This window comes from Rhizobium sp. YAF28 (genome assembly GCF_052113285.1).
Lineage (GTDB): Bacteria > Pseudomonadota > Alphaproteobacteria > Rhizobiales > Rhizobiaceae > Rhizobium.
Map to the genome: position 1 here is coordinate 170,917 of NZ_JBFRCX010000009.1, position 57,671 is coordinate 228,587.

The 57,671-nt window shown below is 60.7% G+C and carries 54 protein-coding genes (2 of these 54 only partly in view); 30 read left to right on the plus strand and 24 right to left on the minus strand.

All coding sequences use genetic code 11. The features are described from left to right. From AB4Z13_RS21330 to AB4Z13_RS21365, 8 genes are all read left to right on the plus strand, one after another. Positions 1-405 carry the 3' portion of a hypothetical protein gene (locus AB4Z13_RS21330; RefSeq protein WP_442206753.1) on the plus strand. It extends 270 nt beyond the left edge of the window, so only the last 405 of its 675 coding nucleotides appear in the window; the start codon falls outside the window, past its left edge; its stop codon occupies positions 403-405. Then, positions 402-1,031, plus strand: coding sequence for an HAD family hydrolase (locus tag AB4Z13_RS21335; RefSeq protein ID WP_007823215.1), 630 nt, complete (start codon positions 402-404; stop codon positions 1,029-1,031). The genes AB4Z13_RS21330 and AB4Z13_RS21335 overlap by 4 nt, the downstream gene beginning before the upstream one ends. Beyond that, positions 1,028-2,521: a glycosyltransferase family 2 protein gene (locus AB4Z13_RS21340; protein WP_442206754.1), complete on the plus strand. Its 1,494-nt coding sequence runs from the start codon at positions 1,028-1,030 to the stop codon at positions 2,519-2,521. Before AB4Z13_RS21335 ends, AB4Z13_RS21340 begins: the two co-directional genes overlap by 4 nt. Next, entirely contained in the window at positions 2,514-3,257 is a 744-nt protein-coding gene (locus AB4Z13_RS21345) for a hypothetical protein (protein WP_439017867.1), read from the plus strand. Before AB4Z13_RS21340 ends, AB4Z13_RS21345 begins: the two co-directional genes overlap by 8 nt. Before the next feature lie 121 nt (positions 3,258-3,378). Continuing rightward, the gene (locus AB4Z13_RS21350; RefSeq protein ID WP_113320112.1) at positions 3,379-4,356 is read left to right on the plus strand and encodes a glycosyltransferase; all 978 of its coding nucleotides are present in this window, start codon (positions 3,379-3,381) and stop codon (positions 4,354-4,356) included. A gap of 378 nt (positions 4,357-4,734) precedes the next feature. Beyond that, a complete protein-coding gene (locus AB4Z13_RS21355; protein WP_442206755.1) occupies positions 4,735-4,905 on the plus strand; it encodes a hypothetical protein in 171 nt (56 codons plus the stop codon). A gap of 58 nt (positions 4,906-4,963) precedes the next feature. Further along, positions 4,964-6,352, plus strand: a complete 1,389-nt coding sequence (locus AB4Z13_RS21360) for a sensor histidine kinase (protein ID WP_113320114.1) — start codon at positions 4,964-4,966, stop codon at positions 6,350-6,352. Position 6,353: 1 nt separating this feature from the next. Then, positions 6,354-6,977, plus strand: coding sequence for a response regulator (locus AB4Z13_RS21365; protein WP_113320115.1), 624 nt, complete (start codon positions 6,354-6,356; stop codon positions 6,975-6,977). Here AB4Z13_RS21365 and AB4Z13_RS21370 read toward each other — a convergent pair. Then, positions 6,974-7,516, minus strand: a complete 543-nt coding sequence (locus tag AB4Z13_RS21370; protein ID WP_442206847.1) for a hypothetical protein — start codon at positions 7,514-7,516, stop codon at positions 6,974-6,976. The two genes, AB4Z13_RS21365 and AB4Z13_RS21370, sit on opposite strands and share 4 nt — an antisense overlap. 189 nt (positions 7,517-7,705) lie before the next feature. Continuing rightward, entirely contained in the window at positions 7,706-8,287 is a 582-nt protein-coding gene (locus AB4Z13_RS21375; protein WP_162747900.1) for a BA14K family protein, read from the minus strand. Positions 8,288-8,506: 219 nt separating this feature from the next. Between AB4Z13_RS21375 and AB4Z13_RS21380 the strand changes: the two genes are divergently transcribed. Continuing rightward, on the plus strand, positions 8,507-9,799 hold the full coding sequence (locus tag AB4Z13_RS21380; protein ID WP_442206756.1) for a DUF763 domain-containing protein: 1,293 nt from the start codon (positions 8,507-8,509) through the stop codon (positions 9,797-9,799). A 14-nt stretch (positions 9,800-9,813) separates the two neighbouring features. Here AB4Z13_RS21380 and AB4Z13_RS21385 read toward each other — a convergent pair whose 3' ends face one another. From AB4Z13_RS21385 to AB4Z13_RS21415, 7 genes are read right to left on the minus strand one after another with little or no spacing between them, the layout of a single operon-like run. Next, positions 9,814-10,548 carry a transporter substrate-binding domain-containing protein gene (locus tag AB4Z13_RS21385; protein ID WP_442206757.1) on the minus strand — a complete coding sequence of 245 codons (735 nt, stop codon included), beginning with the start codon at positions 10,546-10,548 and terminating at the stop codon, positions 9,814-9,816. A 36-nt stretch (positions 10,549-10,584) separates the two neighbouring features. Then, positions 10,585-11,502, minus strand: a complete 918-nt coding sequence (locus AB4Z13_RS21390; protein WP_442206758.1) for a succinylglutamate desuccinylase/aspartoacylase family protein — start codon at positions 11,500-11,502, stop codon at positions 10,585-10,587. Between the two features lie 52 nt (positions 11,503-11,554). Next, positions 11,555-12,928 (minus strand): dipeptidase, encoded by a 1,374-nt coding sequence (locus tag AB4Z13_RS21395; RefSeq protein WP_113320120.1) that lies wholly within the window; start codon positions 12,926-12,928, stop codon positions 11,555-11,557. Then, entirely contained in the window at positions 12,925-13,671 is a 747-nt protein-coding gene (locus AB4Z13_RS21400; protein WP_113320121.1) for an SDR family oxidoreductase, read from the minus strand. Before AB4Z13_RS21400 ends, AB4Z13_RS21395 begins: the two co-directional genes overlap by 4 nt. Beyond that, positions 13,668-14,684, minus strand: a complete 1,017-nt coding sequence (locus tag AB4Z13_RS21405; RefSeq protein ID WP_442206759.1) for a ketopantoate reductase family protein — start codon at positions 14,682-14,684, stop codon at positions 13,668-13,670. The genes AB4Z13_RS21400 and AB4Z13_RS21405 overlap by 4 nt, the downstream gene beginning before the upstream one ends. Further along, entirely contained in the window at positions 14,681-15,382 is a 702-nt protein-coding gene (locus tag AB4Z13_RS21410) for a creatininase family protein (RefSeq protein ID WP_442206760.1), read from the minus strand. Before AB4Z13_RS21410 ends, AB4Z13_RS21405 begins: the two co-directional genes overlap by 4 nt. Positions 15,383-15,441: 59 nt before the next feature. Then, entirely contained in the window at positions 15,442-16,407 is a 966-nt protein-coding gene (locus tag AB4Z13_RS21415) for a GntR family transcriptional regulator (protein WP_113320124.1), read from the minus strand. 173 nt (positions 16,408-16,580) lie between these two features. Between AB4Z13_RS21415 and AB4Z13_RS21420 the strand changes: the two genes are divergently transcribed. From AB4Z13_RS21420 to AB4Z13_RS21445, 6 genes are all read left to right on the plus strand, one after another. Further along, positions 16,581-18,158 carry an ABC transporter substrate-binding protein gene (locus AB4Z13_RS21420; protein WP_442206761.1) on the plus strand — a complete coding sequence of 526 codons (1,578 nt, stop codon included), beginning with the start codon at positions 16,581-16,583 and terminating at the stop codon, positions 18,156-18,158. Positions 18,159-18,339: 181 nt separating this feature from the next. Beyond that, complete coding sequence (locus tag AB4Z13_RS21425; RefSeq protein ID WP_113320126.1) at positions 18,340-19,278, plus strand: ABC transporter permease; 939 nt, start codon at positions 18,340-18,342, stop codon at positions 19,276-19,278. Continuing rightward, a complete protein-coding gene (locus AB4Z13_RS21430; RefSeq protein WP_442206762.1) occupies positions 19,275-20,120 on the plus strand; it encodes an ABC transporter permease in 846 nt (281 codons plus the stop codon). The genes AB4Z13_RS21425 and AB4Z13_RS21430 overlap by 4 nt, the downstream gene beginning before the upstream one ends. Further along, the gene (locus AB4Z13_RS21435) at positions 20,117-21,127 is read left to right on the plus strand and encodes an ABC transporter ATP-binding protein (protein ID WP_442206763.1); all 1,011 of its coding nucleotides are present in this window, start codon (positions 20,117-20,119) and stop codon (positions 21,125-21,127) included. Before AB4Z13_RS21430 ends, AB4Z13_RS21435 begins: the two co-directional genes overlap by 4 nt. Continuing rightward, positions 21,124-22,140 (plus strand): ABC transporter ATP-binding protein, encoded by a 1,017-nt coding sequence (locus AB4Z13_RS21440; RefSeq protein ID WP_442206764.1) that lies wholly within the window; start codon positions 21,124-21,126, stop codon positions 22,138-22,140. The genes AB4Z13_RS21435 and AB4Z13_RS21440 overlap by 4 nt, the downstream gene beginning before the upstream one ends. A gap of 2 nt (positions 22,141-22,142) precedes the next feature. Continuing rightward, complete coding sequence (locus tag AB4Z13_RS21445) at positions 22,143-23,657, plus strand: carboxypeptidase M32 (RefSeq protein WP_113320130.1); 1,515 nt, start codon at positions 22,143-22,145, stop codon at positions 23,655-23,657. A gap of 49 nt (positions 23,658-23,706) precedes the next feature. Here the strand turns inward: AB4Z13_RS21445 and AB4Z13_RS21450 are convergent, their stop codons facing one another. Further along, entirely contained in the window at positions 23,707-24,264 is a 558-nt protein-coding gene (locus AB4Z13_RS21450) for a DsbA family protein (RefSeq protein ID WP_442206765.1), read from the minus strand. Positions 24,265-24,470: 206 nt separating this feature from the next. On the opposite strand from AB4Z13_RS21450, the gene AB4Z13_RS21455 reads away from it, so the two are divergent. The 9 genes from AB4Z13_RS21455 to AB4Z13_RS21495 all read left to right on the plus strand — a co-directional run bounded on the left by AB4Z13_RS21455 (position 24,471) and on the right by AB4Z13_RS21495 (position 33,070). Then, complete coding sequence (locus tag AB4Z13_RS21455) at positions 24,471-24,740, plus strand: acylphosphatase (protein WP_442206848.1); 270 nt, start codon at positions 24,471-24,473, stop codon at positions 24,738-24,740. A 150-nt stretch (positions 24,741-24,890) separates the two neighbouring features. After that, positions 24,891-25,532 (plus strand): Rieske 2Fe-2S domain-containing protein, encoded by a 642-nt coding sequence (locus AB4Z13_RS21460; RefSeq protein ID WP_442206766.1) that lies wholly within the window; start codon positions 24,891-24,893, stop codon positions 25,530-25,532. Next, on the plus strand, positions 25,532-26,377 hold the full coding sequence (locus tag AB4Z13_RS21465; protein WP_442206849.1) for an aromatic ring-hydroxylating dioxygenase subunit alpha: 846 nt from the start codon (positions 25,532-25,534) through the stop codon (positions 26,375-26,377). The genes AB4Z13_RS21460 and AB4Z13_RS21465 overlap by 1 nt, the downstream gene beginning before the upstream one ends. Then, a complete protein-coding gene (locus AB4Z13_RS21470; protein ID WP_442206767.1) occupies positions 26,374-27,033 on the plus strand; it encodes a glutathione S-transferase family protein in 660 nt (219 codons plus the stop codon). The genes AB4Z13_RS21465 and AB4Z13_RS21470 overlap by 4 nt, the downstream gene beginning before the upstream one ends. A 1-nt stretch (position 27,034) precedes the next feature. Next, positions 27,035-28,414: an amidohydrolase gene (locus tag AB4Z13_RS21475; RefSeq protein WP_442206768.1), complete on the plus strand. Its 1,380-nt coding sequence runs from the start codon at positions 27,035-27,037 to the stop codon at positions 28,412-28,414. Positions 28,415-28,437: 23 nt separating this feature from the next. After that, complete coding sequence (locus AB4Z13_RS21480; RefSeq protein WP_439017856.1) at positions 28,438-29,538, plus strand: BMP family ABC transporter substrate-binding protein; 1,101 nt, start codon at positions 28,438-28,440, stop codon at positions 29,536-29,538. A 3-nt stretch (positions 29,539-29,541) separates the two neighbouring features. After that, positions 29,542-31,065, plus strand: a complete 1,524-nt coding sequence (locus AB4Z13_RS21485; RefSeq protein WP_442206769.1) for an ABC transporter ATP-binding protein — start codon at positions 29,542-29,544, stop codon at positions 31,063-31,065. Then, on the plus strand, positions 31,062-32,162 hold the full coding sequence (locus AB4Z13_RS21490; protein WP_113320137.1) for an ABC transporter permease: 1,101 nt from the start codon (positions 31,062-31,064) through the stop codon (positions 32,160-32,162). Before AB4Z13_RS21485 ends, AB4Z13_RS21490 begins: the two co-directional genes overlap by 4 nt. Beyond that, entirely contained in the window at positions 32,159-33,070 is a 912-nt protein-coding gene (locus AB4Z13_RS21495; protein ID WP_113320138.1) for an ABC transporter permease, read from the plus strand. Before AB4Z13_RS21490 ends, AB4Z13_RS21495 begins: the two co-directional genes overlap by 4 nt. Positions 33,071-33,112: 42 nt before the next feature. On the opposite strand, the gene AB4Z13_RS21500 is transcribed toward AB4Z13_RS21495, so the two are convergent. Then, positions 33,113-34,027, minus strand: coding sequence for a proline iminopeptidase-family hydrolase (locus AB4Z13_RS21500; RefSeq protein WP_162747901.1), 915 nt, complete (start codon positions 34,025-34,027; stop codon positions 33,113-33,115). Positions 34,028-34,081: 54 nt separating this feature from the next. Then, positions 34,082-34,864, minus strand: a complete 783-nt coding sequence (locus AB4Z13_RS21505) for a LuxR family transcriptional regulator (RefSeq protein WP_037096925.1) — start codon at positions 34,862-34,864, stop codon at positions 34,082-34,084. Between the two features lie 126 nt (positions 34,865-34,990). On the opposite strand from AB4Z13_RS21505, the gene AB4Z13_RS21510 reads away from it, so the two are divergent. The 6 genes from AB4Z13_RS21510 to AB4Z13_RS21535 all read left to right on the plus strand — a co-directional run bounded on the left by AB4Z13_RS21510 (position 34,991) and on the right by AB4Z13_RS21535 (position 42,383). Beyond that, a complete protein-coding gene (locus AB4Z13_RS21510) occupies positions 34,991-35,878 on the plus strand; it encodes a proline iminopeptidase-family hydrolase (protein ID WP_442206770.1) in 888 nt (295 codons plus the stop codon). Between the two features lie 51 nt (positions 35,879-35,929). Then, complete coding sequence (locus AB4Z13_RS21515) at positions 35,930-36,868, plus strand: ABC transporter permease (RefSeq protein WP_113320142.1); 939 nt, start codon at positions 35,930-35,932, stop codon at positions 36,866-36,868. Continuing rightward, complete coding sequence (locus tag AB4Z13_RS21520) at positions 36,865-37,716, plus strand: ABC transporter permease (RefSeq protein ID WP_442206771.1); 852 nt, start codon at positions 36,865-36,867, stop codon at positions 37,714-37,716. Before AB4Z13_RS21515 ends, AB4Z13_RS21520 begins: the two co-directional genes overlap by 4 nt. Then, on the plus strand, positions 37,713-39,422 hold the full coding sequence (locus AB4Z13_RS21525) for an ABC transporter ATP-binding protein (protein WP_113320144.1): 1,710 nt from the start codon (positions 37,713-37,715) through the stop codon (positions 39,420-39,422). Before AB4Z13_RS21520 ends, AB4Z13_RS21525 begins: the two co-directional genes overlap by 4 nt. Before the next feature lie 19 nt (positions 39,423-39,441). Next, the gene (locus tag AB4Z13_RS21530; protein WP_442206772.1) at positions 39,442-40,956 is read left to right on the plus strand and encodes an ABC transporter substrate-binding protein; all 1,515 of its coding nucleotides are present in this window, start codon (positions 39,442-39,444) and stop codon (positions 40,954-40,956) included. A 71-nt stretch (positions 40,957-41,027) separates the two neighbouring features. Beyond that, positions 41,028-42,383 (plus strand): amidase, encoded by a 1,356-nt coding sequence (locus tag AB4Z13_RS21535; protein ID WP_442206773.1) that lies wholly within the window; start codon positions 41,028-41,030, stop codon positions 42,381-42,383. Between the two features lie 14 nt (positions 42,384-42,397). Here the strand turns inward: AB4Z13_RS21535 and AB4Z13_RS21540 are convergent, their stop codons facing one another. From AB4Z13_RS21540 to kduD, 12 genes are all read right to left on the minus strand, one after another. Next, complete coding sequence (locus AB4Z13_RS21540; protein ID WP_113320147.1) at positions 42,398-44,122, minus strand: M14 family zinc carboxypeptidase; 1,725 nt, start codon at positions 44,120-44,122, stop codon at positions 42,398-42,400. Continuing rightward, positions 44,119-44,967, minus strand: coding sequence for an ABC transporter permease (locus AB4Z13_RS21545; RefSeq protein ID WP_113320148.1), 849 nt, complete (start codon positions 44,965-44,967; stop codon positions 44,119-44,121). The genes AB4Z13_RS21540 and AB4Z13_RS21545 overlap by 4 nt, the downstream gene beginning before the upstream one ends. 3 nt (positions 44,968-44,970) lie before the next feature. Next, entirely contained in the window at positions 44,971-45,894 is a 924-nt protein-coding gene (locus AB4Z13_RS21550) for an ABC transporter permease (RefSeq protein WP_442206774.1), read from the minus strand. Between the two features lie 61 nt (positions 45,895-45,955). Then, positions 45,956-47,476, minus strand: a complete 1,521-nt coding sequence (locus AB4Z13_RS21555; protein WP_113320150.1) for an ABC transporter substrate-binding protein — start codon at positions 47,474-47,476, stop codon at positions 45,956-45,958. 52 nt (positions 47,477-47,528) lie between these two features. Further along, the gene (locus tag AB4Z13_RS21560) at positions 47,529-49,361 is read right to left on the minus strand and encodes an ABC transporter ATP-binding protein (protein ID WP_442206775.1); all 1,833 of its coding nucleotides are present in this window, start codon (positions 49,359-49,361) and stop codon (positions 47,529-47,531) included. Further along, entirely contained in the window at positions 49,358-49,888 is a 531-nt protein-coding gene (locus AB4Z13_RS21565) for a winged helix DNA-binding protein (RefSeq protein WP_113320151.1), read from the minus strand. The genes AB4Z13_RS21560 and AB4Z13_RS21565 overlap by 4 nt, the downstream gene beginning before the upstream one ends. A gap of 186 nt (positions 49,889-50,074) precedes the next feature. Further along, positions 50,075-53,701, minus strand: coding sequence for a hydantoinase B/oxoprolinase family protein (locus AB4Z13_RS21570; protein WP_162747903.1), 3,627 nt, complete (start codon positions 53,699-53,701; stop codon positions 50,075-50,077). Positions 53,702-53,930: 229 nt separating this feature from the next. Continuing rightward, positions 53,931-54,725 (minus strand): transporter substrate-binding domain-containing protein, encoded by a 795-nt coding sequence (locus AB4Z13_RS21575; RefSeq protein WP_442206776.1) that lies wholly within the window; start codon positions 54,723-54,725, stop codon positions 53,931-53,933. A gap of 206 nt (positions 54,726-54,931) precedes the next feature. After that, positions 54,932-55,660, minus strand: coding sequence for an amino acid ABC transporter ATP-binding protein (locus AB4Z13_RS21580; RefSeq protein ID WP_113320153.1), 729 nt, complete (start codon positions 55,658-55,660; stop codon positions 54,932-54,934). Beyond that, positions 55,644-56,297 carry an amino acid ABC transporter permease gene (locus AB4Z13_RS21585; RefSeq protein ID WP_113208409.1) on the minus strand — a complete coding sequence of 218 codons (654 nt, stop codon included), beginning with the start codon at positions 56,295-56,297 and terminating at the stop codon, positions 55,644-55,646. The genes AB4Z13_RS21580 and AB4Z13_RS21585 overlap by 17 nt, the downstream gene beginning before the upstream one ends. Positions 56,298-56,305: 8 nt before the next feature. Then, positions 56,306-56,989: an amino acid ABC transporter permease gene (locus AB4Z13_RS21590; protein WP_442206850.1), complete on the minus strand. Its 684-nt coding sequence runs from the start codon at positions 56,987-56,989 to the stop codon at positions 56,306-56,308. Between the two features lie 87 nt (positions 56,990-57,076). Continuing rightward, positions 57,077-57,671, minus strand: partial view of a 2-dehydro-3-deoxy-D-gluconate 5-dehydrogenase KduD gene (kduD, locus tag AB4Z13_RS21595; protein ID WP_442206777.1) — the 3' portion only. 161 nt of this gene lie beyond the right edge of the window; only the last 595 of its 756 coding nucleotides appear in the window; its start codon lies beyond the right edge, outside the window; its stop codon occupies positions 57,077-57,079.

Below are 57,671 nucleotides of genomic sequence, written 5' to 3' on the forward strand. Positions count from 1 at the left end.
CTGGAACAATATGAGGTGACGAACCGCTCCTTCGTTTTCGACGCGTCGGTTCCCGATCTCAGGCCCTATCTCGATAGCAATATCCCGGTTTTCACCCGCTACAGTGAGGTCGAGCTCTACCCGTCCTTCTACGAACGCTGTGAGGGCGTATGGGTGGATTCTTTCACCGAGAAGCCGGCCTCGATCGAACGCGCGATCGATGATCTAAGGCGCGGCAAATATGTCGCGATGGTCTCGCCGGAACTGCACAAGCGCCCGCATGAAGCGGTCTGGGCCGCCTGGTCTGGCGCATTGCGACAGGCTGCAAAGAGTGGTCTTCCGCTCGAGCGGCTGATGATCTGTACCGATCTGCCCGATGCAGCCGAGCAGAGCTTTGCCTGGATGGTTGAGGAGGAAGTCACATGATCCGTGCTGTTTTGTTCGATATGGATGGCGTGCTGATCGATGCCAAGGAATGGCATTATGAGGCGCTGAACCGGGCGCTCGATCTTTTCGGCATGCCGATCGACCGCCAGGCGCATCTGACTACGTTCGATGGCCTGCCAACCCGCCGCAAGCTGGAGATCCTCTCCCGTACCAATGGCCTGCCGAAGGGGCTCAACGAACTGATCCACGAGCTGAAGCAGGACTATACGATGGAGCTGATCTACACCCGCTGCAAGCCGGTGTTTGCCCATCAATACGCGCTCAGCCGTCTCAAGCACGATGGCTACAAGATCGCCGTCTGCTCGAACTCGATCCGTGTCACCATCGAGTCCATGATGCGGCGTGCCGGATTGATAGAATATATCGACCTCATCGTTTCCAATGAGGATGTCACCCGCGCCAAGCCGGATCCGGAAATGTATGTGACGACGATGGAGCGCTTCGGCCTCAGACCGGATGAGTGCCTGATCCTAGAGGACAATGAATACGGCCTGAAGGCCGCGCGCGACAGCGGCGCTTACGTCATGCAGATCGGAACACCGGCCGACGTTGTCTACGGCCGGATCGTGTCGGAGATCAAGCGTGTATCGGAGGTGATGGCATGATCGTCCTGTTCCCCACTACGGGCACAAGCCCGCATTTCAGCCCGGAAGACTATGCCTATCCGCGCCCGCTTATCGAAGTGGCCGGAAAGCCGATGATCCTATGGGCCATCGAAAACATGAAGTCGCTCGGCAGCGACGCGCATTTCCTCTTCCTCGTCGACCAGCAGGATGCCGTCAAATATTCCTACGAGCGGATCTTTGACCTCAGCACCAACGGCCGTTCCGAGGTGGTCATGCTGAAAGGCCCGACGGCCGGTGCGCTCTGCACCTGCCTGATGGCGGTCGACAAGATTGACCCCACCGAGCCGCTGGTGATTGCCAACAGCGACCAGATCATCGACACCCGGCTTGCATCCGTGATTGCGGAATTCGAGGCAGCCAAGGCGGATGCCGGCGTCATCACTTTCGAGACGATCCACCCGCGCTGGTCCTATGTGACGCTCGGCGACGACGGTTTCGTCAACCGCACGTCCGAGAAGGATGTGATCAGCAACAAGGCGATCGCTGGGTTCTATTATTTCCGCGAGGCCCAGATTTTCTTCAAGGCCGCGACTGCCGCCTTGAGGCACGGGGTGACGGTGGATGACCGCTACTATGTCAGCTCGTCGCTAAACGAGGTGATCCTGGATGGCGGCCGCGTCGTTTCCGCAAGCGTTCCCGCGGACCGCTACCACAGCTTCTACAACCCGAAAATGATCGAGAATTTCGAGGTCAACGGGGTCCGCCGCCTATCCTCAGCACAGGCCCAGCGACCCGTGCAACTGGTGGTGCCGGCCGCTGGCCGGGGCAGCCGCTTCGCCAAGGTCGGGTTCACCCGCCCGAAGCCCTTCATCGACGTGCTTGGCCGGCCGATGATCCAGCATGTGCTCGAAAACACGCTGCCGCCGGGTGGACAACCAACGGTCCTGGTGCTGCGCGAACATCTGGACAGCCAGGCGGATGCGGTGGCCGAACTTCGCTCGCAGGGCGTCGGGGTCGTTTCGGTCGATCAACTCACCGAAGGCACCGCCTGCACCGTTCTGCTGGCGCGTCAGCATCTCGATGAGGAAGCTCCCCTTCTCATCGCCAATTCCGACCAGGTGGTGGACATGCGTATCGTCGATTTCATCGATGACTGTATGTCGCGCGATCTCGACGGATCGATCCTCGTGTTTCGCGACCCGAAGCGCGACCCGAAATGGTCTTTCGCCGAAACCGATGCGGCAGGATTCGTGCTCAGGGTTGCCGAAAAGCAGCCGATCTCCGAACTGGCAACAGTCGGTATCTACTTCTTCCGCCGCGCCGGCGATTTCATGAAGGGCGCGCTCGACATGATGGTGCACAACGATCGCACCAACAACGAGTTCTATGTCTGCCCGGCCTATAATTACGCCATCCGTAACGGTGCACGCATCGGCGTTTACGAGATCGATGTCAGGAACATGCACGGGCTTGGTACGCCCGAGGATCTGGCCGAATATCTGCAGGGCCGTGAGCCTGCCTATGCATGACGTCGGAACCAGGCCGGACGCGATGGCGCCGCTGAACATCATCATTCCCATGGCCGGGAATGATTTTGAGCGGCCTGACGGCTCGGTGAAGGCGGAGATGCCGGTTGGAAAGACGACATTGCTCGGCGCCACGCTGGAGGCGCGTCCCTGGTGGAGCAGCGCGGCTGTGCCTGTTTTCGTGCTGCGGGACAGGCCTGCATCACGGCGCTACGCTCGGGAAACATTGCAGGCACGCTATCCGGCAGCGCGGATCGTCTGGCTGTCCGAAATGAGCGGTGGCGCTGCCTGGAGCGCTGCGGCCGGTGTGGCACTCGTCGCTTTTCCGGATGCGCCCGTTGTCGTCGACCTCTGCGATATCATGTTCGACTGCGATGCGGATATTGCTGCAATCTTTGCAACCGAACCCAATCTCGGCGGTCTGGCACTCACATTTGCCTCCCACCATCCGCAATACAGCTATATCAGGCTTGGAAATGATGGCCGGATGCTGGAAGCAAGGGAAAAGGTCGTCATCTCCGAGAATGCATCGGCAGGCGTCTATGCGTTCCGCAACGTCGCCGTTTTTCAGCTGGCTCTGGCCCACAGCCTGCAGAACCGGGCGCGCCTCTCGCATAACGGCCTGCTCTTTGTCTGCCCTATGCTGAACGGCGTGGTCGCACACGGTTTCGATGTCCGGACGCTGCCGGCGCGTGACGTGTTCGATGTCAAGATCGCAGACGTGACCCTTGCCGGCTAGTGGCTAGGATAGGGGAAAATACCGGTGCCGTTCCACTTCGACGGAGACGGGCGGAGCCTTGCTAACGATCCCCTCGACACGCGTTCGCGGGATCAGGGGACCTAGTAAACGGGAGTTCATCATGACAGCCGGGATATCGAGCAAATTACCCTCTCTCGCCATTATCATACCCTGCTACAACAATGTTGAGACACTTGCGGAGGCGCTGGACAGCGCTCTGGCACAGGATTATCCGAACTTCGAGGTCCATATCTGCGACAACGGCTCCACGGATGGCAGCCGGGAGATGATCGCATCCTACTCATCTCCATTGCTGAAGCCGGCCCTGCACCGAGACACCGTGCCGCGCACGGACAACTGGAATCGCGCCTATACCGCCGGCGCAAATGCCGATTACCTCGTCACCCTGCATGCCGACGACCGTCTCGCACCGGGGGCGTTGCGCGCGATCGGGCGCGCGGCAATGCGCCACCCTGCCCTGATCCACGGCCGTTTCCGGCAGATCACCTACGAGGGTGATCCTATTCCCGGCCGCCGCTTCGGGTGGAGTTACAGCAACAGCGGTGAGGCCTTTCGCGAACTGCTGCTGCTCAACAATATGGTCGCGATGCCGGGCGCAACGATCCGCACGGATGTCTTCTTCAAGGCCGGCCGCTGGGACCCCGCCTGGCAATATCTGCAGGATATGGAGCTCTGGTGGCGCTGCGGCGAGCTCGGAGAAGTGGCATTTGTTGCCGATATGCTTGGCGACCACAGGGCCTACAAGCATCCGCAGGCACTGCACCGGCATGCCGAAGAACATCTGCGCTGGGCGACGCGCAGGCTTCGCAACGCTCCGACCCGCCGACTACGGCAGGCCGCTGCCGATGGTCTGAACGCCTACCTCACGCGCCTCGAGGCGGAAGTGGATGCCTTGCCGGATGTCGCCGGCAGCCTGGTGGAGCCCGTAAGGGCGGCCAGGGCGGCGCTCGCGAAGGCACCGGGAACGCGCGTCGATGCCCTTCGCCGGCAACGACTGTTGCGTATGCGGGCTGCCTCGCTCTCGGCCATCGCTAAGTTCTTTGGAAGACTTTCGCCATGGCAGGCCTTATCGCGTTGATGGTCGACAGCATCCGCCCGTTCCAGATTGACGTAGGCTCTTTCAAATCGTCTTCATGGCACGGCTACCGACTGGCCTGGATACTGCCATTCGAGAACCATTTGACACAGGCGTGCGATAACTGTCATCGCGAGCATTCACGTCCCGTTGGCCGCCGCGACGGTCATCACTATCCGCTATAGCAACGAGTGCGGCGATAATTCCCGCCATCGCAAACAGGATCGCGATGACAGGCACGGCAAAGCCGCTGGATCTTTCTCCGGACTCGCCGTTCCGACGCTCGGACTTTGGTCTGATGACGCGCGGGACTGAAGTCCCAGATCCGGAACGCACTGCCTCCCCATCCGTTCGGCCCTCCATCGAAAGAGGAGTTCAGTCATGGGTGACAGGAACGAAATCCCGGGATTTTCCAGCGCGTGGAACGCATCCCTGCTGGCACTCGTCATCTTTCTTGCCGCCATGCTCTATGTCTTCGGCACGGCCATGTCGGGCGATACCGATCAGTTGACCGCCAGCGTTCCTGGCGCCGATGTCATCCAGGCCAGGTGAACTGGAAAAGTCCAGCCGATGCGATAGTTTGCATGGATCGTCGCAAATCAGGTTGGAAATGAACTGGCTCATACGGTGGAATGCCCGCTCCCTCGCTTCCCAATTCTTCATCATGGGAGGGTTTGTTTCCCTTGGCGCAATGTTCGTCATAGGGCTCATCGTCACCCATCTCATCGAGGATGCCGTCATCCACAATTCCGGGGCTGCAACAGCGCTCTATGTCGATAGCGTCGTCGCACCCTTGCTTCCCGACATGCAGACGGAATCGCTGCTCGACGAGGGAAGCGCCAGGGCGCTCGACGAAACGCTCGGACAGGGCGCGCTTGGCCGCCGTCTCGTGTCGTTCAAGCTGTGGCGCCGCGATGGCACGATCCTTTACTCCAATGAAAAGGAACTTGTGGGGAAGACATTTCCTGTCAATGACAAGCTCGCCCAGGCATTTGCGGGCTCGCTGGTCGCACGTTACGAAGTCGCAAGCGACCCCGAAAGCGCCGAGGAGCGCAGTCTCGGCAGGGCGCTCATGGAAATTTACAATCCTGTTTTGCAGCCTTGGTCGGGCGAGGCTGTGGCCGTGCTTGAATTCTATGAGACGGCCGAAGGGCTGGAAGACAGCCTCGCACGGGCACGGCTCTGGAGTTGGCTGGCCGTGGCCGGCCTGACCGCAATCTTCTTCCTCGTTCTCTCCATTCTCGTCTTTCGCGGCAGCCATACGATCGAGGTCCAGCGCGAAGCGCTAAAGGCCAGAGTAGACGAACTCTCCGCACTTCTCGCCGAAAATCGCGGTCTGCAACGCAGGCTTCAATTGTCCTCCCGACGCGCCGCCGCCTTGAACGAAACCTATCTGCGCAGCATCGGGGCCGATCTGCATGACGGCCCCGCCCAGCACATCGCCTATGCTTCGCTACGTCTCGACAGCAACCTGCTGGTCGATGCCGCTATCCAGCCGGAGACGCGCGAGAAGGAACTCGCCTGGATCCGTTCGAGCCTTGCCGAGGCGATGAAGGAGATCCGTGACATCTGCAAGGGGCTGGTCCTGCCGCAAATCGAGAAGGCTTCGACTACGGAGATCGTGAAACGCGTTGTCGAGGCCCACCAGCAGAAGACCAACACCACCGTCGACACGACAATTGACGAGGACGATCGGGAGCTTGCCCCCGCTCTCAAGATTTGTATCTACCGCTTCATTCAAGAGGCACTCAACAATGCCTATCGCCATGGCGGCGGGGTTGAGCAGGCCGTCAGGGCAACATCACACGGCGGCGGCGTCCGCATCGAAGTCAGTGACCGAGGCGAGGGTTTTGATCCGACGCAGGTGAGGTCGGCGAGCCTCGGCCTTGCGGGGCTCAAAGAGCGAATCGATAGCCTTGGCGGTGAATTCGACATAAAAACCGGTGAAGGCGGAACGACTGTCATTATGACCTTCGCGCCTATGGAAGTGGAGGAATAGAATGACGTCTATCAAAGTCGGCGTCGTAGACGACCATCCCCTTTTTCGCGAGGGGGTGACTCGTAGCCTCTCCGAGGTCAGCGATTTTGTCGTCGTGGGAGAAGGCGCCAACACATCTGATGCCGCAATGATCGCCGCCGATACCCGTCCGGACGTGCTGCTTCTCGATGTGTCGATGCCCGGGGACGGGCTCTCGGTGATCGACGAGATCCTCTCCATAAGCCCGGATACCAAAATCCTCATGCTCACGGCCTCAGAGGAAGTCGATACGCTCGTCGAAGCGCTGCAACGCGGGGCAAAGGGTTACATTCTCAAGGGTGTTGGTTCCCGCGGTCTGGCGGAAGCGATCCGCACTGTTTTCAAGGGAGCCCGCTACGTCTCACCGGCGATGTCAGCCAAAGTCATGGAATATTCATTGAGCGGGCAGGCATCGGACAGGGACGCGCTTACCCCTCGGGAACGAGAGGTGATGGATCTCGTTGCGCAAGGCCTTTCAAACAAGCACATCGGCCTTCGTCTCGATCTACAGGAGAAAACGGTAAAGCATCATATGACCCAGATCCTGACAAAGCTCGGCGTCACGAACAGGACGGAAGCTGCCTTGCGGTGGCGTGAAAAACGCTAGCGCAGGAGGCGCGTGAGCCGCGTACTGTCAGCCGATGTCGCCCGCCTGTTGATGATCGTGCGGCCTTTCGAGTCCTTCATGATGTAACGTCCTGCGCGAAGGGTTTCGGTTATTCCATTCGTATGCCGGACATCGATCGAGCCGTCAGTATCTTCGGTTGCCCGTTCTCCAGATGTTGAGGGCGCATTGTTCGTGCTGCCGGCTCCGTTCGAGCTGGATCGGCCGTTCCCACCGCTGTTGCCGCTGCCGCCCGAATTACCGTTTCCATTCCCCCCGCCATTGCCGTTGCCATTCCCCCCGCCATTACCATTTCCCCCACCGTTGCCGCTTCCATTTCCCCCGCCGTTGCCGTTTCCACCCCCTCCGCCATTACCGCCGTTGCCGTTTCCATTCCCCCCGCCATTACCGTTTTCGTTCTTCGCGAAGGCTACCTCGCTGGCGAGCGAGGGAAACGAACCCGCCACATCGACCTTCAACGGCGCAACGGCAAGAATACTCGCGCCGCAGCCCTTCAGGAAATTGCGCTTAGAGATCGCCATCGTCACTTGCCTTGTCGTTCTTCCCTAGTGTCTGCTCAAAAGCAGGAAGCACGAGATTGACCGCTTGTTCCGAAATTGCAAGACGGTCGGACATAGGTGCCAGGCGGTCTGGGACTTTGGTCCGGGATCACAAGCAACGGTCGCCCCTCGGGGACGCAACCTTCTCACGGCAAGAAAAAATGGCTTCGCTCAGATAACGGGGGAAACGCACGGACGTCTTGGCCCGCTGAACGGCTGATAGGTATTGTCCAAGGCGCGATAGGAATTATAGCGCGCGGCACACCATGATATATGCGGGTTGGGGCTTGTATCGGCCGCCGGTAGTCCGACGGAAAGCTCTCTGTCTTCGATTACGCAGGGCTTGCGGGGTCCGCCGTCAAAAGGCTGGTATGAATTGTCAGCCACATTATAGGACCGGTAGCGTTGCTGGCATAGGCTGAGATGATGACTGTCAGCCATCCATTCCTGCTTCGGCTGCTCAATCGCACCCGCCACGGCTGCATCAGGCGGCGCGATGGCTGCAATGCCGACGAGATTGGCAGGCTTTGAAAGCGAAGCGTCGTCCGCCATGGCCTGGAGGGGCGGAAGGCGCTCGTAATCTTGTGTTTGGGGATCAACGCGTGTCGGTGTCGTCGTCCAGAGCGGCGCATCGAGATTGGCGAAATGATGGGGTTCCGGTTCGCGGAACCCATAGGACGCAACTCCGAGACCGCCAACCAGAACGGTCCCCACCACTGCCAGACAGATGGATGGTGCAGCAAGCGACTTCATGACGCGATCTCCCATTCCCGGTACAGATAGAAATTAGGAACGCCGGGCTTCGGTTCCGCGGACAGGTCGAAAATCGCGTCTTTTGATGCTTATTTTGCTGGTGCAATGGGGAGGACTCTCGGAGATAGGAATTTATTGCCATCGCCCCGATTTTGACGAATAGCTGTTCTATTGGGTGATCCGATCGATCGCAGCAGATTGCGGGCAGAAAGAGGAAGCATGTCGCAGAGAGCAGGCAGCGCCGACCTCCCCCTTCACGGAGGGCGCGTGCCGCCATGGCTGGGCAACCGCATGACCACGCTTGGTGCGCTGATTGCCGAGGCTATCGTCCACCACTACGGACGTGACGAGTTTCTGCGCCGGCTTGCCCATCCCTTCTGGTTCCAGTCCTTCGGCGCAGTCATGGGCATGGATTGGCATTCCTCCGGCATCACGACCAGCGTGCTCGGCGCGCTGAAACGCGGGCTGAAGCCGCTTTCGAAAGAACTCGGCCTGCATGTCTGCGGTGGACGCGGGGCGCAATCGCGCAAGACGCCGGACGAGCTGATGGCGATCGGCGACCGCACCGGGCTGGACGGCGCCGGGCTGGCCAAGACAAGCCGCCTGGTCGCCAAGGTGGACAGCGCAGCCGTGCAGGATGGTTTCGATCTCTATCTCCACGGCTTCATCGTCGCCGATGACGGCCATTGGGTGATCGTCCAGCAAGGCATGAATGGCGACAAACGTCAGGCGCGGCGCTACCACTGGTTCTCGGAAGGATTGGAAAGCTTCGTCAATTCTCCGCATGCGGCCATCGAAGGCCGCTCGCAAGGCGAGATCATCAATCTGGCCGACCGGCGCGCGGAAAAATCCCGCCACGATCAGCTCGATCTTCTCGCGGCGTTTGGCCCGGACCGCATTATTCGCGAGGCGGCAGCCCTTGCCCTGGCCGCTGATCCTGCACCCGCGCCGGAGCCAGCCGAACAGCTGATGCTGCCGCATCTCATCATGCCCGCCCATCACGATGTGCGCGAAAGCGACGTCAATATGCGGCGTCTGCACGGCAACCTTGCCGCAGCTGCCGATCGCGGACCGGTCGATTTCGAGGATCTTCTTCTCGTGCCCGGCGTCGGCGCCCGCACAGTCAAGGCGCTGGCGCTGGTTGCCGAAGTCGTGCATGGCGCGCCCTGCCGCTTCTCCGATCCCGCCCGCTTTTCCATCGCTCATGGCGGTAAGGACAGGCACCCCTTCCCCGTGCCGCTCAAGGTCTATGACGAGACGATCAATGTGATGAAATCGGCGGTCTTGAAAGGAAAGCTCGGCCGTGAGGAGGAACTGCAGGCACTGCGTCGTCTCGACGATCAGTCACGGACGATGGAGCGATACGTCACCGGCCCTGATCTGAAGGAGATCGTCGCCGGTGAATTCCGGCAATCCTCCGCCTTTAGCGGCCGCAGCGTCTTCGGCTGGGAGCCACCACCGGAGGACATCTCGCTAGAGACTGCAGGACGGCCTCGAATGAATAAGCGCTGAAGCCGGGAAGCGGGTCAGCCCCCGGGCAGCGCCACCGGCTCATCAGCGAAGCCGGCAGCATCCAATGCCTTGCGCACCAGACCGCTCGCCTTTGCCTCTTCCATGAAATCGGTTAGCAAAGCGAGGGCTGCCGGCCTGTCTTTTGCGGTCGCAATCGCAATGCCCGTACGCTGAAAGCCACCCTCCAGCACACGCGATCCCGGCAATTGCGGCAAGAGCGAACGGAAAGCATCTCGGGAAAGGGCAAGAACATCCGCCCGGCCATCCAGCAACCTTTCGACGCCTTCGGCAACCGTTTCCACCGGCTCCGGTCGGATCGTCATCAATGAGCGGTCAGCACTTCGGATCGTCGTGGTATTGGTTATGCCGACGACACGCACGCTGGCACGGTCGACTTCGGACAGGCTCTCGATACCCGAGGCGGCGCTCACGAGATAGGTGCTCTCGATGAGATAATAGGCCGGACCAAAGGCCACGCGTTTACGCCGCTCGTCATCGACGGGCATGAAGCTCACATCGATGGCGCCCGCTTCCACAGCATCCGTGCAGGCACCGGAATTGGGGAAACGGACGATCTCGACATCCAGGCCGAGCTCTGCTGCGAGCGCCCGGCCGATATCGACCGTTACGCCGCGATAGGTGCCGTTTTCCAAAATGGCGAAGAAGGCCGAAGCCGCAGGCGCCACGACAATTCCGAGGCGCAACCTGCCGGTCGGTGCAAGTTCACGAAGAGTGTCTGCGGCTTTCATTTCCAAATGCATATCGAGAGTTCTCTTGAGAGTTGCTCAGGCCGGCGTGCCGACACCAAGCAGGGCTTCCTTCTCATTCACCGAGAGGCTTGTCAGGCGATAGAGGATGAAACCCGCCTTTTCGGAATGGATGCTCGCCAGCGTCTCGCCGAAGACGGTTTTGATCTCTCCCAGCAATTCGCCCACTGCCACGCGATCACCGAGATCCTTCTGCGGATACCAGAGGCCCGTTACCAGTGCCGTCGGCACCCACATAGTCACGACGTCGAGCGCGGTTATTGGTGCTTCTCCGGGCAGCATGCCGATATGCTGCATGACACGACGGACACCATCCGTCATCTGCGTTACGGTCGCCTCGCCCCAAAGGCCGTTGCCACTGGCCTCAGGCAGGATGCTCGGAATGCCGAGCTTGTGGGAGGCATCAACCGAATAGCCGGAGCCGCCGGCCGCAACGGCAACCCTGATGCCAAAGGCAGCCGCAAGGGCCTTTGATTTTTCGCAGCCTGACGGGAAGATCGTGAACGGCGCCAGGCCTTCGTTCAGGTCACCGCCATGACAATCGATATAGGCATCGGCTTTCGGGAACACCTCGGTCACCAGCCAATGCGCCAGTTGCTCGCTGGTCGTTCCATCGGGCTTGCCGGGAAACATGCGGTTCAGGTTCTTGCCGTCCTGCGGCATGATATAGATCTTGCGCCTATAGAAGGCCTCGACATTCAGGATCGGCAGGACGATGAGCGTGCCCTTGATCTCCTCCGGCTTCGTCTTCATCAGCCGAACGGTTGCCTCGATCGAGCAGAATTCAGAACCATGAACGCCGGCCGTGACGAGCAGGCAAGGCCCCTCTTCCGCCCCTTCGATGATCGCAAAGGGGATTTCGAGCTCCTTTGTTGGGCGGACATGGCCGAATTCCGACCGGGGCTTTCCGGTGCGCAGGGCAGGCAAGGATGTCATCGAAAAATCCTCTGTCAAAACGTTGTCGGCGTTCGCCTCGTCTTGGCTTCATTCAGGCCGAGGCGGCAAGCCGCCTTAGCAACATCGTCCAGGCCCGCATGCCCAGCTTGAAATTAGCGAGCCGCAGGAATTCATTCGGGGCATGGTAATCCTCGTCCGCCGTAGAAAAGGAGAAAAAGATCGAAGGGCTGCCGAGATATTGACGAAAGGCGCTGCCGATCGGGATGGTCGCCCCCATGGCGACGCGCAATGGCTTCGCACCGAGCAATTCGCCAAGAACCTCTTCCGAAATCTTCAGCGCGGGCAGGCCCGGATCGACGAAATCGGCCTCGCTGCCCGGCCCGTGACGATGGGTCTCGAGGAGGAAGCCCTTCGGCAGGCGCTCTTGCAGATGGCAGATAATGGCGGCGATCACGGCATCCGGCTTTTGCCCGGCAACAAGGCGGCACGTGATCTTCACGCTTGCCGTATTCGGAATGACTGTCTTGGTACCTTTACCTTGGTAGCCGCCAGAGATGCCGTTGAATTCAAGCGTCGGCTCTAGCCATTGGCGGATCAGCAACTCGCGGCCGTTATCGATCGGATCGCCGCCGGCAACGCCGATCTGCCGATAGTAGGCTGCGCTGTCGAATTTCGATGCCTCTATCGCCATGATGATCTTCGGATCGGGCGGTGTGGCGCCGTCGAGAAAACCCTCGACGCTGACGCGGCCATCCGGCCCATGCATGGTCGCGAGCAGGCCCGCAAGGGCTGCAATCGGGTTCGGTGCGCTGCCGCCGTGGCGGCCGGAATGCAGGTCTTTCATAGCACCGATGATCGTGACATCGAGGGCCACCAGCCCGCGGCTTGCCACTGTTATCGACGGCTTGTCCGGGCGCCACATGGCGCCATCGGCCGAAAGCACAAGATCGCAGCAAAGCTTGTCGCGGTATTTTTCTAGCGTCAGCGCAAAATGCGGACTGCCGGATTCCTCCTCACCTTCGATCAGCACCTTCAGATTGACCGGCAACCGGCCCTCGACGCGCATGAATGCCTCGGCGACGGTGATCGGGATCAGCAGCGGTCCCTTGTCGTCGGAGACGCCACGGGCATAGAGCCTGTCATCCCGCTCATCCGGTTCGAAAGGCGGCGTTTTCCACTTTTCGAGCGGATCGGGCGGCTGCACGTCGTAATGGCCGTAGACGAGATAGGTCGGCAGATCGGGATTGGAGAGGAACTCCCCATAGACGGCCGGATGGCCGCCGGTCTCGAGAATCTCGACGGCAGAGAAACCTGCCTTGCGCAGGCGATCCGCCACGAACGCCGCGGCCTGACGAATACCATCGGCAAAGGCCGGATCAGTGCTGACGCTTGGAATGCGGCAGAAGGCCTTGAGATCGTCAAGTGCGGCCGGATAGTTCTCTTCCAGATAGGTCTCGACGCTCATCTGCCGCCGTCCACACTGATGACCTGACCGGATATCCAGCCGGCATAATCGGAGGCGAAGAACATCACCATCGCCGCGATATCTTCCGGCAGACCTAGGCGCTTCAGCGCGATATTCTGCAGAAGCCGAGCCTGGCCTTCCTCGCCCATTGCATCCCATTGACGCTCGGTGGTCGGGTTGGACCGCACGAAGCCGGGGGCCACATTGTTGACGGTGATGCCCCAAGGGCCGAGTTCATGGGCGAGTTGACGCGTCAGGCCGATCTGACCGGCCTTGGCGCTGGCATAGGCCTGGATGCCCGTCAGCGAAATGCCGAGGCCCGCGCCGCTCGAAATGTTGATGATGCGGCCGGCCTTGCGGCTTTTCATGGTTGGCGCCACCGCCTGCGCCATGAAGAAGGCGCCCGAAAGATTGACATCGAAGATCGTCTGCCAGTCACTTTCGGAAATCTCCTCGATCGGCCGTCCGACCTGGCCACGCACGCCGCCGGCATTATTGACGAGGATATCGACCTCGCCGAAGGTCGGCACCAGCGCCTGCACGTCGGTGCGGTTGCCGACGTCGAGCACATGCACCGTGGTCTTTTCACCGCAGAGTTTTACGGTTTCCTCCAGTCCCGCCGCATTGACATCGCAGGCGTGAACCCGCGCGCCGCGGTCGGCAAAACCCTGCGCGATCGTCCGGCCGAAACCGTGGGCAGCACCGGTGACGACGACCACCTTTCCATCAAAGGAGATATTCATGCCACCCTCGCAAGCTCTTCGATATTGGCGACCGTGAGCGGTCGTTTGCCCTCCTCGATCTCATGGATCATGGAAATTACGCGCGCGGCAAGCGGCGTTGGAACGCGCGATTCCTGACCGATTTCGACTACCGGCAGTACCTGCGCATCGACTTCGGTCTTGCGCTTGCGCACGGCGAGATCCCGCCAGATGCCCGAATGCGATTTTACCGATTTGCGATTGTGGACGGACATGTCGTCAAAGGATTTGTTAGTCTGTTCCGGCGTCGCGAGCGGACCGAAGGCAGCCGGATCAAAGCCGTCGAAAGCCTCCGGTTTGATATTGTTGATCGCGGCAACAGTGGCCACTTCCAGCGCCAGCCTGCGCAAAACCGGCCGGGCGGCCGGATTATCGAGAACATCGGCGATGCTGTCATTTGTCAGTGCTGTGCCGAAGAGCAATGCGCCATAGATCAGCTTGCCCCAGAGGAAGCCCCATATATTGTTGGTGATCAGGGCGTTCGGTTCGAACTGCTTCATGAGTTCGTAAATATTTTCGGCACGGTCGGTAAAGCGCCCGTCGAGTTCGCCGATGACGACGGCGCCGTGACCGCTATATTGCACCACACCAGGCCCCAGATAGTCGGCGCCGAAATTGACGAAGCAGCCGATCACCCGGTTCTCGCCGACGATACGGGAGATAACACGCTCATTGAGGCCATTCTGGGCGGAGACGACATAACCATCCGAGGCCAGATGTTCGACGAGCATATGCGCCGCATCTTCGGTGTGATGCGCCTTCACGCAGAGGAAGGTGCGGTCATAGATGCCTTCGAGATCTTCCGGCAGATAGGCCTTCGCCCTGACAACATCCTCGAAGATCGGTCCGACGATCTTCAGGCCCTTCTCGTTGATGGCATCGACATGCTCCTTGACTTTGTCAACGAAGATCACCTCGTTGCCGGCCCGGATGAAGGCGGCGCCGAGTGTGCCACCGATCGCGCCGGCACCCCAGATCAGGATCGGTCCGCTCATGCCCAACCTCCCTCGAGAAGCGTACGGGTTTCTTCGACCGCCACATCCCAGATCGCCTGCATCTCTTCGTCCGGCCGCTCGTAGTAACCGCCGAAATTGCCATCACCGAGATAGGCTTTGACGGCATCCGGCGACATGACCCGCATGCGGGCAAGATCGATCATCGGCTTCTGCTGCGTCGGCTGCTTGACGCCTTCAAGACGGGTCCAGGGGAAATTCTCCATCCAGGAGGCGTGCGAGGCGACGGTGTCGATCTCCTGCACCTTGGCGAAGGTCTTCGGCGCGTTCCACCAATTGTGGAACTTCACCGCCGTATCCGGATTATCGGCCATCCATTCGATCGCCATGCTGCCGGCAGGCTGGTTGCCGCCATGGCCGTTGACGATGAGGATCCGGCGAAAGCCCTGTCGCCTCAAGCCATCGAGAATGTCGCGGACCAGGCTGATATAGGTCTGCTGGCGGATGCTGATCGTGCCGGGAAAGGAAAGGAAGTAAGGCGTGATCCCATAGGCCACGACCGGAAAGACCGGAATGCCGAGGGATGCCGCGGCATCGGCAGCCACTTTTTCCGACAGGATGGAGTCGACCGAGAGCGACAGGCCGGCATGCTGCTCTGTACTGCCGAGCGGCAGGATCGCCCGGTCATCGGTTTTCAGATAGGTTTCGATTTGCTGCCAGTTTGACTCGGATACTCTCATCTCGTCTGCCTTTCCTAGATTTTTGCGTCGATAGCGTCTCGTTTGGATGTGTCGTCTTCCTATGAAGGGATGCCGGCAGCACGAATGATCGGGACGATCACTCTTTCAATGTCGGCTGTATCAGGTGCATGACGGTATTCGATTGCCTGCGTGCCTTCAGGAAGAAGATCGGTCACGCTTTCGGCTCCCGAAGCGTAGATCACGACGGAGACACTGGCGAGGAGCGTCTCCAGCCCCGCCGCCTCGAGCGTCGTGGCGGTGATTTCGCTGACATGCGGCGCAAAACGCTGCACGCCGCTCTTCATGATCGGTAGGAAATCCGGAAAGCGCGAGACGACGGCGATCGAAGCCAGTGAATCGAGCGATGCAAGCGCCCGGCGCGTCTCTTCCGACGGTGTGAAGCTGATCGTAACCACTTTGGTGTTCGGCACGAGGGTTGCGACCTCGCGGTGCCGGTTGGCAAAGGTGATGGCGAGATCGGCAGAGTTGGCGCGTGCCATCGCGGCCGGATTGCGCTCGATCGAGGAGACCGTCAACGGTTCAACCGTCACATCACGGCCAAGGCGGGCAGCGATGAACCGGGCGTAGCTCGCCGTCGCATCCCGAAAGATGCCGATCATGACGATGCGCAGCCGTGGACCGATGCTGTCTCGGTAAAAGGCCCGGGCATTGACGAGTGAGACCAGGTCCGACGAGCGAATGCCGAGCCTCCGACTTTCATCGATAAGGTGATCGATCTGGCGATGCAGTTCGGTTGCGTCCGCTCGTGCTGCAAGCCGCGCCTGATGGCTGTCGCCGACGAATGTGCCGGAGCCTGGGCGCGTGTCGATGAGGCCTGCCGCCTTCAGGTCGGCATAGACCTGACTGACGGTCATCGGGGCAACGCCCACCTTCTCGGCGAGTTCCCGAACCGAAGGGAGCGCTTCCCCCGGAAGAAGTTCACCGCAGGCAATGCCATATTCAATTAGGCCGTGAAGCTGCGTGCGTAAAGGCACGGGCAGTTCCCGGTCGACGAAAAAATCCATGAGACCCGTTCGACGCTATCTGTTATAGAACATTATAACAGTTATCGTGAAATAGGCGCCCAGACAAGCCAAGTGTCTTGATGGGATCATACGAAAACCAGTTGACAGGCTTTTTGCTGCGTGAAATCGTTATAACCAATAAGAACAGTTAATATCCATAAAAGGGGAATGATGTGAGAACGATCGCTCGTGCGGCCGTGGCCGCTGCAGTTTTACTCGGAACCAGTGTTTCAGCATTCGCCCTGGAGCGGGGCGGCACGCTGACCTATGGCCGCTACGCCGACAGCCTTTTCCTGGATCCGGTCCTGAACGACGCCAATGTCGATATCTGGATCCTGTCCAACCTTTACGACACTCTGCTCCTGCCGACCGACGATGGCAAGGGTGTACAGCCGGGCCTAGCCAGCGATTATAAGCTCACCGATGACGGCACGAGCGTCACGTTGACCCTGCGTGACGGCATCAAGTTCTCCGACGGTTCGCCGATCACGCCTGCCGACGTCGCCTGGTCGCTGAAGCGCGCTGCCAAGAAGGACAACGGCATCTGGGGCTTCATGATCGAGTCCATCGATGACGTTACGACCGAGGGCGACAAGACCGTCATCATCAAGCTCAAGCATCCGGATCCGGCCATCCTCGCCGCACTGACCGTCTTCAACACCGGCATCATGCCGGAGAAGGCTTTCGAGGCTTCGCCGGGCGCGACCGACGAGGAAAAGGCCAAGGCCTTCGGCGAGCATCCTGTCGGCTCCGGTCCTTTCGTGCTGAAATCCTGGGATCGCGGCTCCAGCATGAAGCTGGCGCGCAACGAATATTACTGGGGCAAGGGCGAGGACGGCAAACCGCTGCCCTATCTCGACGGCATCGATTTCGAGCTGATCCCTGACGATGCGACTCGCATCCTGAAACTGACATCAGGCGAAATCGACGGTGCGGAATTCATTCCCTACGCCCGCGTCGACGAACTGAAGTCGTCCGGCAATCTCGACATGGAACTCTTCCCCTCAACCCGTGTCGAATACATTACGCTCAACGTACGTCCGCAGCTCGGCGGCAAGGACAATCCTCTGTCCAACGCCAAGGTTCGCCAGGCGATGAACTATGCCGTCAACAAGGACGCGATCATCCAGATCGTCACCCATGGCGTCGGCACGCCGCAGACTTCCTATATGTCGACGGCGACACCGCTACACGTCGGCGACAAGCCGCTCTATCCTTACGACCTCGAAAAGGCGAAGAGCCTGATGAAGGAAGCTGGCTTCGAAAGCGGCTTCTCGACCAGCATCCTCGTGCTGGCGGGCAATCAGGACGAAATCGGCATCTCGACTGCGCTGCAGCAGATGTGGGGACAGATCGGCATCAAGCTGGAACTGCAGCAGGTCGACAACCCGACCCGCACTCAGCAATATCGCGACGGCACCTTCGTGATGCGCAATGCCGCCTGGACGGATGACATCGCCGATCCGAACGAAATCACCTCCTACTTCGTCTATTCCAAGACGATCGACGCGCTGCACACCGGCTGGAAGAGCGACGAGGCCGACAAGCTCTTCGAAGACTCCCAAAAGGAAATGGATCCGAAGAAGCGTGCCGAGCAATATGCGAAGATGCAGGAAATCTATAACGACCAGGGGCCGATCGTGCCTCTCTATGAGACGCCCTATCCGGTTGCGCTCAGCAAGAAGGTCCATGGCTTCCTGCAAATCCCGCTTGGCAACAACATCTTCGCCAAGACCTGGAAAGACAAGTAACCCCTGACCCAGCCTGTTGCGCGGGCCTCACTTGGGGCCTGCGGCCTTTTTCGACTAAGGCATCGGTCCGAAAATCGTGACCGCTTTTCGGAAAGCCTGATGCCCAGATTCAAAGAGTTAGAGCGTCCTTAGTGCATCCGAATGGACGCACTGCGCTCTGGAGGAAGACCCGGAGCGGCTATTGCCTCTTTTCAGTTTCATAATTCGCCGTATGCTTCAGATGATCCCGACGGTGATCTTCATTCTCATCGTCACTTTCGTCCTCGTGCGTCTGCTGCCGGGCGATCCCGCCAGTGCCATGCTCGGCGACCGCGCCATCGATGCCGACGTTGAGCGCATCAACAGGCAACTCGGGCTCGACCAGCCCGTGCCCGCGCAGTTCCTCTATTATGTCGAGCGCATCCTGACCGGTGACCTCGGCAACTCTATCGGCCTGAAAGTATCCGTCATGTCGCTGATCCTTCAGCGCCTTCCGGTAACCCTCATGCTGACGGTCATGTCCGCCCTGATCGCCCTCGTTCTTGCCGTACCGCTCGCCTTCGTCGCCGCGCTGAAACGCGAACGGCTTCCCGACAGCATCATCCGCGGCACCTTTCAGGTCGGCCTGTCGATGCCGGTCTTCTATGTCGGTATCGTGCTCCTGACCGTCTTTTCCGCGCAACTGAAGATCTTCCCGGTCGGCGGCTATGGCGATACGTTCGGCGATCGCATCTACCATCTCTTCCTGCCGGCGTTAACGCTCGCGCTGAGTTTTGCCGCCGTGCTGATGCGCAATCTGCGCTCCTCCATCATCGGCGTCATGAACGCCGAATATGTCGATTTCGCCACCGCCAAGGGCCTGCGCTCGCGCGTCATCCTAATACGCCATATACTGCGCAACGCGCTGATCTCCACCGTGACACTGTTCGGCCTGCAGACGGGCACGCTATTTGGCGGCGCCGTCATCACCGAAACGGTCTTTGCCGTTCCAGGCGCCGGTCGCCTGTTGATCGAAAGCATCTACGGCCGCGATTATCCGGTCCTCCAGGGCCTCACCATCGCACTGGCGATCCTCGTCTCGCTGACCTTCCTGGTCACCGATATCGTCCAGGCCTGGCTCGACCCGAGGATTGCCCGATGACCGGTCACGCCGCCAAGCCTGCCCGCATTGCGTCGCGCTTGCGCATGCCGCGCTCGCTGATTTCGGGCGGCATCATCCTCGGCCTCAGCCTGATCGTTGCGATCTGGCCGTCGCTCTTTGCGCCCTATGATCCGACGACATTCGACTATAACGCGCTCTTGAAACCGCCGAGCCGGGCGCATCCTTTCGGCACCGACAGTTTCGGCCGCGATGTGCTCTCGCGCGTCATCCACGCCTATACGATAGACATGCAGATCGCCGTCTTTGCAACAGTCGGCCCCTTCATCTTCGGCACGATCGTGGGCGCTTTCGTGGGTTATGCCGGCGGCATCTGGGAGTCGATTTTCGGCCGCATCGTCGATGCGACGATCACCTTCCCCTTTCTGGTGCTGGTCATCGCCATCGTCTCCGTGCTTGGACCTGGTCTCGGCAACATGTATGTCGCCGTCGGCGTGGTCGGCTGGGTCTTCTATGCGCGGCTGATCGCAGCCGAAATCAAGGTGCAGAAGCGGCTCGACTATGCCGATGCCGGCAGGGTGATGGGCTATGCGCCGCTGCGCATCGTCTTCCGCCACCTGCTACCGAATGCGATCACGCCTGCGATCGTCTACTGGATGACCGATATGGCGCTTGCCATCCTTCTTGGCTCCAGCCTCGGCTATCTCGGTCTCGGCGCCCAGCCGCCGGCCGCCGAATGGGGTGTGCAGATCGCCGACGGCAAAAATTTCATGAATACCGCCTGGTGGATTTCGGTCTTTCCGGGTGTCGCGATCGTGCTGACCGGCCTCGGTTTCAGCCTGGCGGGTGATGGTGTCGCCGAACTGTTGAGGGTCAGACGATGATGGGCATGCCGAACGAGAATGGCGGGCTGGTCGTGCGCGGCCTGACGACGACTTTCGACACGCCGCGCGGACAGGCGATTGCCGCCGCCGATGTCGATTTCGACGTGGCGCCGGGCGAAGTCGTCGGGCTCGTCGGCGAATCCGGCTCGGGCAAGAGCGTCACGCTGCGCTCCATCATGAGACTGATCCGCCAACCAGGACACGTGAGCGGCCGTGTCGAATGGCGCGGCCGCGATCTCGTCGCCATGCCGGCCGAAGAACTACGCAAGGTTCGCGGCGGCGAGATCGCGATGATCTTCCAGGAGCCGACGACGGCACTGAACCCGGTCTTGCCGGTCGGCATGCAGATCGAGGAGAATCTCGCCGCTCACATGACGCTGAATGCCAGGGAGCGCAAAGCGCGCGCGCTGGAACTGATGAACATCGTCGGCATACCCGCCGCCGAGCGGCGCCTGCTGGAGTATCCGCATCAGTTTTCGGGGGGCATGCGCCAGCGTGCCATGATCGCCATCGCGCTCGCCTGTTCGCCAAAGCTCCTCTTGGCCGACGAGCCGACGACGGCGCTCGACGTCACCATCCAGGACCAGATCCTGAAACTGCTGCTCGACCTGCGCGACCGGCTCTCCATGAGCGTCGTGCTCGTCACCCACGACCTCGGCGTCGTCGCCGCGACTTGCGACCGCATGGCGGTCATGTATGCGGGCCGTATCGTCGAGACCGGAACAGTCGTCGACGTCTTCAGCAAGCCGCTCCACCCCTATACCCGCGGCCTGCTGGGCTCGGTGCCCCGCTCGGGCGCTTCCCGCACGGTGCTGCAATCGATCGAGGGCACACCGCCAAGCCTCACCAATCTGCCGGATGGATGCGCCTTCCATCCGCGCTGCAAGTTTGCAACCGAACACTGTCTGAGAGAACGGCCGCCGTTGGAGGCCGTCGTCGCCTCTGGGGAGCGTATGGTTGCCTGTTTCCACCATGAGCTCGTGGCTGCGGCGGAGGCGATCATTTGAACGCGAACCTTCCCATTCTTTCGATCGACGGCATCTCGAAGCGTTTTGCTGGCCCTTATTCCCTGACGCGCAGACTCCAGGGAAAGCCTTCGCTCGCAGTCCATGCGCTACGCGACGTCTCGCTGCAGATCCACCGCGGCGAAACACTCGGGATCGTCGGCGAATCCGGCTGTGGAAAATCGACGCTGGCGCGCTGTCTGGTGCGCCTGCACGAGCCGGATGGCGGAGCGATCCGCTTCGAGGGCAAAGATATCGGCACGCTCCGCGGCGGCGAACGTCGCGCCTTCAACCGGCGCGTCCAGATGATCTTCCAGGATCCCTACGGCTCGCTCAACCCGCGCATGACCGTCTCGCAGATCCTCGGCGAAGCGCTTTCCGTTCACAAGATGCGGCCAAAGCCCCAGATCGAGGATCGCATCGCCGAACTCCTGGAACTGGTGCGCCTACCACAGGACGCGGTCGCACGCTATCCACATGAGTTTTCCGGTGGCCAGCGCCAGCGCATCGGTATTGCAAGAGCACTCGCCGTCGAGCCCGACGTTATCGTCGCCGACGAACTGGTTTCGGCGCTCGACGTCTCGGTGCAGGCGCAGGTCGTCAATCTGCTTCTGCAACTGCAGGAGCAATTGCACCTCACCGTCATTTTTGTCGCCCATGATCTACGCCTCGTGCGCCACATCTCGCATCGGGTGGCCGTCATGTATCTCGGCCAGGTGGCAGAGGTGAGCACCTCGGAACGCCTCTTCACCGCCCCGCGCCACCCTTACTCCAAGGCCCTGCTCGATGCCGCACCCGAACTCGATCCCTCACGCCGCAGCCGCACGGTTGCCGCCCGCGGCGAACTGCCGAGCCCGCTTGAGGTGCCGCCCGGGTGCGCCTTCGCAAGCCGCTGCCCGCATGCCTTCGACCGCTGCAAGGTCGAGCGACCACTCCTGACGCCACGTGGCCACGGCCAACTTGCTGCCTGCCACCGTGAAGACTTCGGGGCACCTGCGCTCCAACAGGATATATAACCATGAGCTATGCCGTTTTCGAAACCGAGATTGCCAGGATCAACGATATCCTTTGCGCCGTGAACCTGCTCACGTGGGATGCGCGCACCATGATGCCGCCAGGCAGTGTCGATGCGCGCGGCAAGCAGATAGCCACGCTTGTCAGCCTCGCCCGCGATCTTGCCACAAGCGACAAATTGCAACGCGCCATTGAGGACGCGCGCTCGGAACTGTCGGGCATCAATGCCGCCAATCCGCGCCGCCTCGCGGTCGAACAGGCAGCCGCCGCAATCGACACGCTCTCGCGTATTTCCGCCTCTCTCGTCAGCGCCGCGGCCGAACTGAAAACGGTTGCCCAGGCGGCCTGGAGCAAGGCCCGCGCTATCAATGATTTCGCCGGTTTCGTCCCCCTTCTCGAACGCACGATGGAGATACAGCGCGAGATCGCCGCCGACATCGGCTACGAGGAACATCCCTATGATGCGCTCGTCGCAACCTACGAGCCAGGCATGAGCTGGTCGCGGCTGCGCGGCTTTTATGGCGAATTGCGCGACGGTCTGCTGCCGCTGCTCGCTCGCGCGAAAGAAGCAAAAGTCCGCTCCGAAATTCTCGACCGCGCCTATCCCGTCGACCGGCAGCGGGCGTTCTCCAGCCTGATCTCTACCCGCTTCGGCTATGATTTCAATCGCGGTCGCCTCGACGACACGGTCCATCCTTTCGAGATTTCCTTTACGCGTTCCGACGTGCGCATCACCGGCCGCTTCCGCGAGACCTGGCTGCCCGGCGGCCTCTTTGCCGTCTGGCATGAGGCAGGTCACGGCATCTACGAGCAGGGCATATCGGAAGCCTTCAGCCGTTCAACCTTCACCACCGATTTCGTCAATCTCTATGCCGTCGGTGGCACCAGTTTCGGCACGCATGAATCTCAGTCTCGCCTCTGGGAAAACCGCGTCGGTCGCTCCCGCCGCTTCTGGGAGCTGAACTTCGCCGACTTGCAGAACACCTTCCCCGACCAGCTCTTCGATGTCACGGCGGAGGATTTCTGGCGGGCGGTCAATGCCGCGCGGCCGGGTTTCATCCGTGTCGAGGCCGACGAACTGACCTATGACCTTCACATCATGCTGCGTTCGGAGATCGAGGCCGGGCTGATGGCGGGCGAGATCCGCGTCGCCGATCTGCCTGAGATCTGGCGCGAGAAGATCAAGGCCTATCTTGGCCTCGATGTGCCGAACGATACGCTCGGCGTGCTCCAGGATGTCCATTGGTCGTCGGGCATGGTGGGTTCCTTCCCCACCTATACGATCGGCAACATCATGTCCTCCCAGTTCTTCGCCGCCGCTCGCAAAGAGACGTCGATCGAGCGCGGGCTGGAAGCGGGCGACTATCTGCCGCTGAAGACCTGGCTAAACGACAATGTCCATCAATACGGGCGGTCGAAAAGCCCGAGCCAACTGCTGGTGGATGCAACGGGGCAAGACCTCTCCGTCGCTGCTTACATCAGCGATCTCGCGCGCAAGGTCGAAGACCTCACCGTCTGAGGGTAGTGAGGTCTTTCACTTACTTGTTTAATAAGCTTGCCTGAGACGGCTAGCCGATCAGCAGCTTGACCCAGGCCTCGACATCATCGCCGCTGCTCATGTCCGGGCGTACCAGCCCGTCGATCATGAAGGTCGGCGAGACATGAATACCGTTCTGACGGGCATATTTGCAATGCCATTTGATCTCCCGGTCGAGATCGGGAATGGCGAAGGCTTCCTTCAGCGCAACACCGCTATAGCGCTCGAGGCGCTCGATGATCTGGTTCGGCGTCACATCCATGTTCGGGCCGCCGGCGTGACGCTCGAACTCGAATTCCTCGCGATGGGCGGCAACGGCCGCCATGACCTTCTTCGCAGTCTCCTTGCCGCCTTCCAGCGTCGATGCCGCCAGGATAGAGCGTACGATCACGCCGGAGTAGACATGCCATGGCTGCGACTGTAGCCGGATCTTCACTGTGATCTTTTCCGCACCGGCTTGCTCCAGAAGCGTATCCAGCTTCTTGAACGTCCTGACGGAATAAGGGCAGGTCGGCTCCAGAAAGGCCTCGAAAACCCGTGGTCCAGAACCCCAAACGAGCGGGTCTGCCTGCCAGGAAGTCGTCGTCATATTCATGTCCTCTTGTCCTGCGGAACGATATTACCGGCCACCATAATCAACGGCGCAGCCGGCGTCGCTGATGATAAGGTTGTTTCCCGTTCTATTTATTCACGGTGTCATGAAAGGCATAAGACCGTTTGGCCTGTCATGCCTCTTTCACAAATGCATCGAGCCGCTATGCTGTCCTCACGGATAAAATGATGGGTAAATCAGTGATGCAGGAACGGCAGGTCGAATTGCGCGAGCGAATGACGATCCTCGGCGATGTCAATGCCGCCTCGTTCATCCCGTGGATCCGCCGCCATGCTGACAAGCTTGGACTTTCCCAGGATTTCTTTCACACCGGCGCCGACCGAATCGAACTTGAGGTCGCGGGGCCAGTGGAACTGATCGACATGCTGGAAATGGGGTGTTCGCTTGGCCCGATCGACGTCTGGGTGGATGAGATTCAGCGCAGGATTGTAGATCCCGCCGACACACCGTAACGCAGGCCGCATTGATCCCCTGCCCTTTATTTAATCATTGTTGCCAATGCGATTTTTTTATGCAAGCCTCTGGAAACTGAGGCCGCAAGCTCGGCGACAGTGCGCGGCCAACAGCGCTAAAGCCTTGGTAAAATTGGGGAATCATAGGTTATGCCATCTGCTACGGCCGGCTCCTGGACGCCTGTCGCCCTTTCTGCTGATCTGCCGCCGGCGACCGTGATGCCGGCCTGGACACCGGCGGGATCGATCGCTCTCTGGCGCAGCCAGTCCGGACGCGCATCGGCATCGTCGGATCGCTGTCCCCATCGCGGGATGCGATTGTCCCATGGCTTCGTGCGCGGCGAGGCGCTCTCCTGTATCTATCATGGCTGGAGCTATTCTCCGGCGGGAGGATGTATCCGCATCCCCGCCCATCCCGATCTCGTGCCGCCGGAAACGATCCGTGTCGCGGTCCACAAGGTCGCGGAATCGGATGGTGTCATCTGGGTGGCTGTTGGCGAGCCGGCGGCCCAGCCGCCACGCTTTGACGATCTCGTGCCGTTGCGCTCGCTGACTATCGAGTCGGATATTGGCGCACTCGAAGACGCAGCTGGGGCCAAAGTCGATTCGGACGGGTTTATCCGCATCGCCGATCTTCCCTGGGTCCGGCTGCTGTTGGCTGAGCAGATCGATCGCACGCTCGTTCACGTCATGATCGAGAAGGATCGCAGCCCGGCAGACCGTGTTGCCGCGTCCCGTATCGCCGAGGCTGTGCGCCGCCAGGCGGAAGCGCGGCGCAAGGAGGTCGCATGATGAAGGCTGGCGCGATGATCGACGAGTGGTATCCGGTTGGCCTTTTTTCCCAACTGACCGAGACAGGGACCAAAACCGCTCTGATGGGCGAACCCATCGAAGTGGCGCGCACATCCGATGGCAATGCGCTGGTGACATCGTCCGATGGGCGCAACCTCTCGGTCCGTGTCCGCTACGGCCATGTCTGGTCTTCCCTCGGCAATCCCGCCAAGGAGCTTTTTGCCATTCCCGAGGCGGATCAGCCTGGCCGCCGCTTCGTCGATGTCGGCGTGGTACGGGTGCGCTGCTCGCCGTTGCGGGCGGTGGAGAACTTTCTCGACATCGCCCATTTCCCTTTCGTCCACACCGATATTCTCGGCGCCGAGCCACATACGGAAGTCGAGAATTACAAGGTTGAGATCCGCGAAGACGAGGATGAGGTCTGGGCAACGCAGGTGAAATTCTACCAGCCGCAGGCCGCCAAGTCGGCGAGTGGCGGGATCACTATCGAATATATGTACCGCGTGCCGGCGCCGACCTGCTCGGTGCTCTACAAGACTTGCCCTCCCCGGCCGGGCGAATGGGATGTCATTACCCTCTTCGTGCAGCCGCTTGCAGAAGACCTTTGCGACGTATGGCCATGGATGGCCCTTTTTGATGACGAAACGCCAATGACAGACCTCATCCATTTTCAGCAGATGATCTTCCTGCAGGATCGCTCGATCCTCGAAAACCAGATCCCTTCCCTGCTGCCGCTCGACCCCGGCATGGAAATCCCGACCAGGGCCGATCTAACGTCGGTCGCCTACAGACGCTGGCTCAAGCGCCATAACTATACCTACGGTGCACAGTTGGTCGCGCAATGAAGCTCTACGACTACATTCTCTCGCCGAGCTGCTACAAGATCCGCCTGATGGCCGCGATCCTCGGCATCAAGCTGGACATCCGGCCGGTCGATTTCCATCCTGGCGCCGAACATCGCGGACCCGAGCTCCTGGCGCTCAATCCGGCAGGTTCCATACCGATCCTCCAGGATGGCGATCTCGTCCTGACGGAATCCTCAGCCATCCTCGCCTATCTCGCCGCCAAAAGCGCACCGGAATGGTTAGGCACCAGCACGCCTGAGGAGACGGCACGGGTTCAGCAGTGGCTCTCCTTCTCGCACCGGCTGACAGCCAATCTCGGCGGCGCGCGGCTGCACGAGATGCTGCTGCGCCCGGGCAATATCGAGACCCTGCAGACGCAGGGGACCGCAGCATTGCGCGAGCTGGAAGCCGGTCTCTTCGAACAGCAGCTTCGTGGCATGCGCTTCCTGGCATCGAACCGTGCCACGATCGCCGACATCGCCTGCTTCCCCTATGTGGCGCTTGCACCTGATGGCGGCATCTCGCTCGATCCCTACCCAACGATCCGGTTGTGGCTGCGCGCCATCCGAAGCATCGACGGCTTCATCGAAATGCCCGGCATCCACCGACTGCACGAGCTAAAGCCCGATCCCCATCCTGCGAAGGAGGAAAGGTGACATGGCCGGCTACCTCCTGAAAAACTGCGCAGCCGTCATCGTCGACGAGGGCAAAGGACCAAGTGTGCGCCGGAACGTGGACGTGCTGACCAATGGTTCGGCGATCCAGGCAATTGGCGCGAACCTGTCGCAGGAGCCCTTGCCTTCCGGCACGATCGTCCAGGATGCCACCGGCTGGTTCGTCTATCCGGGCCTCGTCAACACGCATCACCATTTCTTCCAGTGCTTCGTGCGCAACCGAGCCGATCTCGACTGGACGAAACTGTCGGTCATCGAATGGCTGGACCGGATCTACCCAATCTTCTCGCGGCTAAACGAGGATTGCTTCTACCATTCCTCCGTCACGGCCATGGCCGAGATGATCAAGCATGGCTGCACAACGGCCTTCGACCATCAATATTGCTTCCCCCGCCATGCCGGAAAACGTCTCATCGACCGCCAGTTCGAGGCGGCTGAGCTTCTCGGCATGCGCTTCCATGCAGGCCGCGGCGGCAACACGCTGCCGAAGTCCGAGGGGTCGACGATCCCGGATGCCATGCTGGAAACGACGGACGAATTCATCGCCGATTGCGCCCGGCTGATTGACAGCTACCACGATGCCAGCCCCTTCAGCATGCGGCAGGTGGTTGTCGCTCCCTGCCAGCCGGTCAACTGCTACCGTGAGACCTTCGTCGAATCCGTAGCACTTGCCCGTGACTGTGGGGTGTTTCTGCATACGCATGTCGGCGAAGGCGAAAGCCCTGTCATCGAGGCGCGGTACGGCATGCGCACCGTCGATTACTGCGCTGAACTCGGCTTTGCCGGCCCCGACACTTTCTACGCCCATTGCTGGGAACTGACGCATGACGAATTGCGCAAGATGGCGGCAAGCGGCACCGGCGTCTCCCATTGCCCCGAGCCGGTCTATCTCGTCGGCGCCGAGGTCACCGACATTCCCGCAATGTCAGCCTTTAGCCTTCGCGTCGGGCTCGGCTGCGATGGGGCTGCCTCGAACGACAATTCGAACCTCATGCACTGCATCCATTCCGCCTACATGCTGCAATGCCTGGCGGCATCGACGCGCGTTCATCCGGTTCCACCGCCGGTCGACTTCCTGAACTACGCAACGACAGGCGGCGCAAGCCTGCTCGGACGCAGCGATATCGGCCGTCTTGCGCCGGGCATGGCCGCCGATCTCTTCGCGATCGATACGCGGCGGATGGATTATGTCGGCACGCGGCACGATCCGCTGAGCCTGATCGCCAAGGTCGGGATCGGCATGCCGACCGACCTCACCATGATCAATGGGCGCATCGTCTGGCAGGCAGGCGAATTCACCGGCCTCGACGAATTCAAACTTTTTGCGGACGCCGAAGCGGCGCTCGCGACCGTCGAATTTTGAAGAACCAAAAGAGGGGAACTGACATGTCCAACAATCTGACCCGAAGAACGCTCATGAAGAGCGCGGCCGCTGCCGGCCTCGCCACCGCCTTTGCCGGCCGCTCCGCACTTGCTGCCGACGAACCGCTCGGCATCGCTCTCGTCGTGCCCTCGCCGATCGGCGATGTCGGCTGGGGCCATGCACTTGCCGCCGGCATCGATCCGATCAAGGCCGCCTATGGCGACAAGGTGAAGGTCACCGTTATAGAGAACATCGCCGAAGGCCCGGATGCCGACCGCATCATGAACAAGACGGTAGCCGACGGAAACCATTTCCTGATCGCCGGTTCCTTCGGCTATCAGAATGGTGCGCTGCAGATCGCCCGCCGCAATCCCAAGGTCACCGTGTTGCATGCATCGGGCTTCCAGGTCGCGCCGAACTTCTCACCCTTCGCCGCCAAATATTTCCAGGGCACCTACCTGCTCGGCATGGCGGCGGCGGCCGTTTCCAAGACCGGCAAGCTCGGCTCGGTTTCGGCCTTTGCCATTCCGGAACTCATCACCTCCATCAATGCCTTCACGCTCGGCGCGCAGTCCGTCAAGCCTGACATCGAAGTCTCCGTCGTCTGGGTCAATTCCTGGTTCGATCCGGCCAAGGAGCAGGAAGCCGCCAAGGCGCTGATCTCGCAGGGTTGCGACGTGATCTTCTCCAATGCGCAGGATACGCCTTCGGTGATCTCGGCCTGCGAGGAAGCCGGCATCTATGCCTTCAACCTGAACTCCTCGATGAAGAAATATGCCGAAAAGACCTATCTCGGCTGCGTCGCCACCGACTGGTCGCCCTTCTTCAAGGCTTCGGTCGAGGCCCATCTCGCCGGCACTTTCAAGGGCGCCAACACCTTCCTCGGCGTCGCAGACAAGGTGGTCGAAGTCGTCGACTGGAACCCGGCAATCCCGGCCGATACGATGAGCAAGATCAAGTCAATCGAGGCAAAGATCGCCGACGGCAGCTTCTCGCCCTTCACCGGTCCTATCACCAAGGCCGATGGCAGCGAAGGTGCTGCTTCGGGTGCGACGCTGACGGACGCGCAGATCGTCGCGATGGACTGGCACGTCAAGGGTGTCACGACGCCGTTGCCGAAGTAAGCCATGATAAGCCCGCTCCTGTCGCTGCGCGGCATTTCCAAGAGCTACGGCCAGGTCCACGCCAACCAGCAGATCGACCTCGACGTCGCTCCCCGCTCGATCCATGCCATCCTCGGAGAAAATGGGGCCGGCAAATCGACCCTGATGAAGCTGATCTACGGCGTCGAACTGCCGGACAGCGGAACCGTCGCCTGGAACGGGCAGAACCTCAGCCTTGCCTCTCCCGCAGAGGCAAGGCGTGCCGGCATCGGCATGGTCTTTCAGCATTTCTCGCTGTTCGAAAGCCTGACAGTGGTCGAGAACATCAGGCTCATCGTGGCGGGCAAGAAAGCCGAACTGGCTGAGCACATCCGCAAGCTGGGGCACGAGTTCGGCCTCGAGGTCGATCCGCTCGCCCATGTGCATTCGCTTTCCGTCGGCGAGCGGCAACGGGTGGAAATCATCCGCTGCCTGATGACCGATCCGAAGCTGTTGATCCTCGACGAGCCGACATCGGTTCTGCCGCCGCAGGCCGTGGAGAAACTGTTCGAGACCTTGCGCCGGCTGCGTGATGGCGGCGTTTCCATCCTCTTCATCTCCCACAAGCTGGAAGAGATCCAGTCGCTTTGCGACCGGGCGACGATCCTGCGCGGTGGACGCGTGACCGGCCATATCGACCCGCGCGAGCATGACGCCCACGACCTTGCCCGCATGATGATCGGCCGCGACATGCCGGAACCCATGCCGGCTTTGCCGCTTGCCGAAGGCGAGAAGCGGCTGGAACTGATCGGCCTTGACTACAGGCCGGACGATCCTTTCGCCGTACCGCTCTCGCAGGTCAGCCTGACCGTACGCGCCGGCGAGATCCTCGGCATTGCCGGCATTTCGGGCAATGGCCAGAGCGAGCTTGCCGCGCTGATCTCCGGTGAAACGATCCTGCCGCGGGAGCAACGCGATCAGATCTTCATGATGGGCAAGGATGTCGGCGCACTGGGCTCGGCCGCCCGCCGGCAGCTTGGTTTTGCCTTCGTGCCGGAGGATAGACTTGGCCGTGGCGCAGTTCCAGAGATGTCGCTCACCCTCAACAGCCTGCTGACCGCCCATCCCCTGAACCTCGTCAGACGCGGCCTGCTCGATAAGGCGCAGGCGACCGCCTTCACCAATGAGTGCATCCGGGACTACGACGTGCGCACGCGTGGCCCCGAGGCCGAAGCCGGCTCACTCTCGGGCGGTAATTTGCAGAAGTTCATCGTCGGGCGAGAAATCATGCTGGCACCGAAACTGCTCTTCCTTGCCCAGCCCACGTGGGGCGTCGATATCGGCGCAGCCTCGGCAATCCGCAAGCGGCTGATCACGCTGCGCAACGAAGGCATGGCGATCCTCGTCATCTCCGAGGAGCTGGAGGAACTGTTCGAACTTAGCGACTTCATCCAGGTCCTGCACCACGGGAAGCTGAGCCCGCCGCTCGTCACGCGCGATACCAAACCCGAAGAGATCGGCCGATACATGATCGGCGCCCAGTCGCAGCGCGAGAAAGCGATCGCATGAGCAGACCTCTGTTTGCCGCCCTGCCAACCCTCGTCCGCCGGGAGCGCGCCTCGCTTGCCGCCACCCTGCTTGCCCCGCCCATCGCGCTGGTCATCACGATCATCCTCAATCTCGGCCTTTATGTCGTCATGGGGCGTGATCCGGCTGCGGTCATCTATGCGATGCTGATCGAACCCTTCTTTTCCTGGGCATCCTTCTCCGAAGTACTGCTGAAGACCGGACCGCTGCTGCTGATCGCGCAGGGGTTGGCGATCGGCTTCCGCGCCAAGGTGTTCAACATCGGCGCCGAAGGGCAATTCGTGCTCGGTGCAATCTTTGCCTCCGCCATTCCGATCTGGTGGCCGGATGCGACCGGCCAGTGGATCTGGCCGGCGATGCTGCTGCTCGGCACCATTGGCGGCGCGCTCTGGGCATCGCTGACCGCCTTCTGGCGTGTCCGGCTGAACGCCAACGAAATCTTGGTCTCGCTGATGCTGAGCTTCGTTGCGGTGCAGCTTCTCAATTATCTGCTGCTCGGCCCCTGGAAGGATCCGAATGGCTTCAACTTCCCGCAGTCGGTGATGTTTCAGTATGACGCAATGGTGCCGATCCTGATCGAGGGAACGCGTGTCAATGTCTCGCTGATCCTTGCCGTTCTGCTGTCCGTCGCGGCATGGATCTTCATGCAGAAGAGCTTCATCGGGTACAAATTGCAGGTCGGCGGACTGGCGCCGCGTGCCGCAAGCTATGCCGGCTTCAAAGAGGGCTGGGCAATCTGGCTGTCGCTCCTGATCGGTGGTGCAGCCGCCGGTCTTGCGGGCGCAGCCGAAGTCGCCGGCCCGCTTGGCCAGCTGCAGCGCTCGATCTCGACCGGTTACGGCTATGCTGCCATCATCGTTGCCTATCTCGGCGGGCTGCATCCGATCGGCATCGTCATATCGTCGATCGTCATGGCGGCCCTCTACATTGGCGGTGACAATGCCATGGTCTCCGCCAATTTGCCGATCGCAGCCGTCCGCGTTTTCCAGGGCAGCCTACTGCTCGCCTATCTGATCGCCGTCGCCTTTGTCCGCTACCGCCTTGCCTGGCGCCCTGTCGCTGTCAGGAGCCCATCATGAATGCCATCGAGTTCATCCTGGCCGGCATGCTGGCGGCAGCGACACCCTTTTTGCTCGCAGCGCTTGGCGAGCTTGTGGTCGAGCGCGCGGGCGTGCTCAATCTCGGCGTCGAAGGGCTAATGGCGTTCGGCGCCGTCATCGCATTCATCGTCGTCTATCACGGCGGCGGCCACATTCTGGCGTTTATCGCGGCCGGCATCGGCGGCGTCCTGCTCTCGCTAGTCTTTGCCGGGATCATCCTTGGCTTCAATGCAAACCAGGTCGCGACAGGGCTTGCCATCGGCATTCTCGGTCAGGGCCTGTCGGCACTGTTCGGCAAGAGCTATGAGAGCCTCACCGTCAAGGCATTGCCGAAGATTACCATTCCCGGCCTTTCCGACATTCCTCTCATTGGCGGGTTGTTCACCCAGGATATCGTCGTTTGGCTTTCGCTTTTGGTGACACTCGCGATCTGGGCGACGTTTGCCTATAGCAAGGTGGGTCTCGTTATTCGCGCCGTCGGCGAAAACCCGAAAGCCGCTCACGCCATCGGCTATTCCGTCATCGCCGTACGCTTCGCGGCTGTCGCATTCGGCGGCATGATGGCGGGCTTCGCCGGCGCCTATGCGTCGACGATCTATACGCCGCTCTGGGCGGATGGCATGATCGCCGGCCGCGGCTGGATCGCCATTGCGCTCGTCGTCTTCGGAACCTGGCTGACGGGGCGGATCTTCCTCGGAGCTTGCCTCTTCGGCGCCGTATCGCTGATGGGGCTTGCCGCGCAGGCAACCGGGCTCGACGTGCCCTCGCAGCTTTTGGCTTGCCTGCCCTATCTCGTGACGATCATCGTGCTCGGCATCATCTCGGCAGATCGTCGCCTGCTGAAGCTCAATGGCGTCGCCTCGCTCGGCGAACCATTCGAGCGATAGCCGGATGCAGGCTGCACTGATGGCGCAAGCCGCTGACTGCAATCAATCATGCCTGGTGAGAAAGGCTGAGACGATGTCGAGGCAAAGTTCGTTTTCCTCGACATGCGGCATGTGACTGGAGTTCTCGAAGAGCACCCACTCGCACCCCTTCACACGATCGACATAGGGTTTGACGACAAGCGGGGTCGCCTCGTCATATTTGCCGGAGATCAAAAGCGTCGGCGCCTGGATGAGCGGCAGGCGATCCTCGATGGTCCAGTCCTTCATCGTGCCGATGACGTGGAATTCGGTCGGGCCGTTCATGTTGCGGTAGACGGTGTTGTCTTCGTCCATGATCGCGAAAGTGCGCGCGACTTCCTGCGGCCAAGGGGAAACGCGGCAGACATGCCGGTCGTAAAAGACGCGCGCGGCGGCAACATAGTCCGGATCGGTAATGGTGCCAGCTTCCTCATGCTTCAGCAGCGTATCCTGCACCTCCTGCGGCAGTTCCTCGCGCAGGCGGTTTGCCTCTGCTACCCAGGTATGCATGTTGGCCGGCGAATTGGCGATGACGAGCGCCTTCAGGCCCTTCGGCTGGCCTACTGCATGTTCGGCACCCAGCATGCCGCCCCAGGACTGGCCGAGGAAGGCGTAGCGATCCTGAATGCCGAGATGCTTCAGCAGCGCATCGAGTTCTTCGAGGAAGAGCGCCGGCGTCCAGAAATTCGGCCCCTTGTCGGGTAGCCTGGTCGAGTTGCCGTTGCCGAGCTGATCGTAATGGATGACGGCGCGGCCATCGAGCTCCGAGATGCCCTTGAAGGAATCGACGTAGTCATGCGTACAGCCGGGACCACCATGGGCGACCACGAGCGGTAGTTTTCCGGAACCAAGCGAACCGGTGATGCGATACCATGTCCGGTACTCGCGAAACGGCAGAAAGGCTTCCTTCGTCGGAACTGAGGCCACAGATATCTCCATCCTCTAGGGCAATGATGGAAAAGCATAGCGTGGCCGAAAAGGCGAAGGCAGCTATCAGAAGTTATAGGATGGGCGATCTTCCAGCAGCCGGTAATGCGTGGCGCGCACCACGGCCTGGGTGCGGTTGCGGGCGCCAAGCTTCTTGGCAGCCGCATTGAGATGCATGACGACGGTCGGCACCGAACGGTCGATGATGCGCGAAATCTCCTTGGCCGAGAGGCCCTCTGCCGAATGACGCAAACATTCGCGCTCCCGCTCCGTCAGGCGGATCTTGCCGACGCTCAGCGCCTTGGCATCGAAAAGCGAATAAGCGGCCTCATGGAAGACATGGGCCAGCAGGTTGAAATCGGCGATGTAGCGCAGCGCATGCTGCTCGAAATCGCTGTTGGCGCCGAAGCGGATGCCGGTCACCGTCGCATAGTCACCTCGAGGCATATGGACGGGAACAGTGACGCCCGTCGACATGTCACGTTCGCTGAGATAGCGCGTCACCGGCGCGGTGTCGTCGCTCATGAAGCGATTGATGAGCGTGTCTGCATCCCGGTCGTAATTCCAGAAGAAGGGAGCGGAGGTGCGCAGCGCCACCTGCTGAACGGGATCGATGCGGAAGTAGCCGCGGTCGAACCAGTATTCCCGCATGTCCTCGGAAATATTGCGCAGCTTCAACAGCGACGGGATCATGATCGCGCCGTCGATGTCATAAGGCACCGGTGTGTAATCGTAGATCAGGGCCTCGAAGCCGATCTCCTGCATCGCAGCGAAAACCTGATCGATACGCCCGTCCAACGTCTGATGGGCTGAGAATTGCCGTCTGATCGTTCCGATTTCATCAAGCATGGGCAGGCTCCCGGTCGGTGGTTCCCCACCCTATCACTTCTTATAGCTGGCAAAGACTGTGGTTTGCGGTAAAAATTTAGCCATGCCCAATTATTGAGCAAGCGAAATCTTCTGCCGGAGCGGTCAATGTGTGAAATCGAGCCTGAGGCGCGACATGAGATCGAAGTCGACGGTTACAAGGTGGTCGCCTACAGCTTCGGGAGCGGCAGCGAGACCGTCTTCTGCCTGAATGGCGGCCCGGGCCTGCCCTGCGATTATCTGCGCGAGGCCCATTCCTGTCTCATCGACAAGGGCTATCGCGTGGTGGCCTTCGATCAGCTCGGCACCGGCGCCTCCGACAGGCCGACCGACGCATCGCTCTGGACCATCGGCCGCTATGTCGAGGAGACGGAGACGGTGCGCAAGGCGCTCGGGCTCGGCAGGGTGCATATGCTCGGCCATTCATGGGGCGGCTGGCTGGCGATCGACTATGCACTCACCTATCCGGAGAACCTGCAGACGCTGATCCTGGAAGACACCGTCGCCGACATGCCGCACCTGATTTCCGAACTGGAACGGCTGCGCGCCGCCCTCGGGCCCGAGACGGTGGCGATGATGCAGAAACACGAGGCGCAGGGCACCTATAATCATCCGGAATATCAGGCGGCTGTAACGATCCTCAATTACCGCCATGTCTGCCGCCTGCCGGAATGGCCGGCACCCGTGCGCCGCTCGCTCGACGACTGGAATATGGGTCCCTATGAGACCATGCAGGGTCCGAACGAGTTCCTCTATATCGGCAATCTGAAGGACTGGAATCGCATCCCCGATCTGCCTGGTGTGACGACGCCGGTGCTGATCACCACGGGCGAACATGACGAACTGACGCCGGCCTGCGCGCTGCGCATGAAGCTTGCCTTGCCGAATGCCGAGCTCAAGGTTTTCGCCAATGCCAGCCACATGCCGTTTTATGAAAATCCGCATGATTACTATCCCGCACTGGTCGATTTTCTATCGCGGCACAGGGCAAGCTGATGCAGGATCAGGTGATCGGAACCCGCCGAAGACAAGGGGGCGAGCGCCGCCATGCACCGTTATAAATTCATACTGACCCGGCCGGTCCAGTTTCTGCCCGTTATCTTCGGCATCAGCGTCATCACCTTCATCCTGGTGCGATTGATCCCCGGTGATCCCGCCCGCAATATTCTCGGCACGCGCGCGACACCGACGGCTCTTGCCAATGTCCGCGCCCAATACGGCCTCGATCAGCCGATGTGGCTGCAATATTTCTACTTCCTCAAGAACCTCGCGAATGGCGAAATGGGCAAGTCGATCCTCTACAAGATCGACGTATTTCCGCTGATCGCCACGCGCATCGAGCCGACGATCGCGCTGGTCCTGACAAGCGTCATCCTGTCGATCCTGATCGCCGTGCCGATGTCGGCGATTGCCGCCCGCAACGCTGGCCGGGCGCCTGATCATGCAGTACGCGTCATCTCCACATTCGGGATCGGCTTTCCGCCTTTCTGGCTCGGCCTGATGCTGATCATTCTTTTCAGCGTCGAACTCGGCGTCCTGCCCGTTTCCGGCTACGGCACGACACTGGGCGACAAGCTCTCCCATCTCATCTTGCCTGCGTTGACCGTTGCATTGTCGCTCTCGACAGTGCTGACCCGCAGCCTGCGCTCCGCGATGATCGAATCCCTGAAATCCGATGTAGCGACAGCTGCCCGCGCTCGCGGCATGCCTGAGAGTATAGTCTTCTGGCGCCACGTCCTGCCGAATTCGCTCGTGCCGACAATCAATCTTCTGGCCGTCAACATTGGCTGGCTGATCGGCGGCACCGTCGTCGTCGAAAGCGTCTTTGCTCTGCCCGGCATGGGCCAATTGCTGGTGCGCGCCATCTTCTCGCGCGATTACATGGTCGTTCAGGGCGTCGCCATGACCTTTGCCTGCGCCACCGTGCTCGTCAATTTCATTGCCGATATCGTCACCGTCGCCGTCGATCCGAGGGTTGAGCTATGAGCGTCGAAGCCCTTGCTCCCTCTCCCGTCGCCTGGCGCCGTTTCCTCCACCGCCGGCTAACGCTCGTCATCGGCGCCGGCATCCTACTGTTCTTTCTGCTTCTGGCGATCGCAGCGCCAGTAATCGCGCCCTATGATCCGATCCTGCAAAATGCCGATGTACGACTGCAGGCGCCGTCGCTGCTGCACCCCTTCGGCACGGACAATTTCGGCCGCGACATCCTCTCGCGCGTCATATGGGGCGCGCGCATTGATCTGCAGATCGCCGTCATCGGCGTTATCTTCCCGTTCCTGATCGGCACGACGGTCGGCACCATCGCGGGCTTCTTCGGCGGCATCGTCGATGCGGTTTTCATGCGCCTCGTCGATATCATTCTCGCCTTCCCGTTCCTCGTCCTGATGTTATCGATCATCGCCATTCTCGGGCCGGGCCTCGGCAGTTTCTACATCGCCATGGCGCTGGTCGGTTGGGTGTCCTATGCGCGCCTTATCCGTGCACAGATGCTGGTTCTGAAAAGCAGCGACTATGCGGTCGCCGCCATCAGCCTCGGCTTCAGTCGTTCCCGCATCATGTTCCGGCATCTGCTTCCCAATGCCATTGCCGGCTCCATCGTCTTTTCCATGTCTGATGCCACACTGGTGCTGCTGAGCGGTGCAGCCATCAGCTATCTCGGTCTTGGCGTACAGCCGCCACTCGCCGAATGGGGTGTCATGGTTGCCGAAGGCCAGAGCTTCATCACCACAGCCTGGTGGATCACGCTTTTCCCCGGCCTTTCGATTGTCTGCCTTGCCTTCGGTTTCAGCATGTTGGGTGATGCGCTCGGCGAACTTCTCGGAGTTCACGAATGAGCGCTTCGGTCCTTTCCGTCCGCGACTTGACGGTCAAGGTTCATCTCGATGGCGGCGTGCGCACGCTGATCGACCATGTTTCGCTGGATCTTGCCAAGGGCGAAATCCTCGGCCTCGTCGGCGAAAGCGGCTCGGGAAAGAGCCTGCTCTGCCGTTCACTTGTCCGGCTACTGCCCTCCTCGCTGATCAAGATCGAGGGCGGCACCGTCCTGCTCGAGGGACGCGATCTGACGACGGCAAGCGACGCCGAGATGCTGGAAGTGCGCGGCGGCGAGATCGGCATGATCTTTCAAAATCCGACGAGCCATCTCGATCCGGTCATGCGCATCGGCGACCAGATTTCCGAGGGCATCCGCTATCATCAGAGGCTCAGCGCCAAGGAAGCACGGGCGGCGGCCATCGAGATCCTGACACAGGTTGGCTTTCCCGATCCCGTTCGCCAATATGACAGCTACCCGCACGAGTTTTCCGGCGGCATGCGCCAGCGCGCCATGATCGGCGTGGCACTCTCCTGCAATCCAAAGATCCTGATCGCCGACGAGCCAACGACCGCACTCGACGTGACGATCCAGGCGCAGATCCTGAAGCTCCTGCTGGAGATCCGAGAAAAGCGTGGCCTGTCGATCATCCTCATCACCCACGATCTCGGCATCGTCGCGCAGACCTGCGACCGCATCGCCGTCATGCGTAACGGTAAGCTGCTTGAACAGGGGCCGAAACGGACGATCCTCTCCCGGCCGCAGGACGCCTACACGATCAATCTGATCAACAGCCATCCCTCCATGCCGGACGAGGCGCCAAAGCCAGAGCCGCAGGTCGTGTCTTCGGCCGCATCGACCAAGCCGCTTCTTGAAATCGACGACCTGCATGTGCGTTTCAAGGTTGGCGGCAGCCTGTTCAAGGGCAGTGCCAAGACGGTCAGCGCCGTTTCCGGCGTCAGCCTGCAGGTCATGCCGGGCGAAACCATCGGCATCGTCGGCGAATCCGGCAGCGGCAAGAGCACACTCGCACGCGCCGTGCTGGGGCTGACTCCGATCTCCTCAGGCCATGTGTCCTTCGAAGGGATCGATCTCGCGCAGCAGCGGGCTGCCGGACTCGCAAAGCTGCGGCGCGAGACGGCCATGGTCTTTCAGGATCCTTATAACGCACTCAATCCGCGCCTCACGATCGGGAAGATGCTTGCCGAGGTGCTGAAGGTGCAGGGCAAGGTGCCGGCAGCAGCCATTCCAGAGAGGATCGGCGAATTGCTCGATCTTGTCGGGCTGGAGCGGGAGTTTGCCAATCGCAAACCCCGCAGCATGAGCGGTGGCCAGTGCCAGCGCGCCGGCATTGCCCGCGCACTCGCAGTCGATCCGAAGCTCATCATTGCTGACGAATGTGTTGCGGCCCTCGACGTCACGATCCAGGCACAGATCATCGCGCTTTTCCGCGAACTCACCGCCAAGATGAACCTGACGCTGATGTTCATCGCCCATGACCTCGCGATCGTGCGTAATCTGTGCGAACGCGTCGTCGTCATGTATCGCGGGGAGATCGTCGAGGAAGGCCTCTCGGAAGAGGTCTTTGCGCGGCCGAAACATCCTTATACCGGAGCACTCATTGCCGCCATTCCCGACATCGATCCGGACAAGCCGCTTCTGAGCAACACCCGTTTGGAAGACGAGCTGCCATCGGTGCCGGCACTACCCGTCAAACGCATGCCATAACAACGAAGGGAACGAACGCATGATCACCAGATGGAAATCAATCGGGCTTGCAGCGCTTCTTGCAGGCCTGACGCTCAGCGCATCCTACGCCGAAGCCGCCGGCGTGCTTACCATCGGTCGTCGAGAAGATTCGACGACATTCGATCCGATCAAGACGGCGCAGAACATCGACAACTGGGTCTTCTCCAACGTCTACGACGTGCTGATCCGCGTCGACAAGACCGGCACCAAGCTGGAGCCCGGCCTTGCCGAAAGCTGGACCGTCTCCGACGACGGCCTGACCTATGCCTTCAAGATCCGCGACGCAAAATTCTCTGACGGTTCGCCGCTGACGGCGGAAGACGCGGCCTTCAGCCTGCTGCGTATCCGCGATGACGCAGGCTCGCTCTGGAGCGACTCCTACAAGGTGATCGACACCGCCGTCGCGACCGATCCACACACGCTGACGATCAAGCTCAAGAATCCGTCGGCACCCTTCCTTTCGACGCTGGCGCTGCCGAATGCCTCTGTCATCTCCAAGGCTGGCATCGAATCCATGGGCGCGGACGCTTACGCCGAAAAGCCGATTGCATCCGGCGCCTTCGTTGTCGACGAATGGCGGCGCGGCGACCGCGTCATCCTGAAGAAGAACCCGAACTTCTGGCAGGCGGACCGCGTGAAGCTCGACGGCGTCGAATGGATCTCCGTGCCTGATGACAATACCCGCATGCTGAACGTGCAGGCAGGCCAGCTCGATGCGGCCATCTTCGTGCCCTTCTCGCGTGTAGAGGAGTTAAAGAAGGATGCCGGCCTCAACGTGCTGATCGACCCGTCGACGCGTGAGGATCATCTGCTGATCAACCATGCGCATGGCGATCTCGGCAAGAAGGAAGTGCGCCAGGCACTCGATCTCGCAATCGACAAGAAGGCGATCGTCGATGCCGTCACCTTCGGTCAGGGCACGGTCGCCAATTCCTACATTCCGAAGGGCGCTCTCTATTACTACGCCGACAACCTGCAACGCCCCTATGATCCGGAAAAGGCCAAGAAGCTGCTGGCGGATGCCGGCGTCTCCAACCTGACGCTGAACTACCTGATCCGCGCCGGCGACGAGGTGGATGAGCAGACCGCGGTGCTATTGCAGCAGCAGTTCGCCAAGGCCGGCATTACAGCCAACCTGCAGAAGGTCGATCCCAGCCAGGAATGGGACATGACGGTTGCCGGCGATTACGACATCTCGGTCAACTACTGGACCAATGACATTCTCGATCCGGACCAGAAGACGACCTTCGTGCTCGGCCACGATTCCAACAACAACTACTCGACCAACTACAAGAACGAAGCGGTGAAGGAGCTGGTCGCCAAGGCTCGCCTGGAACTTGATCCCAAGAGGCGCGAGCAGATGTATATCGACCTGCAAAAGACGGCGAAGGACGACGTCAACTGGATCGATCTCTACTACAGCCCGTATATCAACGTGGCGCGCAAGAACATCGATAACTTCTATCAGAACCCGCTTGGCCGCTTCTTCCTGGAAGACACAGTCAAGAACTGAGTATTTGATATATGCGATCATGCTCCGCCGCTCACAACGCGGCGGAGCATTCTGCTGACGGGAGATCGAGGATGACTGCGGACGAAATCGCATTCACTGGTGTGGCCGAGCTTGGACGCGCCTATCGAAACGGCTCGTTGTCGCCGGTCGATGCGGTGCGTGTCAGCCTTCAACGGCTCGAGAGCCTGGAACCCGCCCTCAATGCCGTCGCTCAGAGACTGGATGCGACGGCGCTTGCCGAAGCGGAACAAGCGACCGCAGAGCTCCGATCAGGCAAGGACCGCGGGCCGCTGCACGGCATTCCCGTCGCCATCAAGGATCTGATCGACGTGGAGGGCGCACCAACCGGTTATGGCAGCAAGGTGCGGCCACCGGCAATGGCGAGCGAAGATGCAGCGCTGGTGCAGCGCCTGCGGGAAGCGGGTGCGATCATTCTCTGCAAGGCCAATCTGCTGGAATATGCCTATGGCATCGCCCATCCGGATATCGGCCAGACCAACAATCCGCACGACATCGGCCGCACCTCCGGCGGCTCGAGCGGCGGCTCGGCCGCCCTGGTCGCCGGCGGCATCCTGCCGCTGGCGATCGGCACCGATACGGGCGGCTCGATCCGGATTCCCGCCTCCTATTGCGGTATTGTCGGGCTGAAACCGTCTTTCGGTCTGGTGTCCCTCGACGGCGTCTTTCCGCTGTCATGGAGCCTCGATCATGCCGGACCGCTTGCACGGAGCGTTGCGGATACGGCACTGCTGCTCGAAGCAATCGCCGGCAAAACCTTCCAGCCTTCACCGCCATCACTTGCGGGCGTCAGGATCGGTGCCGTCAGCTTTCATTGCGAGAGTCCCGAATTGACGCCGGCGGTTGCCGCCAATCTTGCCGAAGCGCTGAAGCGGCTGGAAGCGGCTGGTGCGATCATCAAGCGCATAGACATTCCGGAGCTAAGGCTTGCCAATTCGGAACTTCGCCGCATCATCCTGCCGGAAGCCTCGGTTATTCATGCGGGCCTCTACATCGAAAACCCTGCGGGTTACGCGCTGCGCACACGATCGCAGGTGGAAGCAGGCTTCGAGGCAAAGGCCGTCGACTACATCAAAGCCCAGGACTTCCGCGTGAAGCTTCGGAATGCCATGGAGGCAGCATTTGCCGAGGTGGACGTGCTGATCGGGCCAAGCGTGCCCTTTCCCGCCCCGATCGAGGATCCGGAATTCACCGAGGATGGCGAGGAAGGCGAAATGCTCTCCAGCGGCTTCGCCAACATGACCGGCCAGCCATCCCTCAGCCTGCCCTCTGGTGTGGATGGGCATCTGCCACTGGGGCTGCAATTGACCGGCCCTGTCGGCGGCGATGGAAAGCTCCTGCAGATCGCCCTCGGCGTCGAGGCAGTGCTCGATGCCTGGCGCCGACCGTCTCTTCCGGCAGTCCTCTAGGTCGGGTCGCTCTCTCAGACCGACGGAAAGTCACTGCCTGCAGCCAGCCGGCGATAGGCCTCGACTGCATAGAGCACGGTTCGCGTCTGCGCCTCGTGGCAATCGACGAAGACCTGCTCGTAAACCGTCTCGTCAGTCGCTTCGGTGATGATGGTCAGCGGCGCCTGGTACATTGAGCCGACCTGCCTCAGGATCGGAATACCGTAGCGTACCGCGAACGGCGCGTTCGGCATGTGCAGGCGGACGCAATCGATCTGCTTGGCGTTGAATTCGACGAGGCTCTTGTCTTCAGCCAGACGTTTGGCGACCTCATCGAGCAATGCTTCGCCGATCGCCTCCCAGCCCGGATGCGTGCAGACGATCAGGAAGAAACCCTTCGGAATGGTCCAGAGTTCGAAGCCGCGCGGCAGGTAACCCGACATCGGCCGCGTCCACTCGTGCGAGGGATAGCCGTGCAGATTGAGATGCAGCCTGGCAGATGAGAGTTCGAGCGCCTTGCCTCGCACCTCACGCTCATACATCGGCGGCGGCACGGTGAAGGAGAGGTCGTCGCCGAAGGCCGTGTAGCGGGCGGCATGATGCATATGGAAGGGGTTTTCCACGATCAGCCGCTGGTGCAGTTCATATCCGTCAACATTTTCGACCGGTACGATGGCGAAATGCTGGTCGGGATCGGCGGCAAGCTGTTGCGCCGCGCGTAGCGCCCCAACCGGACCGCTGGTCTCATTGGCATGCTGGCCCGAGGAGATGAGCACGGCCGGCCCCGGTCCATTGTGATAGCGACCAAGCACCTCGCGGCCCTCGCGCGATATTGCCTTGATCGGCACACCCTTGATCTTCGCCAGTTCGCGGCGGATCTGGCCGATCTTCAGCGGCCGCGTCGCGGTCGCCATGTCAATATCCTCGCCAGTCGCCTCTTCGTGCTCGCCGAATTCCTCCACACTCATGACGATACGCGGATTACCGTCCGTGCTGCGGATATCAGGAACGACCTGGCCCGGTCGCGCGCCGCCGCGTCCAGCCATGGCGCCCATCTCCGCATCCAGGCATTCGCGCAGGCTGAAGAACAGCTCTTCATGCATGGCTTCGCGCAGACTGATGCTCTCGCTGCAAAAATCGAGGTCGAGATCATTGGCCGGCAGATCGACCGTGATGCGCAGACGGTCGAAATAGGGCTGCTTGCGCTCCCATGTCTGCTGTTTGACGGCATCGACGGCCGCGAGGAACAGGATCTCGAAATCGGTTTTCAGCCGTTCGCCCTTGTGCCAGCCGCAGCAGCGCAGCACCGGCGTTCCGACGTGGTCGTCCTCCACCACATTCGGTGCAAAGACCGTATAGGTCTTCGTTTCCCCCGCCTTTGTCGTCAGCTTGATGTCGTAGGTAAGATCAAGCGTGTTGGCGTGAAATGCGACTTCCGCATCGCCCACAAGAGCTGCCAGCGGATAGGCTTCGATCAGGAAGCGCTGCGGATCTGCGGCCGGGTGGACCGGGTAGCCAATTTCCACCTTGGCAAGCGAGGGAATATGCAGTTCTTCAAGGAAGAAATAGACCAGCGGCTTGTAGGAGCTGCGGATCCGCGCGGTGATGCCGGCGGCGGCGAGTTTCTCTTCGGCGGCCTGCCGTGACGGCGCATCGTCGAAGACCCAGGCCTCAACAGGCGTGCCCGGAGGATTGGCGGTCAGTTCGGAAACCAGCACGTCGAGCGTGCGCGGAACTTCGAGATTGAGGATGGTGCTCATTTTTCCCTCGTCGGATCGAGATAGTCGCGGAGCCAGTCACCGAGCAGGTTGAGCCCGAGGACGGTGAACATGATGGCAAAGCCCGGAAAGACGCTGACCCACCAGGCGGATTGCACATAGGTGCGCCCGTCGGCGAGCATGCCGCCCCAGCTTGGAATGGAGGCATCCACGCCGAGCCCGACAAAGGTCAGGCTGCTTTCCAGCAGGATGTTGTTGGCGACGTTCAGCGTCATCAGCACGATGATCGGACCAATGATATTCGGCAGGATATGCACGAGAATGATCCGCATGCGCCCGACACCGATCGCTCGCGCCGACTGGATGAATTCGCGGTCGCGCAGCGACAGCACGAGACCGCGCACCAGTCGCGCATATTGCACCCACTGGGCAATGATCATCAGCGAAATCAGGATCGGCAGACCCGGCCCGACAATGGCGATGAAGGTCAGCGCCATCAGCATGAAGGGCATGGCGAGCTGCACATCAGCGATGCGCATGAGGATCATGTCGGCGACACCGCGGAAATAGCCGGCGATCAGACCGGCGATCGTGCCAACGGCGGTGGCACCCGCGACCGATAGCACTCCAACGATCAGCGAGATCTTGCCGCCGGCGGCAATGCGCGCCAGTACGTCTCGGCCGAGGGGATCGGTGCCGAATATATGGTTTAGGCTGACGAACGGCGGCAGCAGACGGGCGCGAAGATCCATCATGTCGGCCTTGTTCCCGAAGATTACGTCGGAGAAGACGACAAGCAGAACCATTCCGCCGGTGAACAGGATGCCAAAGAGAAGTTCCAGCGGCGTGTGACGGAAGAAGGACGATTTAGCCGAGGAGGATGCCATGGCTCACTTCCTCCCAATACGCGGATCGATGATGCCATAGGCAATATCGATCGCAAGGTTGATCAGGACGATCAGCAGCGCCAGCACAGTAATCGTGCCCTGCAACACGGGATAGTCGCGCGATGAAATGGCATCGAAGGCAAGGCTGCCCATGCCCGGCCAGTTGAAGACGCGCTCGACGATAACGACGCCGCCGAGCAGGTCGCCGAACTGCAGGCCGACGAAGGTCAGCAGCGGAATGAGGCAGTTGCGCAGGGCGTGCTTGTAGAGCACCACCCTGTCCTTCAGCCCCTTGGCGCGGGAGACGAGAATGAATTGCGCCGACAAGGTCTCCAGCATGGCCGAGCGCACGATGCGCACGTTCACCGCCGAGAGTATCAGCGCCAGCGTCAGGCAGGGCAGCACAAGGCCCGGATAGGCAAGGAAGCCGCTCGACGGCAGCCATTCCAGTTTGATCGAGAAGATCAGCACCAACATGATCGCCAGCCAGAAATTCGGGAAGGACAGGCCGACGAGCGACAGAATGCGGACGACCTGATCTGCCCACGAGCCTGACTTCACAGCCGCATGGATGCCGAGCGGGATGGAAATCACGAAGGACAGGATGAGCGACAGGAAGGACAATAGCAGCGTCGCCGGCAAGGCCTGCGCGATCAGGCTCCAGACTGGCGTACCGCCGAAGAAGCTCTTGCCGAAATCGCCTGTGACGACGCCCGACATGAAATTCAGATATTGGATGTGGAACGGCTGGTCGAGACCGAGGCCGGCACGGATATTCTGCAGATCCTGCTCGGTGACGGCAGAACCGCCGCTGACGAGCATGGCCGTCGGATCGCCGGACAGCCTGATCGCATAGGAAACGAGCAGCGTGACGACGATCACGACAAAGAGAGCCTGCAAGAGGCGTTTGGCAATATAGGCTGGCATGGCATGACCCTGCGGAGGATGTGACTGCCTGCCCACAGGCAGGCAGTCGAGCGGGGTTCGGTTACTCGACCGATACGTCTACGAAGCGGAAACGCACGTCCGGGGTCGGCGCCAGGTTCTTCACCCGCTTGTTGATCGCATAGAGCGTATTGCCGTTGTAGAGCGGCATCTCGAAGGCCTGGTCGGCGGCATAGGCCGCAACTTCGCCCAGGATCTTCTTTCGCTCATCGACATTATAGGTCGAGCGCTGCGCTTCCAGCAGCTGGTCGAGCTTGGCATCCTTGATGTAGGGATTCCAGAACTGGCCGCTGTGATAGAGCAGATAGGCCGTGTTGTCGAAGTCGAAGGTCCAACCACCCCATTGGAACTGATAGAGCGAGCCGGTTTTGCCGTGCGCGATGATATCAGTGTAGTAGACGTTGGTTTCGTAGGACTTCAGCGACGCATTGATGCCGACCGCCTGAAGATAGGCGGCGACCGTCTGCGACACTTCGCGGAAGGTCGCATCCGTACCGACGAAGGAAAGCTCGAGATTGGTGCCGGGCTTCACACCCGCCTTGTCGAGCGCAGCTTTCGCGGCAGCGGGATCGAAAGGCAACGGCTTCAGGTCGGGATTGTAGCCAAGCGACAGCGAGCTCTGGAGGCTCGCAATCGGCTTGCCATTGCCCTGCAGGATCTGCTCGATGATGGCATCGCGGTCGACGGCCTGGATGAGCGCCTTGCGGACCGCCGGATCCTTGGTGATGCCGTCGGTATTATTAAAGCGCAGCATGGAGACATCAGGACCGGTGATGCTCTCCACTTCCAGCTTGGGGTCGCCCTTGATCGTATCGATCAGGCTGATCGGCACGAGCGTGGCGATATCGATACCGCCCGACTGCAGCTCGGAAACCTGGGTCGCGGCTTCGGAAATGAACCGATAGACGAGGCCAGAGAGCTTCGGTGCGCCACCCCAGTAATCCGGATTGGCCTCCAGTGTCAGGCTGATCTTCGGCTTGTAGTCGACGAACTTGAACGGACCAGTACCGACCGGATGCAGGTTGAAATATTCGTCGCCCTTTTCCTTGATATATGCCGGCGGCACGATCATGCCGCCGTAGCCGGCAAGCTTGGTGATCAGTACCGGATCCGGGCTCTTGAGGATGAAGTCGACCGTATAGTCATCGACGATCTTCACTTCGCCGATCGAGGTATAGTTTGCCTGCTGCGGCCCCTTGGCGCCTTCCGGCCCGAGCAGCCGGTCGAAGGTGAACTTGACGGCAGCCGCATTGAAATCTTCGCCATCATGGAATTTGACGCCCTTGCGCAGCGTGAAGCGGATGCGCTTGTTGTCGTCGAGGAATTCCCAAGCCGTGGCGAGGCCGGGCAGCAGCTTCAGGTCAGGGCTGCGCTGGACGAGACCGTCGAAGATGTTGCTGCCGATACGGCCCCAGGTCAGTGTGAAGGTGTCGATCGGATCCCAGCTGCCGTCATCGCGTTCGAGCGCGACGGTCAGCGTGCCGGCGGCGTGTGCGGCGTCGATAGTTGCGGTAAGCGGCAGGAACGACAGTGCGGCTGCCAGGAAGAGCTTTCGGTATCCCATTATTTTAGTTCCCCATTTTTATTGTGCGGTGACTGTTTTGTAGCGGTCTGTCCTATGGGAGGGTTTCGGACAGCTTCTGCGGCTCGGCCGCAACGAAGTGCGAGGGCGAAAAACGGCGATATTGCAGAAGCGCCGGTTCATCGCCGATCTTGCGGAGCGGGCTCGGTATCGCGCCGGTCAAAAGCGTGGTGTCGATGCTGCGATCGGGATCGGGCACAGGGATCGCGGCCAGCAGCTTGCGCGTATAGGGATGCTGCGGGTTCTCGAATATTTCCTGTCGGGTGCCAATCTCGACGATCTGTCCGAGATACATGACCGCGACACGATGGCTGATCTTCTCGACCACAGCCATGTCATGGGTGATGAAAAGGTAGGAAAGGCCGCGCTCCCGCTGCAGTTCCAGAAGCAGGTCCAGGATCTGCGCCTGGATCGAAACATCGAGCGCCGACACGGATTCATCCGCGATGATCAGTTCCGGATCGCTGGCAAGCGCCCGGGCGATGCAGACACGCTGGCGCTGGCCGCCGGAAAGCTCGTGTGGAAACCGCGTTCTGTAGTCGCGCGGAAGGCCGACGCGATCAAGCAAAGCGAGCGTTCGCGCCTCGATCGCCGCCTTGTCCGGCTGCAGCTTGTGAACGATCATAGGCTCGGCAATGCTGGCGCCGGCCCGTTGGCGCGGATCAAGCGCTGCATAGGGATCCTGGAAAATATACTGGACCTTCTGCAGCAGGGAGCGCTTCTCGCGCGGATCCATTTCAGAGATATCGCGGCCACGGAAACGGATCTTGCCGCCAGTCGGCTCCATGATCTGCTGCAGCATTCGCCCGGTCGTCGATTTGCCGCTGCCGGATTCCCCGACCAGCGCCAGCGTTTCGCCCGCGGCGATCTCGAAGGAAATGCCTTCGACCGCATGAATGCGATGTGTCAGCCTGCCAAACAGGCTTCTGCGCGCGGCAAAACGCGCCGTGAGACCATCGACCTGCAGAAGCGGCGGCTTGCTATCGGAACGAACGGCTTCCAGTGCCTCGCTGTTCGGGGACGCCTTGCCCGACATGCTGCCGAGACGCGGCACGGCGGCAAGCAGGGTCTGCGTATAGGGATGCTGCGGATTGGAAAACAGCGCCCGAACCGGCGCCTCTTCCTGCTTCTCGCCGTGACGCAGCACGATCACATCATCGGCCATTTCGGCGACGACACCCATATCATGGGTGATGAAGATCACCGCCATGCCGAGTTCGCGCTGCAGCTCGCGGATCGTATTGAGGATCTGCGCCTGGATCGTCACGTCGAGCGCGGTCGTCGGCTCGTCGGCAATCAACAGCTTCGGACGGCAGGAGAGCGCCATGGCGATCATCACGCGCTGACGCATGCCGCCGGAGAGCTGATGGGGATAGCGCTGCATCATTGCATCAGCGTCGGGAATGCGAACCTTTTCGAGCATATTCCGCGCAATACGATTGGCTTCCGCGCGCGTGGTTTTCTGATGCAGGAGGATGGCTTCGACAATCTGATCGCCGATCGAAAAGACCGGATCGAGCGAGGTCATCGGCTCCTGGAAGATCATCGCGATCTCCCCGCCCCTTATCTGCCGGATGCGATCGGGATTGGCGGTGACGAGATCGAGAGGTCCATTGCGGCTCTGGAAGACAATTTCGCCGCCGCTGATGCGGCCGCCCGAAAAATCGGTGAGGCGCATGATCGCCCTCGAGGTTACCGATTTACCCGAGCCGGATTCTCCGACGATGGCGAGCGTCTTGCCCGGCTTGACGTCGAAACTCAGCGATTTGACGGCCTGAAACTGGCCGGACTTGAAGTCGACGGATAGTGAACGGACCGAGAGGACGACGGGGATGGCGGCGCTGTTGCTCTCGGTCGATCTACTCATAAAGTTGCCGCTGACCTCGCTGCCTGTTCGTAGTATCCCGACAAGGCCCTCAGATGGGAGGCAATGTCGGAAAGTTCATCCTGTGAAAGACCCGAGAGCTTGGTCGCCTCTACCAGCAACCGCTCGCGGATTTCCGAATAGCGGGTCAGCGCTTCCAGGCCCTTGTCGGTGACCTGGATCACCTTTTCCTTGCCGGATTTCCCGGTCTTCACCAGGCCAGCCGCATCGAGCTTCTTGACCGCATAATTGGCGACATGTGTGTCTTCGATATCGAGCACGAGGCAGAGATCGGAGAGCGTCTTCGGACGACCGCGATGACGCACGGAATGGATGATCAGGATCTCGACCGGCGACAGGCTCGGCACGCCGGCAGCCGCCATGCAGCGCACCATCCAGCGATTGAAAGCGTGAGAAAAGAGGATCGATCCGTACTCTAATTCGGAGAGGGCCGGTGAACTGCCGAGCGCCAGATGGGCGGACGACACGATCAATTCGCGGGGCGCTTTTCGTTCCTTCGGTTTATCCAATGAACTCTCTCATCTCAGAACTGAAGTACGTGTGGCAGGTTAGCTGGAAGCGATAATTTGTCAACAAATTATCGCTAAGATTCCTCTATTCCGCCGCCGTTTCCCGGATCTTGTTTTCCTGCACGTTCGACATGCAGGAACGAACATCTATTCCATTGATTTTAAACCGTTTTAGCCGAACCAATATCAGGCATTGCGTGGCCCATATCCGCCACCCGTCGGGGTCACAATCGTGAAGGCTTCGCCCGCTTCCAGCACGGTATGGGCAGCGCCGATCAGCTCATCGATCGTACCGTCATTGCGGCGAACATAATTGCGGCCGGTCTGGCCGTCTTCGCCACCCTTCAGCCCGAACGGCGCGACGCGACGATGGCCGGAGAGGACGGCAAATTCCAGCTTCTCGAGCGTGCGGATCGTGCGTTGCGTGCCATTGCCGGCATGCCACTGACCGCGCCCGCCGGAATTCGGCCGGATATGGAAATCCTCCAGCACGACCGGGAAACGGCTCTCCAGAATTTCCGGATCGGTGAGGCGTGAATTGGTCATGTGCGTGTGCACGGCATCTGCACCATTGAACCCCGGGCCTGCCGGCGCACCGGAGCAGATGGTTTCGTAATATTGGTATTTGTCATTGCCGAAAGTCAGATTGTTCATCGTGCCCTGAGCAGCAGCCATGGCGCCGACCGCGCCGATCAGGCAGTTGGTCACGGCCTGGCTGACTTCGACATTGCCGGCAACGACGGCGGCCGGGTATTCCGGCGTCAGCATGGTACCATCGGGAATGACGATACGGATCGGCCGCAGGCAGCCGGCATTCATCGGAATATCCGCTTCGACCAGCACTCGGAAGACATAGAGCACGGCAGCCCGCGTTACCGGCGCCGGCGCATTGAAGTTGTCGGGGCGCTGCGCTGAGGTCCCGGTAAAATCGACTGTCGCTTCGCGCTTTTCCCGATCGATGGAAATCCTGACGACGACCTTGCAGCCCTGATCCATCTCGTAGGAAAACTCGCCGTCCGGCAGGCGGTCGAGCACGCGGCGAACACTTTCGGCGGCGTTGTCCTGCACATGGCCCATATAGGCGTCGACCACGTCCTCACCGAAGAGTGCAATCATCTTCTTCAGCTCCGCCACACCCTTTTCATTGGCGGCAACCTGCGCCTTCAGGTCGTTGACGTTCTGCGCCAGCGTACGCACCGGATAGCGCGCGCCGGTCAAGAGATCGGCAAGGGCATCCTCACGGAATTTACCGCGATCGAGAAGCTTGAAATTGTCGATATAGACGCCTTCCTCCTCGATGTGCGTCGCAAGCGGCGACATCGAGCCCGGCGAGATCCCGCCGATATCGGCATGGTGACCGCGGCTCGCCACCCAGAAGCGGATGCGCGTACCGGCATCATCGAAGACGGGCGTGCAGACGGTCAAGTCAGGCAGGTGCGTGCCGCCGTTGTAGGGCGCATTGATCAGGAAGACGTCGCCCGGATGAATGACCGGATTTTCGCGGATGGCGGTCGCCACCGACGCATCCATGGAGCCGAGATGCACAGGCATATGCGGCGCGTTGGCAACGAGATTGCCGTCCGCATCGAAAACGGCGCAGGAAAAATCGAGCCGTTCCTTGATGTTGACGGAATAGGCGGTGTTCTGCAGTGTCACCCCCATCTGCTCGGCAATCGACATGAAGAGATTGTTGAAAATCTCCAGCATGACCGGATCGGCCTTGGTGCCGATCGCCGTGCGCTCGGGCAGCGCCTTGATGCGGGTCAGCACGACATGATCGCGCGCCGTCAGCTTCGCCTGCCAGCCATCTTCCACGACGATGGTCTGGTTCGGTTCGATGATGATGGCCGGCCCGGTCACGGTCTGGCCGGGGAGGATACGATCACGCAGGACGACCGCCGCATCATGGCTTTCACCCTGCGAATGGAACAGGGTTCGCCGGATGGGCGAAGCCTCGCCCTCACCTGCTTCCCCGCGATCGACATCGATTTCGGCGGCGGCACCGCCGATGCATTCGACCTCGACGGCTTCCACGACCAGCGGCTTGTCCTCGGCAACGAAGCCGAAACGGCGCTTGTGCAGGATCTCGAACTCCTTGCGAAGGCGCGCCGCGTCATCAGTTTGCGGGAACAGTGCCTCGACGGCCAGTAGAGTATCGGTGCCGGCATAGCGGATATGAGCGCGCAACACCGTCTTGATCTTGCCGGCCTCGACGCCCTGCGCCACCAGCTCCGGCTGGCATTCACCCTGCAATTGCCTGCCAAGCGCGGTCATCTCTGCGGGTGCGGCCGCATCGAGCGTCACACCGAGCGCCTTTTGACGCGTGGAGCGGATATCGGCGAGACCCATGCCATAGGCCGACAGCAACCCCGACAACGGATGCAGCAGGATGCTCTTCATTCCGAGCGCGTCGGCGACCAGGCAGGCATGCTGGCCGCCAGCGCCACCGAAGCAATTGAGCGCATAACGCGTCACGTCATAACCGCGCTGCACGGAAATCTTCTTGATCGCCTCGACCATATTGGCGACAGCAATGCGGATGAAGCCGTCAGCCACTTCTTCGGGGCTGCGCCCGTCGCCGATCTCGGCTGCCAGCTCGGCGAACTTCTGCCGCACCGTCGCGACGTCGAGCGGCTTATCCTGGTTCGGGCCGAAGATTGCCGGGAAGAAATCCGGCAACAGCTTGCCGGCCATGACATTGGCATCGGTCACCGCAAGCGGGCCGCCATTGCGGTAGCAGGCTGGACCTGGGAAAGCGCCGGCGGAATCGGGCCCGACGCGGAAACGGCCGCTTTCGAAATGCAGGATCGAACCGCCGCCGGCCGCCACCGTATGGATCAGCATCATTGGCGCGCGCACACGAACACCGGCGACTTCCGTCTCGAAGGCCCGCTCATACTCGCCGTCGAAATGTGCGACGTCTGTCGAGGTGCCACCCATATCGAAGCCGATTACGTGGCCGAAACCCGCCTGCTCGCCGGTCTTGGCAAGACCGACCACACCGCCGGCCGGACCGGACAGGATCGCATCCTTGCCCTGAAACATGTTGGCTGCAGTCAGGCCGCCCGAAGACATCATGAACATGACGCGCGCGCCGGTACGCGCCACGTCAAGTTCGTCCGAGACCTGACTGACATAGCGGCCAAGCACCGGCGAAAGATAGGCGTCGACAACGGTCGTATCGCCACGGCCGACCAGCTTGATCAGCGGCGAGACCTCGTGACTGACGGAAACCTGTTCGAAGCCGATGGCGCGGGCTATGCGCGCAGCGACTGCCTCATGATCAGGATATTTATAGGCGTGCATGAAGACGATGGCGACGGCGCGATAACCCTTGGCGCGCAGATCGCGCAGGGCCGCTTCGGTCGCGGCCTCGTCGAGCTTTGTCTCGACGGTACCGTCGGCCAATACGCGCTCTTCGAGCTCGACCACATCCTGATAGAGCGCTTCCGGCTTGATGATCTCGGTCGCAAAGATCTTCTTGCGCTCCTGATAACCGATGCGCAGAGCGTCACGGAAACCCTTTGTCGTTACCAGCGCCAGACGTTCGCCCTTGCGCTCCAGAAGCGCATTGGTGGCGACGGTGGTGCCCATGCGCACCTCGTCGATCAGCCCGGTCGGGATTGGTTCATCCGCGCTCAGGCCGAGATGCAGGCGAATGCCGTGGACGGCGGCATCGCGATAGGCTTCCGGATTTTCGGACAGCACTTTGCGGGCATGCAGGGCACCGGAGGGGTCGCGCCCGACAATATCGGTGAAGGTGCCTCCACGGTCGATCCAGAAGTCCCAGCTACCAGCCGCAATGCCCGACAAAATCGCCTCCGCCGTTCGTTTCCAATATCACTAAGAAATTATCGATAAATCGTCAACATTTTACAGAAGACAAAGTCGCCGCGGGTATCGATGGACGCAGGGCGTATGACAGGCTGGATATTCAGGCGCATAAAATCGAACGCCGCGGCCCGAGGACCGCGGCGACAGGATTGGTGGAAGTGACCGATCTTCGAGGGCCGCGCCGTTAGGCGCCAACGCTTCTATCCGATCAACGCGAGGTCAGATCGTCGGGCAGTTCTGCATTGTGGTACTTGCGATAGATATCGCGCAGCACCTTGTTGTCGAAATTGGTCTTCACCCACTGGTCGAGCCAAGTCTTGAGGCCGGCTTCGCCCTTCGGAATACCGATGCCGAGGTTGGTTTCCTTCTGGGTGAACTTCACCTGCAGCGGATGATCGGCCATCTTCTTGTTGATGCCGTTGATGACGGCCGACTGGCTGGAGAGAATATCGACCTGACCCGAGACGACCGAGGTGATCAGTGTTGCGTCATCCTCGAAACGGACGATATCCGCATCCTTTGCATTGGCCGTGATGTCCTGGTCATTTGTTGTGGCGCGGGTGACGCCGATGCGTTTGCCGCCGAGATCGGCATAGTTCTTGATCTCAACGCTCGGCTGAGCGGCAACGACGAGCGCAAGCGTCGCGTAGGGAACGGAATAATCGATCGCCTTCTTGCGCTCTTCGGTAATGCCGAGCGAAGAGACGACCATATCGGCCTTGCCCGTCTGCACGGAGGGAACACGAGCAGCATTGGTGATTTCCACCAGTTCCAGTTTGACACCGAGATCCTTGGCAATCAGCTTCGCGGTTTCGACGTCCGAGCCGGTCGGCTTAAGGTTTTCATCGACGAAGGAATATTCCGGAATGCCCATCGCAACCGCGATGCGAACCTTGCCGGCCTTCTTGATATTGTCGAGCACATCGGCGTGGGCAACGCTTGCCAACGCCAGCAGGCCCGCGCCCGCCAACAGTGCCAGTTTCGAAATCATTGTCTTCGGCATACTCCAAGTCTCCTCTACCTGATTGCCTCTGCCCGCTCTCTGTCGGGCCTCCTCTCAAACCTGTGCCGGCTCATCCGGGACAGGCAATTTCCTCCCGCGATGACGGGGTTGTAGCATCCCGTTTTCTGGAATGGCGGAATGCTCCATCTCTTTGTTTTCACGCAATTCCGGACGCAAAACCGCTACGCAGTTTTGCTGGAATTGCTCTATAGCTCTGCAGCCATGAACTCCTTGAGTTCGGGCGTCTGCGGTTTGCTCAGAATGTCGGCGCCACCGGTCTCCCAGACCTTGCCGGTGTGCATGTAGATGACGCGGTTGGCGGCGCGCTTGGCAAAACCCATCTCGTGGGTGACGACGATCATCGTCATGCCGCCGCGCGCAAGATCTTCCATGACGCGTAGAACTTCACCCGTCAGCTTCGGGTCGAGAGCCGAGGTCACCTCGTCGAACAGCATCACCTTGGGCTGCATGGCGAGCGAACGGGCGATTGCGACGCGCTGCTGCTGGCCACCTGACAGTTGCTCCGGATAGGCATCGATCTTTTCCGACAGGCCGACCTTTGCGAGTACCTGCTTGGCGATCTCGAAGGCCTGGTCCTTGCGCATGCCCTTCACGCGGCGCAGTGCCAGCATGATGTTTTCCGCGACCGTCATATGCGGGAAGAGATTGTAGCTCTGGAACACCATGCCGATATCACGACGCAATGTCCTGAGATCGAGCTTCGGGTCTTCGACGCGATGGCCGCAGACCTCGATCGAGCCGTCCTGGATCGTCTCCAGCCGATTGATGCAGCGAAGCGCCGTACTCTTGCCGGAGCCGGACTGGCCGATCAGCGCCACCACTTCTCCGGCGTTGATTTCGAAGGAGACGCCCTTCAGCACCTCCAGCGCGCCGAAACGCTTGACGACATTGGTGAGTTTAACGGCGACCGACATTGAGCTTCCTCTCGAGAGAGCGGCTCCAGACCGACAACGGATAGCAGACAGCGAAGTAGAGAAGCGCTGCGATACCGAAGACCAGGAAGGGCTGGAACAGGGAGTTGTTGATCACCTGCGCTGCACGCGTCAGCTCCAGGAAGCCGACGACCGAGGCGAGCGAGGTGTTCTTGACGAGCTGGACGAGGAAACCCACCGTCGGAGGCGTGGCGATCCTCAGCGCCTGCGGCAGGATCACATCCCGCAGCGCCTGCCAGCGTGTCAGGCCGAGGCATTCGGCCGCCTCGAACTGCGTGCGCGAAATGGATTCCACCGAGCCGCGCCATATCTCTCCGAGATAGGAGCTCGAATAGATCATCATGCCGAGGCCGGCTGCGACCAGCGGCGGCACGGAGATATTGATGACCCCAAGGCCGAAATAGAGGATGAACATCTGGATCAGGAGCGGCGTGCCCTGAACGATCTGGATGTAGATGAGGGCTGCGCGCCGCAGCCACAGGAAGCGCGAGATGCGGCACAGCATCACGAAGAAGCCGGCAATGCCACCCAGCAGGAAGGCGAGCGCAGACAGCACCACCGTCCAGACGAGACCATCCAGCAGATAGATCAGGTGATTGAAGGAAAACCCACCGAGCATGGCGACCTCTAGAGCGACGTGCCGAGCCGGCGACGGCGCGGGAAGGCGATGAGACCGAGGCCGTAGAAGCCTGCCCGCATCAGATAGGTGATGGCGATGTATAGAACGGCGACGACCATGTAGGTTTCCAGCGAGCGGAACGTGTTCGACTGGATGTTGTTGGCGACACCCGTCAACTCCTCGGCCGATATCTGCGAGGCAATCGAGGTCGACAGCATCATCAGGATGAACTGGCTGGAAAGTGCCGGGTAAACGCGCTCGATTGCCGGTAGAAGGATGATGTCGCGATAGATCTGCAGCTTTGACAGGCCAAGCGCTTCAGCCGCCTCGATCTGGCTCGGATGGATGGAATCCATGCCGGCGCGTACGATCTCGGCGGTATAGGCCCCGACATTGATGACCATGGCGAAAACGGCTGCCGCGATGATCGGTAGACGGATGCCGACCGAGGACAGACCAAAGAAGATAAAGAAGATCTGCACGATGAAGGGCGTGTTGCGTACCGTCTCGACATAGATACTGACGAGGGCACGCAACGGCCCGATAGTCGAGCGGCGGGCGATCGCGCAGGCAACGCCGATTACCAGACCGATGATCACCGAAAAGACGGTGATCTCGATCGTGACGAGCGCGCCTGACAGGAAATCGCTCCAATAGGGCAGCAAGGCCGAAAAATCGAACTGGTACTGCATGTCCTCCTCCATTCCGGCCACGCCAACTCCACTGACGCGACCTTGCCTTCCCGCAGGAAAACGTCATGTCTCCTCGCGGCTGTCGCGTCAGCGCGCCAGCCAGCCTCCGTCGACCGGCAGCACCGTGCCATGCACATAATCGGATGCCGCCGATGCCAGGAACACGGCGGCACCGCCGATATCGCCGGGCTCGCCCCATCGGCCGGCCGGTATGCGGGCCAGGATGCTGGCATTGCGATCGGCATCTTCGCGCAGCGCCGTCGTGTTATTGGTCACGAAATAGCCGGGGGCGATGGCATTGACGTTCACACCTTTGCCCGCCCATTCGCAGGCGAGCAGCCGGGTCAGACCTGCAAGGCCGCTTTTCGAGGCCGTGTAGGACGGGATGCGGATGCCGCCCTGAAAGGAGAGCAGCGAGGCGATGTTTATGATCTTGCCGCGCCTTTTTTCGAGCATGTGACGGGCAGCCGCCTGAGACAGGAAAAATGCCGTCTTCAGGTTGACGTTCATCACCGCGTCCCAGTCTTCCTCGGTAAAGTCGATCGCGTCGGCACGGCGGATGATGCCCGCATTGTTGACGAGGATATCGAGCGCTCCGAAGCGTTCCAGCGCCTCCGCAACGATCGGCTTGACCGGCTCGATCGTACCGAGATCGGCCTTGATGACATGGAATGTCGCTCCC

Bases quoted from the DNA above. Each gene is read 5' to 3' on its own strand.
- AB4Z13_RS21410 (WP_442206760.1), bottom strand. From the start codon at position 15,382: ATGAGAGTATCCGAGTCAAACTGGCAGCAAATCGAAACCTATCTGAAA.
- AB4Z13_RS21545 (WP_113320148.1), bottom strand. From the start codon at position 44,967: ATGGCATCCTCCTCGGCTAAATCGTCCTTCTTCCGTCACACGCCGCTG.
- AB4Z13_RS21405 (WP_442206759.1), bottom strand. From the start codon at position 14,684: ATGAGCGGACCGATCCTGATCTGGGGTGCCGGCGCGATCGGTGGCACA.
- AB4Z13_RS21590 (WP_442206850.1), bottom strand. From the start codon at position 56,989: ATGCAGTACCAGTTCGATTTTTCGGCCTTGCTGCCCTATTGGAGCGAT.
- AB4Z13_RS21475 (WP_442206768.1), top strand. From the start codon at position 27,035: ATGGCCGGCTACCTCCTGAAAAACTGCGCAGCCGTCATCGTCGACGAG.
- AB4Z13_RS21505 (WP_037096925.1), bottom strand. From the start codon at position 34,864: ATGCTTGATGAAATCGGAACGATCAGACGGCAATTCTCAGCCCATCAG.
- AB4Z13_RS21460 (WP_442206766.1), top strand. From the start codon at position 24,891: ATGCCATCTGCTACGGCCGGCTCCTGGACGCCTGTCGCCCTTTCTGCT.
- AB4Z13_RS21535 (WP_442206773.1), top strand. From the start codon at position 41,028: ATGACTGCGGACGAAATCGCATTCACTGGTGTGGCCGAGCTTGGACGC.
- AB4Z13_RS21465 (WP_442206849.1), top strand. From the start codon at position 25,532: ATGAAGGCTGGCGCGATGATCGACGAGTGGTATCCGGTTGGCCTTTTT.
- AB4Z13_RS21480 (WP_439017856.1), top strand. From the start codon at position 28,438: ATGTCCAACAATCTGACCCGAAGAACGCTCATGAAGAGCGCGGCCGCT.
- AB4Z13_RS21495 (WP_113320138.1), top strand. From the start codon at position 32,159: ATGAATGCCATCGAGTTCATCCTGGCCGGCATGCTGGCGGCAGCGACA.
- AB4Z13_RS21340 (WP_442206754.1), top strand. From the start codon at position 1,028: ATGATCGTCCTGTTCCCCACTACGGGCACAAGCCCGCATTTCAGCCCG.
- AB4Z13_RS21490 (WP_113320137.1), top strand. From the start codon at position 31,062: ATGAGCAGACCTCTGTTTGCCGCCCTGCCAACCCTCGTCCGCCGGGAG.
- AB4Z13_RS21510 (WP_442206770.1), top strand. From the start codon at position 34,991: ATGTGTGAAATCGAGCCTGAGGCGCGACATGAGATCGAAGTCGACGGT.
- AB4Z13_RS21580 (WP_113320153.1), bottom strand. From the start codon at position 55,660: ATGTCGGTCGCCGTTAAACTCACCAATGTCGTCAAGCGTTTCGGCGCG.
- AB4Z13_RS21455 (WP_442206848.1), top strand. From the start codon at position 24,471: ATGCAGGAACGGCAGGTCGAATTGCGCGAGCGAATGACGATCCTCGGC.
- AB4Z13_RS21445 (WP_113320130.1), top strand. From the start codon at position 22,143: ATGAGCTATGCCGTTTTCGAAACCGAGATTGCCAGGATCAACGATATC.
- AB4Z13_RS21345 (WP_439017867.1), top strand. From the start codon at position 2,514: ATGCATGACGTCGGAACCAGGCCGGACGCGATGGCGCCGCTGAACATC.
- AB4Z13_RS21335 (WP_007823215.1), top strand. From the start codon at position 402: ATGATCCGTGCTGTTTTGTTCGATATGGATGGCGTGCTGATCGATGCC.
- AB4Z13_RS21515 (WP_113320142.1), top strand. From the start codon at position 35,930: ATGCACCGTTATAAATTCATACTGACCCGGCCGGTCCAGTTTCTGCCC.
- AB4Z13_RS21375 (WP_162747900.1), bottom strand. From the start codon at position 8,287: ATGAAGTCGCTTGCTGCACCATCCATCTGTCTGGCAGTGGTGGGGACC.
- AB4Z13_RS21380 (WP_442206756.1), top strand. From the start codon at position 8,507: ATGTCGCAGAGAGCAGGCAGCGCCGACCTCCCCCTTCACGGAGGGCGC.
- AB4Z13_RS21350 (WP_113320112.1), top strand. From the start codon at position 3,379: ATGACAGCCGGGATATCGAGCAAATTACCCTCTCTCGCCATTATCATA.
- AB4Z13_RS21365 (WP_113320115.1), top strand. From the start codon at position 6,354: ATGACGTCTATCAAAGTCGGCGTCGTAGACGACCATCCCCTTTTTCGC.
- AB4Z13_RS21450 (WP_442206765.1), bottom strand. From the start codon at position 24,264: ATGACGACGACTTCCTGGCAGGCAGACCCGCTCGTTTGGGGTTCTGGA.
- AB4Z13_RS21355 (WP_442206755.1), top strand. From the start codon at position 4,735: ATGGGTGACAGGAACGAAATCCCGGGATTTTCCAGCGCGTGGAACGCA.
- AB4Z13_RS21540 (WP_113320147.1), bottom strand. From the start codon at position 44,122: ATGAGCACCATCCTCAATCTCGAAGTTCCGCGCACGCTCGACGTGCTG.
- AB4Z13_RS21470 (WP_442206767.1), top strand. From the start codon at position 26,374: ATGAAGCTCTACGACTACATTCTCTCGCCGAGCTGCTACAAGATCCGC.
- AB4Z13_RS21370 (WP_442206847.1), bottom strand. From the start codon at position 7,516: ATGGCGATCTCTAAGCGCAATTTCCTGAAGGGCTGCGGCGCGAGTATT.
- AB4Z13_RS21485 (WP_442206769.1), top strand. From the start codon at position 29,542: ATGATAAGCCCGCTCCTGTCGCTGCGCGGCATTTCCAAGAGCTACGGC.
- AB4Z13_RS21520 (WP_442206771.1), top strand. From the start codon at position 36,865: ATGAGCGTCGAAGCCCTTGCTCCCTCTCCCGTCGCCTGGCGCCGTTTC.
- AB4Z13_RS21385 (WP_442206757.1), bottom strand. From the start codon at position 10,548: ATGAAAGCCGCAGACACTCTTCGTGAACTTGCACCGACCGGCAGGTTG.
- AB4Z13_RS21575 (WP_442206776.1), bottom strand. From the start codon at position 54,725: ATGCCGAAGACAATGATTTCGAAACTGGCACTGTTGGCGGGCGCGGGC.
- AB4Z13_RS21550 (WP_442206774.1), bottom strand. From the start codon at position 45,894: ATGCCAGCCTATATTGCCAAACGCCTCTTGCAGGCTCTCTTTGTCGTG.
- AB4Z13_RS21430 (WP_442206762.1), top strand. From the start codon at position 19,275: ATGACCGGTCACGCCGCCAAGCCTGCCCGCATTGCGTCGCGCTTGCGC.
- AB4Z13_RS21395 (WP_113320120.1), bottom strand. From the start codon at position 12,928: ATGAGCGTCGAGACCTATCTGGAAGAGAACTATCCGGCCGCACTTGAC.
- AB4Z13_RS21400 (WP_113320121.1), bottom strand. From the start codon at position 13,671: ATGAATATCTCCTTTGATGGAAAGGTGGTCGTCGTCACCGGTGCTGCC.
- AB4Z13_RS21560 (WP_442206775.1), bottom strand. From the start codon at position 49,361: ATGAGTAGATCGACCGAGAGCAACAGCGCCGCCATCCCCGTCGTCCTC.
- AB4Z13_RS21500 (WP_162747901.1), bottom strand. From the start codon at position 34,027: ATGGAGATATCTGTGGCCTCAGTTCCGACGAAGGAAGCCTTTCTGCCG.
- AB4Z13_RS21390 (WP_442206758.1), bottom strand. From the start codon at position 11,502: ATGACATCCTTGCCTGCCCTGCGCACCGGAAAGCCCCGGTCGGAATTC.
- AB4Z13_RS21555 (WP_113320150.1), bottom strand. From the start codon at position 47,476: ATGGGATACCGAAAGCTCTTCCTGGCAGCCGCACTGTCGTTCCTGCCG.
- AB4Z13_RS21435 (WP_442206763.1), top strand. From the start codon at position 20,117: ATGATGGGCATGCCGAACGAGAATGGCGGGCTGGTCGTGCGCGGCCTG.
- AB4Z13_RS21360 (WP_113320114.1), top strand. From the start codon at position 4,964: ATGAACTGGCTCATACGGTGGAATGCCCGCTCCCTCGCTTCCCAATTC.
- AB4Z13_RS21585 (WP_113208409.1), bottom strand. From the start codon at position 56,297: ATGCTCGGTGGGTTTTCCTTCAATCACCTGATCTATCTGCTGGATGGT.
- AB4Z13_RS21525 (WP_113320144.1), top strand. From the start codon at position 37,713: ATGAGCGCTTCGGTCCTTTCCGTCCGCGACTTGACGGTCAAGGTTCAT.
- AB4Z13_RS21415 (WP_113320124.1), bottom strand. From the start codon at position 16,407: ATGGATTTTTTCGTCGACCGGGAACTGCCCGTGCCTTTACGCACGCAG.
- AB4Z13_RS21530 (WP_442206772.1), top strand. From the start codon at position 39,442: ATGATCACCAGATGGAAATCAATCGGGCTTGCAGCGCTTCTTGCAGGC.